53 protein-coding genes and 1 riboswitch (1 of these 54 cut by a window edge) are annotated in these 55,703 nt (G+C 73.1%); of the genes, 34 read left to right on the top strand and 19 right to left on the bottom strand.

Features of this window, described 5'->3' with window-relative positions:
* Together ACPXCB_RS15375 and ACPXCB_RS15380 are read left to right on the top strand one after the other, a co-directional pair.
* Positions 1-2,380, top strand: a 2,380-nt coding sequence (locus ACPXCB_RS15375) for an ATP-binding protein (protein WP_425875955.1), incomplete at its 5' end; no start/stop codon positions are given.
* Positions 2,377-2,931 (top strand): response regulator, encoded by a 555-nt coding sequence (locus tag ACPXCB_RS15380; protein ID WP_151455014.1) that lies wholly within the window; start codon positions 2,377-2,379, stop codon positions 2,929-2,931. The genes ACPXCB_RS15375 and ACPXCB_RS15380, both read left to right, overlap by 4 nt.
* 130 nt (positions 2,932-3,061) lie before the next feature.
* Here the strand turns inward: ACPXCB_RS15380 and ACPXCB_RS15385 are convergent, their stop codons facing one another.
* A complete protein-coding gene (locus ACPXCB_RS15385; protein WP_089002478.1) occupies positions 3,062-3,397 on the bottom strand; it encodes an STAS domain-containing protein in 336 nt (111 codons plus the stop codon).
* A gap of 222 nt (positions 3,398-3,619) precedes the next feature.
* On the opposite strand from ACPXCB_RS15385, the gene hemL reads away from it, so the two are divergent.
* The 7 genes from hemL to ACPXCB_RS15420 all read left to right on the top strand — a co-directional run bounded on the left by hemL (position 3,620) and on the right by ACPXCB_RS15420 (position 9,900).
* Complete coding sequence (gene hemL, locus ACPXCB_RS15390) at positions 3,620-4,957, top strand: glutamate-1-semialdehyde 2,1-aminomutase (RefSeq protein ID WP_425875957.1); 1,338 nt, start codon at positions 3,620-3,622, stop codon at positions 4,955-4,957.
* A gap of 6 nt (positions 4,958-4,963) precedes the next feature.
* Positions 4,964-5,611, top strand: a complete 648-nt coding sequence (locus ACPXCB_RS15395) for a histidine phosphatase family protein (protein ID WP_311412215.1) — start codon at positions 4,964-4,966, stop codon at positions 5,609-5,611.
* Positions 5,611-6,186 (top strand): TlpA family protein disulfide reductase, encoded by a 576-nt coding sequence (locus ACPXCB_RS15400; protein WP_425875959.1) that lies wholly within the window; start codon positions 5,611-5,613, stop codon positions 6,184-6,186. The genes ACPXCB_RS15395 and ACPXCB_RS15400 overlap by 1 nt, the downstream gene beginning before the upstream one ends.
* Positions 6,186-7,037: a cytochrome c biogenesis CcdA family protein gene (locus ACPXCB_RS15405; protein WP_425875961.1), complete on the top strand. Its 852-nt coding sequence runs from the start codon at positions 6,186-6,188 to the stop codon at positions 7,035-7,037. The genes ACPXCB_RS15400 and ACPXCB_RS15405 overlap by 1 nt, the downstream gene beginning before the upstream one ends.
* Positions 7,037-8,701, top strand: a complete 1,665-nt coding sequence (gene resB / locus ACPXCB_RS15410; protein WP_425875962.1) for a cytochrome c biogenesis protein ResB — start codon at positions 7,037-7,039, stop codon at positions 8,699-8,701. Before ACPXCB_RS15405 ends, resB begins: the two co-directional genes overlap by 1 nt.
* Positions 8,701-9,678 (top strand): c-type cytochrome biogenesis protein CcsB, encoded by a 978-nt coding sequence (ccsB, locus tag ACPXCB_RS15415; protein WP_425875964.1) that lies wholly within the window; start codon positions 8,701-8,703, stop codon positions 9,676-9,678. Before resB ends, ccsB begins: the two co-directional genes overlap by 1 nt.
* A gap of 72 nt (positions 9,679-9,750) precedes the next feature.
* Positions 9,751-9,900 (top strand): hypothetical protein, encoded by a 150-nt coding sequence (locus ACPXCB_RS15420; protein WP_425875965.1) that lies wholly within the window; start codon positions 9,751-9,753, stop codon positions 9,898-9,900.
* Positions 9,901-9,995: 95 nt separating this feature from the next.
* Here ACPXCB_RS15420 and ACPXCB_RS15425 read toward each other — a convergent pair whose 3' ends face one another.
* Positions 9,996-10,472, bottom strand: a complete 477-nt coding sequence (locus tag ACPXCB_RS15425; RefSeq protein ID WP_425875967.1) for a MarR family winged helix-turn-helix transcriptional regulator — start codon at positions 10,470-10,472, stop codon at positions 9,996-9,998.
* 114 nt (positions 10,473-10,586) lie between these two features.
* Here ACPXCB_RS15425 and ACPXCB_RS15430 point away from each other — a divergent pair, with 114 nt between their 5' ends.
* The gene (locus tag ACPXCB_RS15430) at positions 10,587-11,144 is read left to right on the top strand and encodes a carboxymuconolactone decarboxylase family protein (RefSeq protein ID WP_425875969.1); all 558 of its coding nucleotides are present in this window, start codon (positions 10,587-10,589) and stop codon (positions 11,142-11,144) included.
* A gap of 97 nt (positions 11,145-11,241) precedes the next feature.
* Here the strand turns inward: ACPXCB_RS15430 and ACPXCB_RS15435 are convergent, their stop codons facing one another.
* Positions 11,242-12,591: a hypothetical protein gene (locus tag ACPXCB_RS15435; RefSeq protein WP_425875971.1), complete on the bottom strand. Its 1,350-nt coding sequence runs from the start codon at positions 12,589-12,591 to the stop codon at positions 11,242-11,244.
* Between the two features lie 248 nt (positions 12,592-12,839).
* Between ACPXCB_RS15435 and ACPXCB_RS15440 the strand changes: the two genes are divergently transcribed.
* Positions 12,840-14,300 carry a menaquinone biosynthesis decarboxylase gene (locus tag ACPXCB_RS15440; protein WP_425875973.1) on the top strand — a complete coding sequence of 487 codons (1,461 nt, stop codon included), beginning with the start codon at positions 12,840-12,842 and terminating at the stop codon, positions 14,298-14,300.
* Positions 14,300-15,211 (top strand): menaquinone biosynthesis prenyltransferase MqnP, encoded by a 912-nt coding sequence (gene mqnP, locus ACPXCB_RS15445; RefSeq protein ID WP_425875974.1) that lies wholly within the window; start codon positions 14,300-14,302, stop codon positions 15,209-15,211. The genes ACPXCB_RS15440 and mqnP overlap by 1 nt, the downstream gene beginning before the upstream one ends.
* 4 nt (positions 15,212-15,215) lie before the next feature.
* Here mqnP and ACPXCB_RS15450 read toward each other — a convergent pair whose 3' ends face one another.
* Entirely contained in the window at positions 15,216-16,217 is a 1,002-nt protein-coding gene (locus tag ACPXCB_RS15450) for a terpene synthase family protein (protein WP_425875975.1), read from the bottom strand.
* Positions 16,218-16,412: 195 nt separating this feature from the next.
* On the opposite strand from ACPXCB_RS15450, the gene ACPXCB_RS15455 reads away from it, so the two are divergent.
* The gene (locus tag ACPXCB_RS15455; protein WP_132232192.1) at positions 16,413-17,042 is read left to right on the top strand and encodes a UbiX family flavin prenyltransferase; all 630 of its coding nucleotides are present in this window, start codon (positions 16,413-16,415) and stop codon (positions 17,040-17,042) included.
* Between the two features lie 66 nt (positions 17,043-17,108).
* Here ACPXCB_RS15455 and ACPXCB_RS15460 read toward each other — a convergent pair whose 3' ends face one another.
* Entirely contained in the window at positions 17,109-17,375 is a 267-nt protein-coding gene (locus ACPXCB_RS15460; RefSeq protein ID WP_089002465.1) for a BldC family transcriptional regulator, read from the bottom strand.
* 268 nt (positions 17,376-17,643) lie between these two features.
* On the opposite strand from ACPXCB_RS15460, the gene ACPXCB_RS15465 reads away from it, so the two are divergent.
* The 3 genes from ACPXCB_RS15465 to ACPXCB_RS15475 all read left to right on the top strand — a co-directional run bounded on the left by ACPXCB_RS15465 (position 17,644) and on the right by ACPXCB_RS15475 (position 20,204).
* Positions 17,644-18,102 (top strand): Lrp/AsnC family transcriptional regulator, encoded by a 459-nt coding sequence (locus ACPXCB_RS15465; RefSeq protein WP_425875977.1) that lies wholly within the window; start codon positions 17,644-17,646, stop codon positions 18,100-18,102.
* Between the two features lie 160 nt (positions 18,103-18,262).
* A complete protein-coding gene (locus ACPXCB_RS15470) occupies positions 18,263-19,090 on the top strand; it encodes an SDR family NAD(P)-dependent oxidoreductase (protein WP_425875979.1) in 828 nt (275 codons plus the stop codon).
* A gap of 22 nt (positions 19,091-19,112) precedes the next feature.
* The gene (locus ACPXCB_RS15475) at positions 19,113-20,204 is read left to right on the top strand and encodes a PLP-dependent cysteine synthase family protein (RefSeq protein WP_425875981.1); all 1,092 of its coding nucleotides are present in this window, start codon (positions 19,113-19,115) and stop codon (positions 20,202-20,204) included.
* A 102-nt stretch (positions 20,205-20,306) separates the two neighbouring features.
* On the opposite strand, the gene ACPXCB_RS15480 is transcribed toward ACPXCB_RS15475, so the two are convergent.
* The 4 genes from ACPXCB_RS15480 to ACPXCB_RS15495 form a co-directional block, all read right to left on the bottom strand.
* A complete protein-coding gene (locus ACPXCB_RS15480; protein ID WP_425875983.1) occupies positions 20,307-20,936 on the bottom strand; it encodes a putative glycolipid-binding domain-containing protein in 630 nt (209 codons plus the stop codon).
* A 100-nt stretch (positions 20,937-21,036) separates the two neighbouring features.
* A complete protein-coding gene (locus ACPXCB_RS15485; protein ID WP_425876177.1) occupies positions 21,037-22,506 on the bottom strand; it encodes a DEAD/DEAH box helicase in 1,470 nt (489 codons plus the stop codon).
* Positions 22,507-22,807: 301 nt separating this feature from the next.
* Positions 22,808-24,082 carry a hypothetical protein gene (locus ACPXCB_RS15490; protein WP_425875984.1) on the bottom strand — a complete coding sequence of 425 codons (1,275 nt, stop codon included), beginning with the start codon at positions 24,080-24,082 and terminating at the stop codon, positions 22,808-22,810.
* A gap of 303 nt (positions 24,083-24,385) precedes the next feature.
* Positions 24,386-25,975 (bottom strand): C40 family peptidase, encoded by a 1,590-nt coding sequence (locus tag ACPXCB_RS15495; protein ID WP_425875986.1) that lies wholly within the window; start codon positions 25,973-25,975, stop codon positions 24,386-24,388.
* 240 nt (positions 25,976-26,215) lie between these two features.
* On the opposite strand from ACPXCB_RS15495, the gene mqnE reads away from it, so the two are divergent.
* From mqnE to ACPXCB_RS15510, 3 genes are read left to right on the top strand one after another with little or no spacing between them, the layout of a single operon-like run.
* The gene (gene mqnE / locus ACPXCB_RS15500; RefSeq protein WP_425875988.1) at positions 26,216-27,385 is read left to right on the top strand and encodes an aminofutalosine synthase MqnE; all 1,170 of its coding nucleotides are present in this window, start codon (positions 26,216-26,218) and stop codon (positions 27,383-27,385) included.
* Between the two features lie 22 nt (positions 27,386-27,407).
* Positions 27,408-27,830 (top strand): hypothetical protein, encoded by a 423-nt coding sequence (locus ACPXCB_RS15505; protein ID WP_121397114.1) that lies wholly within the window; start codon positions 27,408-27,410, stop codon positions 27,828-27,830.
* Positions 27,831-27,872: 42 nt separating this feature from the next.
* Positions 27,873-28,148 carry a DUF4229 domain-containing protein gene (locus ACPXCB_RS15510; protein WP_425875990.1) on the top strand — a complete coding sequence of 92 codons (276 nt, stop codon included), beginning with the start codon at positions 27,873-27,875 and terminating at the stop codon, positions 28,146-28,148.
* A gap of 158 nt (positions 28,149-28,306) precedes the next feature.
* Here ACPXCB_RS15510 and ACPXCB_RS15515 read toward each other — a convergent pair whose 3' ends face one another.
* The 3 genes from ACPXCB_RS15515 to ACPXCB_RS15525 form a co-directional block, all read right to left on the bottom strand.
* The gene (locus ACPXCB_RS15515) at positions 28,307-29,341 is read right to left on the bottom strand and encodes a hypothetical protein (RefSeq protein WP_425875992.1); all 1,035 of its coding nucleotides are present in this window, start codon (positions 29,339-29,341) and stop codon (positions 28,307-28,309) included.
* Positions 29,341-29,847, bottom strand: a complete 507-nt coding sequence (locus ACPXCB_RS15520) for a SigE family RNA polymerase sigma factor (protein ID WP_425875994.1) — start codon at positions 29,845-29,847, stop codon at positions 29,341-29,343. The genes ACPXCB_RS15515 and ACPXCB_RS15520 overlap by 1 nt, the downstream gene beginning before the upstream one ends.
* Positions 29,848-30,033: 186 nt before the next feature.
* Positions 30,034-31,392: a C39 family peptidase gene (locus ACPXCB_RS15525; RefSeq protein ID WP_425875996.1), complete on the bottom strand. Its 1,359-nt coding sequence runs from the start codon at positions 31,390-31,392 to the stop codon at positions 30,034-30,036.
* Between the two features lie 212 nt (positions 31,393-31,604).
* On the opposite strand from ACPXCB_RS15525, the gene ACPXCB_RS15530 reads away from it, so the two are divergent.
* From ACPXCB_RS15530 to ACPXCB_RS15545, 4 genes are all read left to right on the top strand, one after another.
* Positions 31,605-33,482 (top strand): M14 family zinc carboxypeptidase, encoded by a 1,878-nt coding sequence (locus tag ACPXCB_RS15530; RefSeq protein WP_425875998.1) that lies wholly within the window; start codon positions 31,605-31,607, stop codon positions 33,480-33,482.
* Positions 33,483-33,647: 165 nt separating this feature from the next.
* A riboswitch (cobalamin riboswitch) is annotated at positions 33,648-33,726 on the top strand.
* 111 nt (positions 33,727-33,837) lie between these two features.
* Positions 33,838-34,776 carry an ABC transporter substrate-binding protein gene (locus tag ACPXCB_RS15535; protein ID WP_425876000.1) on the top strand — a complete coding sequence of 313 codons (939 nt, stop codon included), beginning with the start codon at positions 33,838-33,840 and terminating at the stop codon, positions 34,774-34,776.
* Positions 34,777-34,789: 13 nt separating this feature from the next.
* Entirely contained in the window at positions 34,790-35,893 is a 1,104-nt protein-coding gene (locus tag ACPXCB_RS15540; protein ID WP_425876002.1) for a FecCD family ABC transporter permease, read from the top strand.
* Positions 35,894-35,937: 44 nt separating this feature from the next.
* Complete coding sequence (locus ACPXCB_RS15545; protein ID WP_425876004.1) at positions 35,938-36,765, top strand: ABC transporter ATP-binding protein; 828 nt, start codon at positions 35,938-35,940, stop codon at positions 36,763-36,765.
* 51 nt (positions 36,766-36,816) lie between these two features.
* Here ACPXCB_RS15545 and ACPXCB_RS15550 read toward each other — a convergent pair whose 3' ends face one another.
* The 4 genes from ACPXCB_RS15550 to ACPXCB_RS15565 form a co-directional block, all read right to left on the bottom strand.
* Positions 36,817-37,593: a VOC family protein gene (locus tag ACPXCB_RS15550; protein ID WP_425876006.1), complete on the bottom strand. Its 777-nt coding sequence runs from the start codon at positions 37,591-37,593 to the stop codon at positions 36,817-36,819.
* 97 nt (positions 37,594-37,690) lie between these two features.
* On the bottom strand, positions 37,691-38,428 hold the full coding sequence (locus tag ACPXCB_RS15555; RefSeq protein WP_425876008.1) for an ABC transporter permease: 738 nt from the start codon (positions 38,426-38,428) through the stop codon (positions 37,691-37,693).
* Between the two features lie 15 nt (positions 38,429-38,443).
* Positions 38,444-39,361, bottom strand: coding sequence for an ABC transporter ATP-binding protein (locus ACPXCB_RS15560; RefSeq protein WP_425876009.1), 918 nt, complete (start codon positions 39,359-39,361; stop codon positions 38,444-38,446).
* Between the two features lie 57 nt (positions 39,362-39,418).
* The gene (locus tag ACPXCB_RS15565; protein ID WP_425876011.1) at positions 39,419-41,515 is read right to left on the bottom strand and encodes a HelD family protein; all 2,097 of its coding nucleotides are present in this window, start codon (positions 41,513-41,515) and stop codon (positions 39,419-39,421) included.
* Positions 41,516-41,760: 245 nt separating this feature from the next.
* On the opposite strand from ACPXCB_RS15565, the gene ACPXCB_RS15570 reads away from it, so the two are divergent.
* From ACPXCB_RS15570 to ACPXCB_RS15580, 3 genes are read left to right on the top strand one after another with little or no spacing between them, the layout of a single operon-like run.
* A complete protein-coding gene (locus ACPXCB_RS15570; RefSeq protein ID WP_425876012.1) occupies positions 41,761-42,345 on the top strand; it encodes an ArsR/SmtB family transcription factor in 585 nt (194 codons plus the stop codon).
* Between the two features lie 41 nt (positions 42,346-42,386).
* A complete protein-coding gene (locus tag ACPXCB_RS15575; RefSeq protein ID WP_425876013.1) occupies positions 42,387-43,751 on the top strand; it encodes an MFS transporter in 1,365 nt (454 codons plus the stop codon).
* 33 nt (positions 43,752-43,784) lie between these two features.
* A complete protein-coding gene (locus tag ACPXCB_RS15580) occupies positions 43,785-44,636 on the top strand; it encodes a menaquinone biosynthetic enzyme MqnA/MqnD family protein (protein WP_425876014.1) in 852 nt (283 codons plus the stop codon).
* Positions 44,637-44,667: 31 nt separating this feature from the next.
* Here ACPXCB_RS15580 and ACPXCB_RS15585 read toward each other — a convergent pair whose 3' ends face one another.
* Positions 44,668-45,615: a hypothetical protein gene (locus ACPXCB_RS15585; RefSeq protein ID WP_425876016.1), complete on the bottom strand. Its 948-nt coding sequence runs from the start codon at positions 45,613-45,615 to the stop codon at positions 44,668-44,670.
* A complete protein-coding gene (locus ACPXCB_RS15590; protein ID WP_425876017.1) occupies positions 45,615-46,571 on the bottom strand; it encodes a hypothetical protein in 957 nt (318 codons plus the stop codon). Before ACPXCB_RS15590 ends, ACPXCB_RS15585 begins: the two co-directional genes overlap by 1 nt.
* 359 nt (positions 46,572-46,930) lie before the next feature.
* Here ACPXCB_RS15590 and paaA point away from each other — a divergent pair, with 359 nt between their 5' ends.
* From paaA to paaE, 5 genes are all read left to right on the top strand, one after another.
* Complete coding sequence (paaA, locus tag ACPXCB_RS15595) at positions 46,931-47,998, top strand: 1,2-phenylacetyl-CoA epoxidase subunit PaaA (protein ID WP_425876019.1); 1,068 nt, start codon at positions 46,931-46,933, stop codon at positions 47,996-47,998.
* A complete protein-coding gene (gene paaB, locus ACPXCB_RS15600) occupies positions 47,995-48,315 on the top strand; it encodes a 1,2-phenylacetyl-CoA epoxidase subunit PaaB (RefSeq protein ID WP_121397098.1) in 321 nt (106 codons plus the stop codon). Before paaA ends, paaB begins: the two co-directional genes overlap by 4 nt.
* A 76-nt stretch (positions 48,316-48,391) precedes the next feature.
* Positions 48,392-49,117 (top strand): 1,2-phenylacetyl-CoA epoxidase subunit PaaC, encoded by a 726-nt coding sequence (gene paaC / locus ACPXCB_RS15605; RefSeq protein ID WP_425876021.1) that lies wholly within the window; start codon positions 48,392-48,394, stop codon positions 49,115-49,117.
* A 13-nt stretch (positions 49,118-49,130) separates the two neighbouring features.
* A complete protein-coding gene (gene paaD, locus ACPXCB_RS15610; protein WP_357576816.1) occupies positions 49,131-49,607 on the top strand; it encodes a 1,2-phenylacetyl-CoA epoxidase subunit PaaD in 477 nt (158 codons plus the stop codon).
* Positions 49,604-50,713, top strand: coding sequence for a 1,2-phenylacetyl-CoA epoxidase subunit PaaE (gene paaE / locus ACPXCB_RS15615; RefSeq protein ID WP_425876023.1), 1,110 nt, complete (start codon positions 49,604-49,606; stop codon positions 50,711-50,713). Before paaD ends, paaE begins: the two co-directional genes overlap by 4 nt.
* An 86-nt stretch (positions 50,714-50,799) precedes the next feature.
* Here the strand turns inward: paaE and ACPXCB_RS15620 are convergent, their stop codons facing one another.
* Positions 50,800-51,621, bottom strand: a complete 822-nt coding sequence (locus ACPXCB_RS15620) for a peptidoglycan recognition protein family protein (RefSeq protein WP_425876025.1) — start codon at positions 51,619-51,621, stop codon at positions 50,800-50,802.
* 126 nt (positions 51,622-51,747) lie between these two features.
* Here ACPXCB_RS15620 and mqnC point away from each other — a divergent pair, with 126 nt between their 5' ends.
* The 3 genes from mqnC to ACPXCB_RS15635 form a co-directional block, all read left to right on the top strand.
* On the top strand, positions 51,748-52,938 hold the full coding sequence (gene mqnC / locus ACPXCB_RS15625; RefSeq protein ID WP_425876027.1) for a cyclic dehypoxanthinyl futalosine synthase: 1,191 nt from the start codon (positions 51,748-51,750) through the stop codon (positions 52,936-52,938).
* A 351-nt stretch (positions 52,939-53,289) separates the two neighbouring features.
* Positions 53,290-54,489: an LPXTG cell wall anchor domain-containing protein gene (locus ACPXCB_RS15630; protein WP_425876029.1), complete on the top strand. Its 1,200-nt coding sequence runs from the start codon at positions 53,290-53,292 to the stop codon at positions 54,487-54,489.
* 223 nt (positions 54,490-54,712) lie between these two features.
* Positions 54,713-55,703: the 5' portion of a cell wall anchor protein gene (locus tag ACPXCB_RS15635; RefSeq protein WP_425876031.1), read on the top strand. It continues 257 nt past the right edge of the window; the window shows 991 of its 1,248 coding nt (coding positions 1-991); the start codon lies at positions 54,713-54,715; its stop codon lies beyond the right edge, outside the window.

Here is a 55,703-nt window from a genome sequence, read left to right on the forward strand (position 1 = left end):
GAACCTGACGTCGCAGGTGCGCAACATCGCCTCGGTCACCACGGCGGTGGCGAAGGGCGACCTGTCGCAGAAGATCACGGTCGACGCCCAGGGCGAGATCCTGGAGCTGAAGTCCACGGTCAACACGATGGTGGACCAGCTGTCGTCGTTCGCCGACGAGGTCACCCGGGTCGCCCGCGAGGTGGGCAGCGAGGGCAAGCTCGGCGGCCAGGCCCAGGTCAAGGGCGTCTCCGGCACGTGGCGGGACCTCACCGAGAACGTCAACCAGCTCGCCTCGACCCTCACCACCCAGCTGCGCGCCATCGCGCAGGTCTCCACCTCGGTGACCCGGGGCGACCTGACCCAGCGGATCGCGGTCAAGGCGCAGGGCGAGGTCGCCGAGCTGAAGGACAACATCAACCAGATGATCGTCACCCTCCGGGAGACGACCAAGAAGAACGCCGAGCAGGGCTGGCTCGACTCGAACCTGGCCCGGATCGGCGGCCTCCTCCAGGGACAGCGCGACCTCGGCGAGGTCTGCCGCATGATCATGATGGAGGTGACCCCGCTGGTCGACGCGCAGCTCGGCGCGTTCTTCCTGGCGGACACGTCCGAGGGCGTGATGCGGCTGCGGTTGACCGCCTCGTACGGCTACGTCGCCCGGGGGCACGAGGTCACCTTCGGCCCCGGCGAGGGGCTGGTCGGGCAGGCCGCCCTGTCCCGCCGCACCATCCGGATGGGCGGGGCGCCGGACGGCAAGCTGATGCTCCGCTCCGGGCTCGCCGATACCCCGCCGGCCGACCTGGTCGTACTGCCCGTGCTCTTCGAGGGTGAGCTGCTCGGGGTCATCGAGTTCGCCAGCGTGGCGGCCTTCTCCGAGCTGCACCTGTCGTTCCTGGAGCGGCTCGTGCTCACCACCGGCGTCGCCGTCAACACCATCCAGGCCAACCGGCGTACGGAGGAACTGCTCGCGCAGTCCCAGCGGCTCGCCCACGAGATGCAGGAGCAGTCGGCGGAACTCCAGCGCACCAACGCCGAGCTGGAGGACAAGGCGCAGCTGCTCTCGGAGCAGAAGGGCAACATCGAGACGAAGAACCGGGAGATCGAGCTGGCCCGGCTCGGCCTGGAGGAGAAGGCCCAGCAGCTCACGCGGGCGTCGGCGTACAAGTCGGAGTTCCTGGCCAACATGAGCCACGAGCTGCGTACGCCGCTGAACTCGCTGCTGCTGCTGGCCCGGCTGCTGGCCGAGAACTCGGAGCAGAACCTCACGCCGAAGCAGATCGAGTTCGCCCGGACGATCCACGGCGCCGGCTCCGACCTGCTGTCGCTGATCGACGACATCCTGGACCTGTCCAAGATCGAGGCGGGGCGGATGGACGTCGAGCCCACCGCCGTCCGGTTCGACGAGATCCGCGGGTACGTGGAGCAGGCGTTCGCGCCGCAGGCCGAGGAGAAGGGCCTGGACTTCCAGGTACGGATCAGCAAGGACCTGCCGGAGGCGCTGGTCACCGACGCCCAGCGGCTCCAGCAGATCCTGCGCAACCTGCTCTCCAACGCGGTCAAGTTCACCGACAACGGGGCGGTGACGCTGCGGATCGCCCCGGCGCCCGACAACACGGTCTTCGACGTGCCGGCCCTGACCAACGCACAGCAGGTCATCGCGTTCACCGTGGTCGACACCGGCATCGGCATCTCAGACGACAAGCTGTCGCTGATCTTCGAGGCGTTCCAGCAGGCCGACGGCACCACCAGCCGTCGCTACGGCGGTACGGGGCTGGGACTGTCGATCAGCCGGGACCTGGCCCGGCTGCTGGGCGGCAGCATCGTGGTGGCGTCGGCGCCCGGCCAGGGCTCGACGTTCACCCTCTTCGTACCGGACGTGCTCGCCCCGGACGCGGTGGTGGCGCCGCTGCCGCCGTCACCGGCGCGGGCCGGACTGCCGTCCTCGCTGCTCATGCCCCCGCCGGAGCTGCCCGAGCCGGCCTCCACGCCGGCCACCCGGCGGCTGGAGGGCACCACCGTGCTCATCGTCGACGACGACGTCCGGAACGTCTTCGCGCTGACCAGCGCGTTGGAACTGCACGGCCTGACCGTGTTGTACTCGGACAACGGGGCGGACGGCGTCCGCCTGCTGGCCGAGCATCCGGAGGTGGACATCGTCCTGATGGATGCGATGATGCCTGATCAGGACGGGTACGAGACGACCCGACAGATCAGGCGCAACCACCGGTTCGCCGACCTGCCGATCGTCTTCCTGACCGCCAAGGCCATGCCCGGCGACCGTGAGTCGGCGCTGGCGGCCGGGGGAAGTGACTACATCACCAAGCCCGTCGACCTGGACGAGTTGATCGAACTCATGTCGTCCTGGATCAGCGGCAGCCGAACCGAGGAGAGTTCGTGACCCAGATGGCAAAGGCGCTGCTGGTGGACGACCGCCGGGAGAACCTGATGGCACTGGAGGCGATTCTCCAGGGCCTGCCGGTCCAGTCCGTCGCCGTGGAGAGCGGCGAGGCGGCCCTGAAGCAGCTGCTGGTCGACGACTTCGCGGTGATCCTGCTGGACGCCCAGATGCCGGACATGGACGGCTTCGAGACGGCCAGCCACATCAAGCGCCGCGAGCGTACGCGGCACGTGCCGATCATCTTCCTCACCGCCGCCGACCGGGACGCCCAGCTCGCGCTGCGCGGTTACGCGGTCGGCGCGGTCGACTACCTGACCAAGCCGTTCGACCCGTGGGTGCTGCGGGCCAAGGTGTCGGTCTTCGTCGAGCTGTGGGTGAAGACCCGGCAGCTCGCCGCCCAGTCGGATCTGGTGCGGGACCGGGACGCGCAGCTACGGGTGCTGACCGACGCGGTCGACGAGGCCACCGCGATGCTGCGCCTGGACGATCAGGATTCCCGCGACCGCGCGGTGCAGCTCCTGGAACAGGCCCGCTGGGGCAACACCCCCTGACCCAGGTGTCGAGACCACGCCGGGCGGGCTGACGCGCGCAGGCGCGATCCTGGTAGCTGGCGGCCCCAGGGGTCGAAACGCGCCAAGATCGCGCCGCCTGTGCCGCCGCACCACAGCGGGCGGGCGGGAGTCAGCCCGTGGTCTGGTCGTTGCGGATCATCAGGGCGCTGCGCAGGCCGGTGATGTCCAGGACGCGGAGCAGGAAGTCGCCGACGTTGGTCAGGATCAGCAGGCTCTGCGCGTGGCTGGCCTTGCGACTGAGTACGACGAGGGTGCCCAGGCCCTGTGAGTCGCAGAAGGTGACCCCGCCGAGGTCGAGCACGATGCGCGGCGGCGGCTCGGCGAGAACCTCGTTGACGACGGTCGACAGCTGGGCGGCCGTGAGCATGTCGATCTCACCGGCCAGGCGAAGCACAGCTTCGTCGCCCGTCCGGTGTAGCGTGATGGACAGTTCGGCACGATCCACCGGGTCAGCCTAGCGCGATCCGGGCCACCCGGCCCGTCGAGCGGTGGCGACCGAGCCGACCGGGCGCGACGACACGCTCCCGAGGAGGTCTGAACGGGCACGTCCCGCGCCGCGGACGTGACGCCGCCGGGACGGCGGTGAGGGCCGACCCGGGTGAGCCTGGTAACCCCGGTACGGGGTGCCTGCCGATTCGCCGCCCGACGCTGACACAATGGCGGCATCGTGACCGATATGTTTCCCGCCGGATCTGGCCGCTACCCGGCCGAAGCACCGGCCTCCGAGGCCCTGTTCGACCGCGCCAAGGCCATCGTGCCCGGCGGGGTGAACTCTCCCGTGCGCGCGTTCCGTGCCGTCGGCGGCACGCCGCGCTTCATGGTCCGGGGGGAGGGGCCCTGGCTCTACGACGCCGACGACCGGCGCTACGTCGACCTGGTCTCCTCCTGGGGCCCGCTGATCCTCGGCCACGCACACCCGGAGGTCGTGGACGCGATCAGGTCGGCCGCGACCCGGGGCACCAGCTTCGGCACCCCCACCCCGGGCGAGGTCGAGCTGGCCGCCGAGATCGTCGACCGCACGCCGGTCGAGCAGGTCCGGCTGGTCAACTCCGGTACCGAGGCCACCATGTCGGCGATCCGGCTGGCGCGCGGCTTCACCGGCCGCCCCCGGATCGTCAAGTTCTCCGGCTGCTACCACGGGCACTCCGACGGCCTGCTGGCTGCCGCCGGCTCGGGCGTGGCCACCCTCGGCCTGCCCGACTCGCCGGGCGTGACCGGGGCGGCGGCGGGTGACACGATCGTGCTGCCGTACAACGACGTCGCCGCCGTGGAGCAGGCGTTCGCCGCCGAGGGCCAGCACATCGCCGCGATCATCACCGAGGCCGCCGCCGGCAACATGGGCGTGGTCGCCCCGCGCGACGGCTTCAACTCCCAGCTCGCCCGGATCGCGCACGCGCACGGGGCGCTGCTCATCGTCGACGAGGTGATGACCGGGTTCCGGGTCTCCCGCGCCGGCTGGCACGGCCTCGACCCCTCCGACGCCGACCTGTGGACGTACGGCAAGGTCATGGGTGGTGGGCTGCCGGCCGCGGCGTTCGGCGGGCGCGCGGAGATCATGGAGCGACTGGCCCCCGCCGGCCCGGTCTACCAGGCCGGCACCCTCTCCGGTAACCCGCTGGCCTGCGCCGCCGGCCTGGCCACCCTGCGGCTGGCCGACGAGGCGCTCTACCGCAAGCTCGACGACACGGCCGCCGTCGTGGGCAGGCTCGCCGCGGAGGCGCTGGCCGCCGCCGGGGTTCCGCACCGGCTGTCGTACGCGGGAAACATGTTCTCGGTCTTCTTCACCGACGCCGACGTGGTCGACTACGACAGCGCCCGCACCCAGCAGGTGCCGGCGTTCAAGGCGTTCTTCCACGTGATGCTCGCCGGCGGCGTCTACCTGCCGCCGAGCGCGTTCGAGGCGTGGTTCGTGTCTGCGGCGCTGGACGACGCCGCTCTGGAGCAGATCGCCGCCGCCCTGCCGGTGGCGGCCAACGCTGCGGCAGCGGCAGGTCACGGGGGGTAGCGTACGTTGAGCAAGACGGTGGTCCACGTGCTGCGGCACGGCGAGGTACACAACCCGGACGGCATCCTCTACGGCCGGCTGCCGGGCTTCCGGCTCTCCGAGCTCGGCGTGCAGATGGCCAAGGCCGCCGCGCAGGGGCTGGCCGAGCGGGAGGTCGTGCACGTGGTGGCCAGCCCGCTGGAGCGCGCCCAGCAGACGGCCGAGCCGATCGCCGCGCAGTTCGGGCTGCCGGTCGGCGTGGACGAGCGGCTCATCGAGAGCGCCAACTGGTTCGAGGGCAAGAAGGTCTCGCCCGGCGACGGCTCGTTCCGCGACCCGCGTAACTGGTGGGTGTTGCGGGACCCGGTCACCCCGTCCTGGGGCGAGGCGTACCGGGCCATCGCGGAGCGGATGTTCGCCGCCCTGAACGCCGCCCGGGTGGCGGCCGAGGGGCGCGAGGCCGTGCTGGTCTCCCACCAACTGCCGATCTGGACGCTGCGCCGCCACGTCGAGCGCAAGCGGCTCTGGCACGACCCGCGCAAGCGCCAGTGCGGGCTGGCCAGCCTCACCTCCTTCCACTTCGACGGCGCCAAGGTGGTCGGCATCGGCTATTCCGAGCCGGCCGCGCACCTGATCGCGATGTCGCCGACAGCCAGGACGGCCAAGGGGGCCTGATGAACGCCCGGAGGTTCACCGCGGGACTGCTCGCCACCGTCGCGGCGGTGGCCTTGGCCGGTTGCTCGTCGCGGGACCGGGAAGAGGCCTGCGACAACTCCGGCGGCATCATCGAGTGCGCCCCCGACCAGCGTTCCGCCGCCCCGAAGCTCGCCGGTGAGCTGCTCACCGGCGGCAGCCACGACGCGGCCCGGGACCGTGGCCAGGTCGTGGTGGTCAACTTCTGGGGCTCGTGGTGCGCGCCGTGCCGGGCCGAGGCCGACGACCTGGAGAACACCTACCAGGCCACGAAGGGCTCCGGGGTGACTTTCCTGGGCATCAACATCCAGGACCAGCGGGACAAGGCGCTCGCGTTCGAGGAGAGCTTCAAGGTCACCTACCCGAGCCTCTTCGACCCGCCGAGCCGGCTGGCGCTGGCCCTGGACATCCCGCCGAACACCATTCCGGCCACCGTCGTGCTGGACCGCGACGGCCGCATCGCCGTGGTGATCCGCGCGGCGGTGAAGCAGGAGGGCCTCCAGCCCATCGTCGAGCGGATCGCGGCCGAGAAGTCCGCCCCCAACGGTTCCCGCTGATGGGCGAGACGTTCTCCGAACTCGCCCAGTCGGGTCCGCTGCTGCTCGCCATCGGCGCGGCGGCGCTCGCGGGGTTGGTCAGCTTCCTCTCCCCGTGCGTGCTCCCGCTGGTGCCGGGCTACCTGTCGTACGTCACCGGCCTCGCCGGCGCCGACCTCGAAACCCGCCGCCCGCAGGTGGGGAAGGGCTCGTCGGCAGCGGAAGGGCCCCCGTCCGACAGCGCCGGTGGCGGGGTGGCGGTGCGGGAGCGCACCGAACCGACGAGGGCCGCGGTCAAGGGCCGGGTGCTCGCCGGCACGCTGCTCTTCATCGCCGGCTTCACCGTCGTCTTCACCGCCACCGCGATCCTCTTCGCCAGCGTCGGCCGGGTCTTCTTCGAGTACGAGCGGACGCTGGAGATCGTCATCGGCGCGCTGATCGTCGTGCTCGGGCTGAGCTACCTCGGACTGGTCCCCGGGTTGCAGCGGGAGTTCCGGATCCAGCGGCTGCCCGCCGCCGGGCTGCTCGGCGCGCCGGTGTTCGGCGCGGTCTTCGCGCTCAGCTGGGTGCCCTGCGCCGGCCCGACGCTCGGCGCGGTGATGGGCATGGCGACCGTCAACGGGCAGACCGACCGGGCCGTGGTGCTCGCTCTGGCGTACTGCGTGGGGCTGGGGGTGCCGTTCGTCGTCTTCGGGCTGGGCTTCGAGCGGCTGCTCGGGGTGTTCCGGGCGGTCCGGCGCAACAGCCGCTGGGTCACCCGGGTGGGCGGGGCACTGCTGATCCTGATCGGCCTCGCGCTGGTCACCGGCGGCTGGACGAACTTCGTGATCTGGTTGCAGACCACCGTCGGGGTGGGCGAGGTGAGCATCTGATGACCGCCGTCGACGAGCGGCCGGCACCGCCGGCCGAGGCTCCCCGGCGCCGGCCCAACCGCCTGCTGGCCCTGCTGCGCAACTCGTGGCGGCAGCTCACCAGCATGCGTACGGCCCTGGTGTTGCTCTTCCTGCTCGCGGTGGCCGCCATTCCCGGCTCGGTGCTGCCGCAGCGCGGGGTCAACCCGGAGGACGTGCGGGACTACTTCACCGCGCACCCCGACCTGGCCCCGGTGCTGGACCGGATCGGCGCCTTCGAGGCGTTCGGTTCGGTCTGGTTCTCCGCGATCTACCTGCTGCTCTTCACCTCGCTGATCGGCTGCATCACGCCCCGGCTGCGTGACCACGTGCGGGCGCTGCGGTCGAAGCCGCCGGCCGCGCCGAGGCGGCTGGACCGGCTGCCGCAGCACACCGTGCTGTCCGCGCCCGAGGGGGGCGCGGCGGCGATCGCGGAGGTGCTGCGCCGGCGGCGCTGGCGGGTGGTGGTCCGCGGCGACGAGGTCTCCGCCGAGAAGGGCTACCTCAAGGAGACCGGCAACCTGCTCTTCCACAGCTCGTTGGTGCTCGTGCTGGTCGGCGTCGCGCTCGGCTCCTGGTATGGCTGGAGCGGCAACAAGCTGCTGGTGGCCGGCAAGGACAACGCCTTCTGCAACACCCGCCAGCAGTACGCCGAGAGCAAGCTCGGCCCCCGCGTCAGCAGCGCCGACCTGCCCGGCTTCTGCATCCAGCTCGACGACTTCGAGGCCCGGTTCCTGGAGTCCGGTCAGCCTGATTTCTACCAGGCCAGGGTGACCGTGGACGGGGCCGACGGCGAGCGGCGGCCGGCCGAATTCTCGGTCAACTCCCCGCTGCGCCTCGACGGCGCGAACGTCTACCTGCTGGGCCACGGCTACGCCCCGGTGATCCGCTACACCGACCGGTTCGGCAAGAGCCAGACCAGCAACTTCCCGTTCCTGACCACCCGCGACGTCGGGCTGACCAGCGAGGGGCTGGCGGCGTTCCCGGACATCAACGTCGACCCGGCCACGGGCAAGCGGGACGCGAACCTCCAGATGGCCTTCTCCGGTCTCTACCTGCCGACGGCGCCGGCCGCCGCGCCGTTCGTCCGCTCCGAGTACCCGACGGAGCGCAATCCCGCGCTGAACCTCGTCGCCTACCGGGGCAACCTGGGCATGGACGCCGGCATCCCCGGCTCGGTCTACAAGCTGGACCAGCGGCAGGTGAATGCCGGCAAGGTCAAGGAGGTCGGCACGAAGCTGCTCCGCAAGGGCGAGACCTGGAAGCTGGACGACGGCACCACGCTCGAGTTCCTGGGCACCGTGCCGTACGTCACGCTGTCGGTCCGCTACGACCCCGGCTCGACGCTGCTGCTGGTCAGCTCCGCCGTCCTGCTGGTCGGGCTGATGGGCTCGCTGTTCGGGCGGCGTCGCCGGGTCTTCTTCCGGGTGCTGCCGGCCGGTGCCGCCGACCCCACGAGTGGATCTCCGACGAGCGGTAGTAGTTTGGTCGAGGCCGGTGGCCTGCCGCGCACCGACCATCCCGGGTTCGCCGACGAGTTCGCGCAGCTCGTGGCCGCCGTCGGCGGCGACGGGCGGTCGGACGAGGAGGCCGGTGTCGACCGCGACGGCGGCGACCGGGCCGGAGCGCGAGAAGGAGCCGAGTGATGTCCGCACTCTCCGACCAGTTGGTGTCGTTCGCGATCCTGGCGTACCTGATCGCGATGATCAGCCACGCCGTCGAGTACGCGCTGGGCAACTCCCGCGCCCGGGTCGCCGCGGCACCCGTCCGCGAGCTGGTCGGCGCTGGCGTCGGCGCGGCCGGGGGCAGCACCCCCGACGCGCCTGTCGACACCGGCGCGGCGGCGGCCGAGCGTACGGCCCGACGCGCCCGGTCGGGCGGCCTGGTCGCCGTAGCGGCCACCGCGCTCGGGGCGCTGCTGCACCTCGGGGCGCTGGTCACGCGCGGTCTCGCCGCCGACCGGATGCCCTGGGGCAACATGTACGAGTTCGTGCTCACGGGCACCTGGATCGGGGTCGCCGCCTGGCTGGTGGTGCTCTGGAAGCGCCCGCAGCTGCGCCGCCTCGGGCTGTTCATGTCGCTGGTGATGGTGCTGCTGGTGGCGACCGCCGAGCTGGTGCTCTACACCCCGATCGTGCCGCTGGTGCCGGCGCTCAACTCGTACTGGTTCGTCATCCACGTCTCGACGATCGTCTTCGCCTCCGGCATCTTCCTGCTGGGCGCGGTGCCGGCGGTGGCGTTCCTGATGCGCTCCGGCTACGAGCAGGGCCGGCGCAGCTTCCCGTACACGCTGGCGAAGCGGCTGCCGGCGGCGGCGGCGCTGGAGCGGCTGACCTTCGTGCTGCACGCCTTCGCGTTCCCGGTCTTCACCTTCGCGGTGATCGCCGGGGCGATCTGGGCCGAGGCGGCCTGGGGGCGGCCGTGGGGCTGGGACCCGAAGGAGACCTGGTCGTTCATCTCCTGGGTGATCTACGCCGGCTACCTGCACGCCCGGGCCACCCCGAGCGTGAAGCGGAACGTCGCGACCTGGCTCGCCGTCGTCGGCTTCCTCACCATGCTGATGAACCTCTTCGGCGTGAACATCTTCTTCGAGGGCCTGCACTCCTACGGCGGCCTGGACTGAGCCAGCCCCCGCAAGACGTATAACCGCGGCGCGGACGTCTGGCGGCGCTCCCAGCCCCGGTATGCCAGCGTGGTGCCCGTCGCCCGCCCCGGGCTCGACGCGCGAGGCGCGCGGCTGCTGCTGGCCAGCGTCGAGGGGTTCACCGCCGAACTGCGGCAGCTCGCCGTCCACCGACCCGATGTGGTGCTGGTCGATCCTGAACGGCTCTACTCCGGCGCGTAGGCGCGAGACCGAGAAGCCGCGACCGGGCGGTCAGGCCGCGTCGTCGCCGCTGGTCGCCGCGTAGGCGCGCGGGCGTGGGCTCCCCGGGCCGGGGGTCAGCCGCCGAACCAGCCGGGCACGTCGAGGCGGAACGGGTTGGCCGGGGTGACCGCGCGCAGGTCGTCCTCCAGGGCGGCGACCCGGTCGGGGCCGAGGGTGGCGGCCCACCGCTGCCGGAGCTGGTCGAAGACGGCCGCCGAGCGGCGCAGGCCGTCCAGGCCGTGCGGGGTCGCCCGGACCAGCTTGCGCCGGGCGTCGCGCGGGTCGTCGGCGCGCTCCAGGTAACCGAGGGCGACCAGCCGGTCCACCGTCTTGCCGGCCGCCTGCTTGGAGACGCCGAGCCGCTGGCCCAGCTCCGTGGCGGTGGTGCCCTCGGCGCCGACGGCCTGGAGGACGAAGCCGTGCAGCGGCCGCAGCTCCGGGTGTCCCTGCCGGGCCAGCTCCGCGTGCAGGTCGTCGATGAGCGTACGGAAGCCGGCCAGCAGCAGCAGGGGCAGCAGGAAGCCGGGCCGGTCGGGGTCAGCCGTTGCCACGTTCGACAACCCCGTTTACTATTTCGACAACCACGTTGACGATCCTACGTCACGCGCGGCGCGTCGCCGATCGGGCCGCGCCGGCCGTCCCCGACCCCCGAGAGCAGGCTTGCCGTGCCCCCGTTCACCGCGCACACCGCCGACACCGCACCCGCCGCCGCCCGGCCGACCATCGAGGGCGTACGCCGCAGGCTCGGGCACCTGCCCGCCGCGGTCGGCCTGATGGCCGAGTCCCCGGAACTGCTCACCGGGTTCCTCACCGTCAACGGCATTTTCGAGAAGTGCGCCCTCGACCCGGTCGAGCGGGAGGTCGTCGTCATGACGGTCGCCACCCGCAACGAGTGCCACCTCTGCGTCGCCATGCACACCGCCGCCCTCGCCCGGCACGGCGCGACGCCCGAGCTGATCGACGCGCTGCGCGCCGGCACGCCGCTGCCCGACAACCGGCTGGAGGCGCTGCGGTGCTTCACCCTCGCCGTGCTCGACCACCGGGGCGCGGTTCCCGAGGACGGGATCGCCACCTTCCTGGCGGCCGGCTACCAACCCCGGCACGCCCTGGACGTGGTGCTCGGCGTCGGCACGTACACCATCTCCACCCTGGCCAACCGGCTCACCGGCGCGCCGCTCGACGCGCCCCTGGCCGCGTACGCCTGGAAGCCGACCGCCCGCTGACGAACCTGTGCAGCCGAGGGCGGGAAGGCCGGCCACGGTATGCCCGGGGCCGGCCCTACCCGTCGGCCCACCTCCGTCGAGGGGCGCCGTTCTCCGGTCAGCCGAGGGTGACCGGGGCGGCGTTGTCGGCCGGATCGTCGTCCGGACGCGGGTAGTCGTAGTACGACCTGACCTCGCCGGGGGCGCCCGCGGGCCCGTCGATCCGCAGGTCGAACGGAACCGTGAAGCTCTGCCCGGCGGGGAACACCGCCCCCAGCCAGCAGACCCAGGACGTCGGAGCGCCGCCCTCGTCGTCGCCGGTCGGCGAGCAGCCGGGAGGGGTGGCCAGCACGGTCACGCCGGCCGGTGGGGTGAAGAGGAACCCGCCGGCGTTGCCACCGGAGACGGTGCCGTCCGGCACACCCGGACCGTCGTTGCGGATCCCCACGGTCACCCGCACGGTGGCACCGACGGCACCGGTGACGGTGGCGCCGACGGCGACGACGTCGAAGGCTCCGTGGATGTCGCGCAGGTAGGTCCCGCCGCCGGGGCCGGTGGCGGTGACCGGATCGAGCGTCCCGCCGACCGGCCGCAGCCGGAGCGCGCGATCGGCCTCCCGGCGGGTCAGCCGCACATTGCCGGGCAGCGGCCCCGCAGTGGCCAGCGGCTCCACGAACTGGGTGATGCGCTTGTCGCCGAGGGCGGCCGGACCGACCGTGGTCGCGAGGCCGTTCCGCAGTTCGTGCCGGATCCCGGGCGCGAACGTGCCCCGCACGGTGCAGACCACCACCGTGGCGAGCACCGGATCGGTGCCGTACCGGCAGTTCCGGTAGCTGGCCGGTTGCAGGCCGACCGGAAAGCGGAAGGTCACCCGGAGATCCTCGGCCGGCTGGTCACCGGCGTTGACCACGGCCACGGGCACGGCGTGGACGTCGCCGACCTCGGCGCCCGAGACGTACTCGTCGACCAGGTCGAGAACGTCGGCGCCGGACCGCACGCTGACGGTCGCCTGCTGGGTGTACGGCTCCAGCCCGTCGGCCCGCACCGTGTAGTCCAGCGTGCCGGTCGCGCCGTCGACGGCGCCCGAGGCGGCGCGGAACACCACCGGCACCGTGCCGTTGACGGTGCCGTACTCGTCCGGGGTCGCCTCCGGCGGCATCGGGCAGGTCACCGAGGTGCCCTCCGTGACACACCAGTTGGGGAAGCTGGCCGTGGCGACGCCGGCGAGACCGGTCAGGTCGACGGTGACCCGGGGAGCGGTCGCGCCGCTGCTACTCAGGTCCAGCGGTGCCGTCCGGCCGGGCGCACCGGCCGCGCCGACGGTGAGGTCGTTGAGCCAGCCGCTGACCCAGCCGGGGTCGGTCCGCGCGGCGGCCGGGCCGGCCACCGTGCCGACGCCCGCCGTGACGACGGCCAGCACCGTCAGCGCGCGCAGCACGCTGCCGCGCGGGAAGCGCACAGTTGTCATCGATCTCCTTCGTGGGGGTGGGCCGGTCCGCGGAGCCGCGGCGGAGCATCACCGCCGGCCCGGTCGGCGGACCTGATCCTAGTGAGCGCCGGCCGCCCGATCCGGCCCGCTGAAGCGACGATGTTCGATGGCGTGGACTCCGCCGGCAGAAGCGACCCGGCTGTTCCCGCGCCGCCGTACCGGTGGATCGCCGGTGTCACACCACCCGGCGTGGTCGCCGCCCAGGTCCGTGCGGGAGACTGGCAGGCATGGCGGCTCGTGGCTTCCCGTACACCGATCTCAAGGACTTCCTCGCGGCGCTGGAGCGCGCGGGCGAGCTGCGGCGGGTGAGCGCGCCGGTCGATCCCACCCTGGAGATCAGCGAGATCGTCACCCGGACGGTCCGCGCGGGCGGCCCGGCGCTGCTCTTCGAGCGGCCCACCCGGGGCGAGATGCCGGTGGTGATCAACCTCTTCGGCACCGAGAAGCGGATGGCGATGGCGCTCGGCGTCGAGAACCTCGACGAGATCGGCGAGCGGCTCGGCAACATGCTCAAGCCGGAGTTGCCGGTGGGCCTCTCCGGGATGATGGACGGCCTGGGCAAGGTCAGGCAGCTCACGTCGATGCCGCCGAAGAAGGTCAGGACCGCCCCCTGCCAGCAGGTGGTCTACCGGGGCGACGACGTCGACCTGAACCGGCTGCCGGGGTTGCAGGTCTGGCCGGGTGACGGCGGGATCTTCCACAACTTCGGGCTGACCCACACGAAGCACCCGGAGACCGGCAAGCGCAACCTGGGGCTGTACCGGTTGCAGCAGCACTCGCGCAACAGCATCGGCATGCACTGGCAGATCCACAAGAACTCCACGGCGCACCACGCGGTCGCCGAGCGGCTCGGTCAGCGCCTGCCGGTGGCGATCGCCATCGGCACCGACCCGGCGGTGGCGTACTCGGCCAGCGCGCCGCTCCCCGCCGACATCGACGAATACCTGTTCGCCGGGTACCTGCGCGGCGAGCGGGTCGAGATGGTGGACTGCCTGACCGTCCCGTTGCAGGTGCCGGCGCACGCGCAGATCGTCCTGGAGGGCTACATCGAGCCGGGCGAGCGGCTCCCGGAGGGCCCGTTCGGCGACCACACCGGCTTCTACACGCCGGTCGAGCCCTTCCCGGTGATGCACATCGAGTGCATGACCACGCAGCGCGACCCGGTCTACCACTCGATCGTCACGTCGCAGCCGCCGCAGGAGGACCACGGCCTCGGCAAGGCCACCGAGCGGATCTTCGCGCCGCTGCTGCGCTTCCTGATCCCGGACATCGTCGACTACGACCTGCCCGCCGCCGGGGTCTTCCACAACTGCGCGATCGTGTCGATCCGCAAGCGCTACCCGAAGCACGCCCAGAAGGTCATGAACGCGATCTGGGGCGCGCACATGATGTCGCTGACCAAGCTGATCGTGATCGTCGACGAGGACTGCGACGTGCACGACTACAACGAGGTCGCCTTCCGCGCCTTCGGCAACGTCGACTACGCCCGCGACCTGCTGCTCACCGAGGGCCCGGTGGACCACCTCGACCACGCCTCCTACCAGCAGTTCTGGGGCGGCAAGGCGGGGGTCGACGCGACCCGCAAGCTGCCCGAGGAGGGCTACAGCCGGGGCTGGCCGGAGGAGATGCGGATGGCCCCGGAGGTCGTCTCCCTGGTCGACAAGCGCTGGAAGGAGTACGGCATCTGATGGCCACCGCCGTCGAACCGGTGCAGGGGCCGGGCCGGGTGAAGTCCTTCCTCAAGCTGGTGGCGATCGAGCACTCCGTGTTCGCGCTGCCGTTCGCGTACCTGTCGGCGTTCACCGCCATGCAGGTCGACGGCGGGCGGGTCCGGTGGCTGGACCTGCTGCTGATCACCGTGGCGATGGTCGGCGCGCGGACGTTCGCGATGGCCGCCAACCGGATCCTGGACCGGCGGATCGACGCGCGGAACCCGCGTACCGCCGGCCGGGAGCTGGTCACCGGGGCGGTCAGCGTGCGGACGGCCTGGACCGGCGCGGCGGTCGCGCTCGTGGTCTTCCTCGCCGCCGCCGCCCTGCTCAATCCGCTCTGCCTGGTGCTCGCGCCGCTCGCCGTGGTGCCGCTGGTCGTCTACCCGTACGGCAAGCGGTTCACCAACTGGCCGCACGCCATCCTGGCCGTCGCCCAGGCCGTCGGCCCGGTCGGCGCCTGGCTGGGCGTCACCGGCACCCTCGACGGCTCCTGGCCGGCGTGGCTGCTCGGCGTGGCCGTCGGCCTCTGGATCGGCGGGTTCGACCTGATCTACGCCTGCCAGGACGCCGAGGTGGACCGGCAGATCGGCGTGCACAGCGTGCCGGCCCGCTACGGGCTGCGGTTCGCGCTGCACGCCTCCACCGTCGCGCACGTGGTGACGTTCGCGCTGTTCGTCTGGTTCGGGGCGCTGGTCGGCTTCGGCTGGCTCTGGTGGGTGGGTCTGGCGCTGACCGCCGTCGCCTTCGGCTACCAGCACCTGGTGGTCAGCCCGACCGACCTGAGCAAGGTCAACCGGGCCTTCTTCACCGCCAACGGCTTCGTCGGCATCGCGCTGTTCGTCTTCGCCCTGCTCGACCTGGTCGTCCGCCTCGGCCTGCGCGCCTGACCGGTCAGGAAGGGGTCCCTCCGCCGGCGGAAGCCTCGACGAGGCGGCCTCCTCCGCCGTAGCGGGTGCTCTCCAGGGTCCAGTCGACGGTGGCCCGGACGGCGTTCGCCACCCCGTCGAGGTGGTCGGCGACCGCCCGGTCCAGCGCCGGGCCGAACGACGGCAGCCCGGCGCGCAGCTCGACGAAGCGCCGCATCGACGCCCGCCAGCGCTCGGCCGTCAGGCCGACCGCGGTCTCCACCGGCACCCGCTGCTCGGCCGCCGTCGCGAGCACCAGGTTGTGCCCGCCGGAGGTGGCCTCGTCGCGCTCCAGCGAGGCGAGGTCGTTGTACCAGGAGAGCAGGTCGTTGCCGGTGTCGGCGATCTCCCGCAGCAGCGGGTGGTGGTGGACCGGGTCGGGCAGCGGGCGGCCGGTGACGAACTCCACCAGCGGATACGACACGTACGCGGCGGAGGTGGCGCGCCGCAGCGCGACGTACTCGGCGACGCCGGGGCGGCGGCCGGCCGCCTTGTTCGCCGCCTCCCGCCACGTGCCGTCGAGATGGTCGGCGACGGCCCCGGCGAAGCGCAGCCGCCAGCGGGCCGGCATCCGCCGGCGCGGCTCCCGCCACGCGTGCACCAGCAGCCGCCTCAGCGGCCCGGTCAGGCCGGCGTGCCGGAGCCGGGGACCGGCGTGCAGCAGGGTGAGCGCGCCGGCGCGCAGCGCCCGGATCTGGTCGGCGTCGAGCCGGCCCGGCCGGTCGCACGCGTCGTCGACCAGGAAGAACCAGGTGAACAGGGCAGTCAGCGCCCGCAGGTCGGCCTCGGTGGCGCCGGGGTAGAGCCGGCCGGCGTACCGGGCGACGCCGGCGTGCGCCAGCCGTTGCGGCGCCGCGTCGTCAGTCGCCAGGCCGAGGCCCGGCAGCAGGTCGCCGACCAGCCACTCCTGCACCCGGTCGGCGTGCGGCGAGAGCCGGGGCGGGATGGGGCACTCCGACCGTAGCGACCAGAGGACCTCGCCGGTCATCACCGATTCCTCCCCGGGGGCGATCCTGCTTCGCGGGGGAATCGCCACCGGCAGCATGGCAGGCCGCCGGGATGGCCGCGCTCCCGACCCGACATCGCGCCCGTCGGCGCACAACCGACCCCCGAGCGGGACATCACGGACGCTCCGAGCGGGGTGCCCGGCATCGGAAGGGGAGGACCAGGCAGGCTGGAGGGCATGCGCGAACCATGGGTGGTCGGAGTCTCCGGGGCGTCCGGCACGCCGTACGCGGCGGCCGTCGTGCGGGCGCTGCTCGACGCCGGCGAGCCGGTGGACCTGATCGTCTCCCGGGCCGCCCGGCTGACCGTCCTCGACGAGACCGGGCGCCCGTTCCGGGACGCGCACTGGGCCGACGACCTCGCCGCCTGGCTGGGCCGCGACCTGGCGGGAGCCGACGTGCGGCACTGGCCCGCCGGCGACCTCGCCGCCGGCCCGAGCAGCGGCTCCTACCGGGTACGCGGGATGGCGGTGGTCCCGGCGAGCACGGCGGCCTGCGCCGGCATCGCGATCGGGCTCTCCAAGGACCTGTTGCAGCGGGCCGCCGAGGTCAACCTCAAGGAGCGCCGGCCGGTGGTGGTGGTGCCCCGGGAGACGCCGGTGACCCGCAGCCACCTGGAGCATCTGATCGCGCTGCACGACGCCGGAGCGGTGGTGCTGCCGGCCAGCCCCGGCTTCTACGGCGCCGGGGCGGCGGCCTCCGCCCCGCAGCTCGTCGACTTCGTGGCCGGCAAGGTGCTGGACGCCCTCGGCGTACCGCACACGCTGTTCCGTCGCTGGTCGGGTGAGCTGGGCGTGGCGCGGGAGTGACCCGGGCCCGGCTCACCGGGACGCGGACCGGAGCTTCCGTCCGGCCCGCGTGACGATCCGCACCATTCAGTACATGCCGGCGTTGGCCGGGCCCGGCCCGGTCGAGGCGGCCGGCCCCGCGTTACGCGGCTTGCCGACGTCTTCCGCCTCGTCCAACATGCCCTCCCCCTCAAGCAGGGCCCGCACCTCGGATTCCCGAAACCGGCGATGCCCGCCTGGAGTCCGGATGCTGCCTATCCGGCCCGCCGCTGCCCAGCGCGTCACAGTCTTCGGGTCAACCCGAAACAGCGCGGCAACTTCACCCGGTGTCAGCAGGCGATCTCCAGTGTCCACAGCCCCCTCCTCGCGTCGACGAAGCCCCCGGCTGAACACACTGCCCCCGGCCGGTGCGAGCCCAGAGCCGTCATGAGGGACGTATGGCAATTACAGCACCAGCGACCTGGCCTGTCCGCCAAACGCGAAAAACGCACTGAGTGGGAAGTTAGGAAATATTACCTGCGCGCGGCCCCCTTGACTGACGGTTTGCAAGCGACTACACCCTGTCATGTCCAACGCGCGCCGGATGCCCGACGTTACGCCCGGACCGCTAGGGTCACAGTCCGTGGACGCCATCGACCTGAGCCTCGTGGAGTTGCTGCGCGGCAACGCCCGCCTGTCCTACGCCGAGCTGGCCCGGCAGGTAGGCCTCTCCGCGCCCGCCGTGCACGAGCGGGTCGGCAAGCTGGAGTCCAGCGGCGTGATCCGGGCCTACCGGGCGGAGGTGGAGCCCGAGGCGATCGGCTTTGCCGTCACCGCGCTCATCGGGATCGTCGAGGACTCCGGCGGCGACACCGACGACGTGCTGGAAGCCTTCCGGCAGATGCCCGAGATCGAATCCTGCTACTTCATGGCCGGCGTCGAGTCGTTCCTGCTCAAGGCCAGGGTCGGCACCATCGCCGAGTTGGAGCGGCTCATCGTGCGGCTGAACCGGACCCCGGGCGTCGCCTCCACCCGGACCGGCATCGCCCTCTCCACGAAGTGGGAGAACCGGCCACAGGCCCCGGTGCCTCCCACCGCCTGACCCGCCACCCCCGCCCTCCCGACCGCCCCGAGGGCCGCGTCCCGCCACCTCCGGCCGTCGGTCGCCGCACGGCCGCGTTCCGCCACCTGCCCGTCGGCCACCGCACAGCCGCGTCCGGCCGGCCCTGGCGCGCGGTCGCGGGCGGCGATAGCGTGCGCCGATGACGAAGCCAGCCCCCGGGACGGCGGTGGTCACCGGCGCGGCCGGCGGCCTCGGCCGCGCCATCGCCGCCGCGCTGCACGCCGACGGCTGGCCGGTGCTCCTCACCGACCACGACGACCAGGCGGTGGCCCGTGCCGCCGCCCCGCTGGGCGGCTGGTCGCGCCGGCTGGACGTACGCGACGAGGACGCCTGCGCCGCCGTCGCCGCGGAGGCCGCCGGCCGGGGCGGGCTCGGCCTCTGGGTGAACAACGCGGGGATCCTCGTCACCGGCCCCTCGTGGGAGCACGACGCGGCGACCCGTCGCCGGGTAATCGAGGTCAACGCCCTCGGCGCGATGAACGGCACCCTCGCCGCGCTGACCGTCATGCGGGAACAGGGGCACGGGCACGTGGTCAACGTCGTGTCGTTGGCCGGTCTGGTGGCCGCGCCCGGCGAGACCGTCTACGCGGCCAGCAAGCACGCCCTCGTCGCGTTCAGCATCGGCACCCTCGCCGACCTGCGGCTGGCCGGGCACCGGGGCGTACACGTGTCGTGCCTGTGCCCGGACGGGATCTGGACGCCGATGCTGCACGACCGGCTCGACGACCCGGGCGCCGCGGCCTCCTTCACGGGGACGCTGCTGACCCCCGAGCGGGTGGCCCGGCGGGCCGCGCGGCTGGCCCGGCGGCCCCGCCCGGTGGTCAGCGTCCCCCGCTGGCGCGGCGCGCAGGTCCGGCTCCTCGACGCGCTGCCCGGCGTCGCCGTGCGCCTCGCCCCGCTGATCCTCGCGGCCGGCAGGGCCGGGCAGCGCCGCCAGCGCCGCCGGATCGGGGCCGATACGCGGTGAGTCGGCTTGCTAAGTTTCGAACGTGACTCACATCGACCGGTGCGACGAGGCCAGCCGGCGCTGGGTGACCGAGGCGATCGCCGCCGTGGAGGCGGACGCCAACCGCTCCGCCGACACCCACCTGCTGCCGTTCCCGCTGCCCCGGTCGTGGGGGATCGACCTCTACCTCAAGGACGAGTCGGTGCACCCGACCGGCTCGCTGAAGCACCGGCTGGCCCGTTCGCTCTTCCTCTACGGGCTGTGCAACGGCTGGATCGGCCCGGAGACCACGATCGTGGAGGCGTCCTCCGGCTCGACGGCGGTCTCCGAGGCGTACTTCGCGCGGATGCTGGGGCTGCCGTTCATCGCGGTGATGCCCGCCTCCACCTCGCCGGAGAAGATCACCCAGATCGAGTTCCAGGGTGGCCGCTGCCACCTCGTCGACGACCCGGCCAAGGTGGTCGTGGAGGCCCGCTGGCTGGCGGAGGACTCCGGCGGGCACTTCATGGACCAGTTCACCTACGCCGAGCGCGCCACCGACTGGCGGGGCAACAACAACATCGCCGAGTCGATCTACGCGCAGCTGGCCCTGGAACGGCACCCGGTGCCGGCGTGGGTCGTGGTGGGCGCCGGCACGGGCGGCACCAGCGCCACCATCGGCCGGTACGCCCGCTACCAGCGGCTGCCCACCAAGTTGTGCGTGGTCGACCCGGAGAACTCCGCGTTCTATCCCGCCTGGCAGGCCGCCGACTGGTCGGTGCGCACCGGGCGGGGTTCCCGCATCGAGGGGATCGGCCGGCCGACCGTCGAGGCGTCGTTCGTGCCGTCGGTGGTGGACCGGATGGTCCAGGTGCCCGACGCTGCCTCCCTGGCCGCCATGCGCGCCGGGTCGGCCGTGCTCGGCCGCCGGGTGGGCGGCTCGACCGGCACCAACCTGTGGGGCGCCTTCGGGCTGATCGCGGAGCTGCTCGCCGAGGGCCGCACCGGCTCGGTGGTCACGCTGATCTGCGACGCCGGCGACCGCTACGCCGACACCTACTACTCCGACGACTGGCTGGCCGCCCAGGGACTGGACCCGACCCCGCACCTGGCGACCGTCGAGCGCTTCCTCAGCACGGGCGCCTGGCCGGCCTGAGCCGCCTCGCGGGCCTGAGCCGGGCGGGATGGCTGAGCCGGCGGGGGGTGGCTGGGCCAGCCTGGCCGGCCCGGGTCGTCGGGGGAGGCGTCCGCAGCCCGGTCAGCGCGGGTCGACGCGCTCGGCCAGCCCGGGGTAACGCACCACGTAGCCGTCGCCGTCGAGGTCGATGTCGGCGGTGAAGGTGTCGCTGGTGAAGCGGACCCGGCCGGGGCCGAGCGGGGTGTAGACCTGCTCGGCGGGCAGCACCAGCAGGCTGGGCACCAGCACCCAGGCGACGTCGATCCGGTGCGGGGTGTCGGCCGCGGCGCGGGGCAGCCCGAGCCGGCGCACCGGTAGCGCGTTGAACAGCGCCGCCCCGCCGAGGTCGACGTCCACCGCCCCGGCCAGCCGGTCCGGGTCGTCGGTGCCGGGCAGCCCGACCGGCGGGTGGCCGGCCGCCCGCAGCGCCGCGTCCAGGTCACCCTGCTCGGCGGTGGTCACCCGCCACCCGTCGGTCACCCGCTCCAGGCGTACGCTCCGCAGCCACCCGGTGCCCTCCGCCTCGACCTCGGCGCGGAGGGTGGCCCACTCCGGGTCGGTGGCGAGCTGGTAGCGGCAGGTGTAGGGAATCGGGTCGACGGCCGTGAGCGTGCCCCGCGCCGTCAGCCCACGGCCGTCGTCGAACAGCGCGTGCTCCGCGCCGGCGGTGTCCGTCCGGGTCCAGAAGAGCGACTTCGGCATGGTCGGCATGAGCCGGACGTTACGCGACCCGGCCGACACCGGCAGCGGATGCGCGAACGCCGTCGCGGAGCCTGGGCCCCGCGACGGCGTTCGTGGATGACGCTGTCAGTCAGTGGGTACGCGCCGGCGGACGCCCGCCGAAGCCCCGCCGGTCGTCGCGCGGCCGGTCGTCGCGCCCCCGGCCCTCGGGCCGGAAGCCGCCCCGGTCGCCGAAGCGCCGCTCGCCCTGGGGCCGGTCGCCGTAGCCACGGCTGTCGGTCGGGCGGTCGCCGTAGCGCCGTTCGCCCTGCGGCCGGTCGCCGTAGCGGCGCTCGCCCCGGGTGTCGCGGTCGCCGTAGCGGCGCGGGCCACCCGGCCGGTCGCCGTGCCGGCGCGGCTCCTCGATTTCGATGCGCACCGGGACGCCGCTCGGCTCGCGGGCGCCGATCAGCTCGGCGAGCGCCGGGTCGCCGACCCGCACCCGGGTCTCGGCCGGTGCCACGCCGGCCTTCTCCAGCATGGCCAGCGTGGTCCGCCGCTGCTTCGGCAGCACCAACGTGGCCACCGCGCCGGACTCGCCGGCCCGGGCGGTACGCCCCGCACGGTGCAGGTAGTCCTTCGGGTCCTTCGGCGGGTCGACGTGCAACACCAGCGTCACACCGTCGACGTGGATGCCCCGGGCCGCCACGTCCGTGGCGACCAGGACGTTCACCCGTCCCTCACGGAACTCGGCCAGCGTGCGGGTACGCATCCGCTGGGTCTTGCCGCCGTGCAGCCCGCCCGCCCGTACGCCGACGGCGGCCAGCTGCTCGACCAGCCGGTCGACGCCGAGCTGGGTGCGGGCGAAGACCATCGTCCGACCGTCCCGGGCCGCGATGGACGCGGCGACCGGGAACTTCTCGTGCGGCGGGATCAGCAGCATGTGGTGGTCCATGGTGGACACCGAGGCGGTGGACGGGGCGGTGGAGTGCGTCACCGGGTCGGTCATGAACCGCTTGACCAGCGCGTCGACGTCGCCGTCCAGGGTGGCCGAGAAGAGCAGCCGCTGGGTGCCGGCCGGCGTCTTCGCCAGCAGTTCGGTGACCTCGGGCAGGAAGCCCATGTCGGCCATCTGGTCGGCCTCGTCGAGGACCGTGACCTCGATGTCGTCCAGGTGGCAGACGCCCCGGGCGATCAGGTCGCCCAGCCGGCCCGGGGTGGCCACGATGATCTCCACCCCGCGCCGCAGCGCGTCGATCTGCCGGTCGTACGGCACGCCGCCGACGGCGGTCTTCAGGAACACGCCGACGGCCTTGCCGAGCGGCATCAGCGCGTCGTTGACCTGCATCGCGAGTTCCCGGGTCGGCACCAGGACCAGAGCCCGGGGGCGCAACGGCCGGGCCCGGTTGCGGTCGGCCACCAGGGCCAGCAGGGGCAGGCCGAAGGCCAGGGTCTTGCCGGAGCCGGTCTGGCCCCGGCCGAGGACGTCGCGGCCGGCGAGCGCGTCCGGCATGGTGGCGCGCTGGATCTCGAACGGAGTGGTGATGCCCTGCCGGGCGAGCGCCTGGACCAGCGGCTGGGGCAGCCCCAGCGCGGCGAAGTCGGTGGCCTCGGGCGTCACCGGGGCGGCCGGGGCCTGGACAGTGCCGTCCCGCTCGACGGCGGTCTGCGCGTCGGCGGTGTCGAGGGCGGGCAGGAACGTGCTGGGTTCAGCAAAGGTCGTCAAGAAATACCTTTCGAGCGGGGCGCATCTTCGCGATGGCCTGCCGCAGCTGAACGCCGCCGAATCGCCCGCAAGATCGCCCATGGGCGCGCAGGGCGCGCCGGGTCAGTGATCCCCACCAGTGTACGGCGACACGGCGAACCCGCCACCCGACCACGGACGGGTAGTGGGCGGGCTCACCATCGTCGTCGTACGCGGCTCACTTGTTCAGGACGCCGCCCACCAGCCCACCCACCGTGTCGTTGGCAAGCAGCACGACCAGCACGCTGATCGCCACGAGCAGGCCCAGCGAGGCGGCCAGGACGACCACCACCTTGGTCGTGCTGGAGCGCTGCTCGGTGGGGGTCTCCGTCCAGCCCTGGGCCAGGATGTGCCCGGTCAGCGAGCCGGAGTTCTCCACCGGGTTGTTCGGGAACGAGACGGTGCTGAAGCCCGGGCCCTCGGTGGCGGCTCCGGCACCCGCGCCGTAGATGGTGCCCAGGTCGGGTCCGCCGTCGTAGCGGCCCGCGGGGGCGCCCCCGGCCTGCCCGACGCGCGTGGCCGAGCCGCCGTCGACGCGACCGCTCAGCCGGCGTGCCTCCCGGGGCGCGGTGGCCGGCTCGGCAGCACCTGGCCGGCGGTCACCCGGGTTGGTGGGCGGCGGCCAGCCCGGCAGCGCGGGAGCGGGCACGGCCGGCGGCCCGGACACCGACGGCGAAGAGAACGGCGGCGCGGATGCCGGCGGCGCGGAGAACGACGGCGTGACCGCCGGGGGCGCGGAGAACGGAGGCGCGGAGAACGAGGGCACGACCGCCGGGGGCGCGGAGAACGGCGGCGCGCCCGCGACGGGGCCGGCGCTCGCGGCGGCCGTGAGGGGCGGCGGCGGGAACGGTGGCGCCGGCGTCGGGCCGGGCGGGGGCGGCGGGGCGGGCACCGGCGGCCCGGGTGGCGGCGTGGGCGGACCCGGCACGGGCGGTACCGGGGCCGGCGGCCTGGGCCCCGGCCCTGGAGGCACCGGGCCGGGCGGGTAGGGACCGGGGACCGGCGGCGTCGGGGACGGGACCGGAGGGGCCGGCGACGGCGGGTTCGGACCCGGCACCGGCGGAGTGGGGGCCGGCTCGGGCTCCGGGACGGGCGGGGTCGGCGGCTGCGCCGGCTCCGGCGGCTGGGCGGGCTCCGGCGGCTCCGGGTTGACCGGCGCCGCCCGGTAGATCCGGGCCTCGCCCGTCCGGGAGCGGACGGCCCCGGCCTCGTCGGCCGAGATTCGCCGCATGCCCGGTACGGCGGCGCTGGCCCGCGCCCCCGCCGTGCCCCGCTGCCCGGGGACCGGAGCGGCCGCCGGGGTGGCCGTTCCGGCGGCCCGGTAGGTGGTGCCGGCGCTCGGGCCGGTCGGCGGCACCGCGTCGCTCTCACCGGGCGCGGCGGCGGTGGCCACGGACACCCGGCCGCGGGCCGGCGCCGCGGGCTGTCGGCGTACGTCGTCGGCGGGTGGCACGGTCGACGACCCGGACGACCCGGCTGCGCCGTCGGCTGTGGCCGGCGTCGGTGCGCCGACGGACGTCAGGGGACGCGGTGCCCCGGCACGGCTCCGGTCGGGCGCGGATCCGTGGTCGACCGGCTCTGCCGGAACCTCTTGCTCGGCCATGCTCGCCCTCCGCGCACGCTCGCGCCCGGATCCGCGACATCGGACCGGGCGTGCCTGTCTGTCACCGTGCCACATTCCGGCCCGGCGGCACAGCCGGAGCGTGTTCCGGGGGCGATGTCGGGCCGATCCCGGCGGTCGGCCCGGGGGCCTTGCTCAGCTGCCGGTGCTCGCCGAGGCGGTGGTCGACGTGCTGGCCGAGGTGCTGGCTGCCGGATCGGAACTGCTCCGCGCCGTGGTCGGCGCCACACTGCCGGCCGAGGCGCTCGGCGACGAGGCGTCCGATCTGCTCGGGGACGGCGACGGCGAGGTCGACGTGCTGGGCGTGGCCGTGGGCGAGGGGGTGCCGGTCGGCGTCGGGGACGGCGAGGTCGACGGTGACGTCGACGGGCTCGGCGACGGTGAGGTGGGCGACGGGGTCGGCTTCGGGCTGGTCGGCGGCTTCGTCGCGGGCGGCTTGCTCGGCGTCGGCGTCGGCGAGGGGGTGCTGACCGGCGCGGGCACCGCCCCGATGACGCGGGTGGCGGCGTAGAGGCGCGACCAGCGCACGGTGGAGATCTTCACCACGTCGCCGGTGGTCGGCGCGTGGATCATCTTGCCGCCGCCGACGTACATGCCCATGTGGTGGATCGTCGTCCAGCTGGTGCCGGAGGCGAAGAAGAGCAGGTCACCGGGGAGCAGCGCGGTGCGGGACACGGTGCGGGACCGGGTGGCGTAGTACTGGTCCCGGGAGACCCGGGGCAGCCCGTAGTAGCCCGCCGACCGGTAGGCGGCGTAGATCAGGCCGGAACAGTCGAACCGGTCCGGCCCCTCGGCGGCCCACAGGTAGGGGTCGCCGAGCTGTGCCCTGGCGTACGACAGGGCCTTCAGCGCCGTCGGGTGGGCGGCCAGTCCGTTGGCGGTCTCGTTGCCGAGGTAGCCGGCGCCGAGGCGCTGCTCGGCGGCCTCCTGCTGGCGTTCGATCTCGACGAGCTGGGCGGCGTTGTCCCGCTTCAGCTTGTCCAGTTTCTTCTCGGCCGCGCGCAGGGCCTTCTCGCCGGCGGAGTATTCCGTCCGGGCGCCCGTGAGGCGGGAGTCGGCCGAGACCATCGCCTGGCTGGCGGCCTGCTCGCCGGTGCGGGCCCGGAACACCTCGCCCTGGGCGGCGGTGGTGCCGCCCTCGGCCTTCTCGCCCCGGATGATCCGGGAGAGCCGGCTCAGTTCGTGCAGGTCGTTGGCGAACTCGCCCGGCGGGAGGGCGGCGGCGGCCTTGAAGGCGCCCGCGGCGGCGGCGTCAGCGCTCTCCTGGGCGCGCGCCACCGCGTCCCGGGCGAGGGCGAGGCCGCGCTCGGCGGTGGCGCGCTGCGTCTCGGCCTCGGTGCGCTTCTGCTGGAGCAGGAGCAGCTGGTCACGGAGCTGCCCGACCTGGGCCTCGGCGGCGTAGATCTGGGCGGCGAGCGGGCCGTTGCCGACCGGCACGCCGGGGACCGTGCCCGGCAGCCCCGGGACCGTGCCCGGCAGCCCCGGGACCGTGCCCGGCAGCCCGGGGGCCGGCGTGCCGCCGGGGAGCTGGAGCTGGCCGCTGTAGGACGGCCGGGACCCGGTGTCGGGGACGCTGGTGGGCAGCGACGGGTCGGCCTGGACCGGGTTGGCGAGGACCGTGGCGGCGACGGCGCCGAGCAGGGCGGACCAGAGCGCCGGGCGCAGCACCGGCGAGATCACCGGACTCCGCCGTCGCTGCCGTCGCCCGTGCCTGCTGTCGCCCATTCCGCTCCCCGTCCGGCCTGCGTCGCCGCGCCGGGTGGGCGCGGCCGTCGGGACGCTACCAGTGTGTGGTGAACGTCCCACCCTGTCTTACCGCACCCAGGCAACGATGTCGATGCGTCGGCAGGTAACGGGAGCCTGTGAGTTCGGTGAACCGGCGTACGGGGCCGACCATGCTGCGGCGGCGTCGGCGGGCCGACGTACGCTCGATTCCTACCGCAGGTGGAAGGGACGTGGCTTTCGATGGACGCCGGACTCAAGCGTGAGCTCGAAGCGAAGGTGTACGCCGGCGAGCGGCTGACCCGTGAGGACGGGATCGCCCTCTACGACAGCGACGACCTCGCGTGGCTCGGCCGGCTGGCGCACCACCGGCGCACCGAGCTCAACGGCGACCGGGTGATGTTCAACGTCAACCGGCACCTCAACCTGACCAACGTCTGCTCCGCCTCGTGCGCGTACTGCTCGTTCCAGCGCAAGCCGGGCGAGAAGGACGCGTACACGATGCGCATCGACGAGGCGGTCCGCAAGGCCAAGGAGATGGAGGACGAGCAGCTCACCGAGCTGCACATCGTCAACGGCCTGCACCCGACCCTGCCCTGGCGCTACTACCCGAAGGTGCTGCGCGAGCTGAAGGCGGCGCTGCCGAACGTCAAGCTCAAGTGCTTCACCGCGACCGAGGTGCAGTGGTTCGAGAAGATCAGCGGGCTGAGCGCCGACGAGATCCTCGACGAGCTGATGGACGCCGGCCTGGAGTCGCTGACCGGCGGCGGCGCGGAGATCTTCGACTGGGAGGTCCGCCAGCACATCGTCGACCACGCCTGCCACTGGGAGGACTGGTCGCGGATCCACGCCCTGGCGCACAGCAAGGGCATGAAGACCCCGGCGACGATGCTCTACGGCCACATCGAGGAGCCCCGGCACCGGGTGGACCACGTGCTGCGGCTGCGCGAGCTCCAGGACGAGACCGGCGGGTTCGCGGTCTTCATCCCGCTGCGCTACCAGCACGACTTCGTCGACTCGGCGGACGGCAAGATCCGTAACCGGATCCAGGCCCGCACGACGATGGCCTCGCCGGCCGAGTCGCTGAAGACCTTCGCGGTCTCCCGGCTGCTCTTCGACAACATCCCGCACGTGAAGAACTTCTGGGTCATGCACGGGCTCTCGGTGGCCCAGCTCTCGCTCAACTTCGGCGTCGACGACCTGGACGGCTCGGTCGTCGAATACAAGATCACCCACGACGCCGACTCGTACGGCACCCCGAACACGATGCACCGGGACGACCTGCTGCACCTGATCTGGGACGCCGGCTTCCGTCCCGTCGAGCGGAACACCCGCTACGAGGTGGTCCGCGAGTACGACGCCCCCGCGTCCCTGGCCGAGCGCCGCGCCGAGCCGCAGCAGGTCTGGGCCTGAGCGGCACGTACCCTTCCAGACCATGACCGAGCAGCGGAGCGGATTCCCCCGGCGGGACGCCGAGGGGCGCATCCTCACCCTGGGCGACCTGCTCGGGGTGAGCCTGGCCGGCCTGGTCATCGGCGTGCTGGCGGTGGTGCTGTTCGACTGGGCGTTCGCGCTGATCGGCAGCGGCGAATTCGGGCGGTCGAACGGCTGGCTGGCGATCATCCTGCCGGCCTGGCTGTTCTGGGACGACTTCCGTGCCTGGGAGTTCGGCGCGGCCCGGGTGGTGTCGGCGCTGGCGGCCGCCGCGGTGGGCGTGGTCGCCGGGCTCGTGGTGGCCGGCCTCGCCGCCGGTCTCCCGCCGCTGCTCTCCGGTGGGCTGGGGGCGGCGACCTTCACCCTCGGGTACGCGGTGGTCTGGTTCCACGGCGTCCACTGGCTGGCCCGCCGGACGGGCTGAACCTGCCGCCGGGGCCCGGCGGCGGAGAACGGAGTGCGGAACGTGAGCGCGGCGGTCAAGTACACGCTGGGCCGGCTCGGCCTGTTCGTCGCCGTGCTGGCGGCCCTCTGGCTGGTCGAGATGAACATCTTCATCAAGCTGATGGTGGCGCTGGCCTTCTCGGCCGCCCTGTCGTTCTTCCTGCTGAAGGGCTGGCGGGACGAGATGGCCGAGGAGATGGCCACCGCCGCCGAGCGTCGTCGCGCCGAGAAGGAGCGGCTCCGCTCCGCCCTCGCCGGCGAGGACCAGGACCAGGAGACGCCGGGGCCCTCCAACTAGCGCGTCGGCGATGATCCCCGCCTGCTCCGGGCCGACGTCGGCGGGCGCATCACGGCCGCGCTGGAGTCCACTGTTGCCATCGATTCCGGCCTGATCTCCAATCGCACAGCAGCAGGACGAGCGACGGTGGGATCCGCCGTGTCGGCGCTGCGGTGGTGTCACCAGGTGTCGAGGTTGTCGAGGTCGCGGACCGGCTGGTACCCGCTCAGAATCGTCAGGCCTTCCGGCTCGGTGTAGCCGTTCCCCCAACCCTTGAGGAACGCCTCGACGACGCATGGCTCGACGAACATCTCCAGCACGTCGCTGCCCTGCCGGCGTGCCCGGTAGGGCCCTGCGACGAGGTCGGCTTCCCTGGCGTCGCGCCCCGGCACGGGTTGCGCCCGAACCGTCAGCCAGCGCCCGGAATCGTCCCCTACCGTCAGCGAGGCCTCGTCGAAGGAGCCGTGCTCCGTCCGGGAAAGCGTGACCGAGCAGCCGAGCAGCCGCCCACCCGGCGGCAGCGACCGCAGGCGGAACGGCACCACGCAGCGGTGGGCGCCGTCGAACCGGACGCGACTCGCCGCGTCCGTCGCCTCGTCGCGGCCGGTCGCGTAGATGTCGAGCTGAGCCCAGAGCCCGTCGACGGGTTGCCAACGGACGAACCACAGCTTCGTATCGAGCCACGCGACCCCCGGGCGGCCGCCGACCCGCACATCGACCGGCGGCTGGGGTCGCCCCGCCGACGACAGCGTCTGCTGTAGCCCGTCGAGCGTCGCGACGCTGCGCGCCAACGCGAACCGGGCCTGCCCGGTCGGGCCCCGGAACTCGACGCTCTCGACCCCGCGGCCGGCGCTCCAGGTCGCGGACGAGGCGCCGCTGACCAGGCTGTCGGTCGTGAAGTGCACCACGCCGGGGTCGGCCCCCACGACCTCGGGCCGTGCGATGGCACCGGGCTGGCCCGGTGCGTCCGGCAGCACGAGTGCCGTGGCCGACATGGTCCCGCCATCGGGTGCCCGACCGGACGGAATCACCATGACCACCGCGGCCAGGACGACGCACGCCGCTGCCGTCCCCCCGGCGGTCAACCAGCGGCGGCGCAGCCGGAGGTGGTGGCCGCGACGCCGGGCGTGTTCCACGATCGGCACGGGGTCGATGTCGCCGCCCGCGTGGTGCTTGAGCGTCGTGGCGAGCTGCTGATCGAGGTCGCTGGACATCAGAACTCTCCTCCTGTCCGGGCGGAGGCGGATGCGGTTGCTTCCTGCCGCTCGCGGAGTGCCGTCAGGGCCCGCTTCGCGTGGGTACGAACTGTGCCGGTGGAACAGTCCATGATCTCGGCGATCGACGCGTCGTCGAGATCCTCGTAGTAGCGCAGGACGATCACGGTGCGTTGACGCGCCGGCAGGGTGCGGACGAGCCGCCACAGCGCGTCGCGTTCGGCGACACCGGCGGCCTCGTCCATGGCGCCCGGCCGGTCGTGCACATCGGCGACGGAGATCTCCTGGCTGCTGCGCCGGCGCCACCACGAGTGGTGGGCGTTGACGAGCATCCGTCGGACGTACGCATCGGGTCGATCCGTCCGGGAGATGCGCGCCCAGCGGGCGTACGCCCTGGCGAGGACATCCTGAACCAGGTCCTCGGCCCGATGCTCGTCACCGGTCAGCAGCCGGGCGAGCCGCACCAGCGCCAAAGTGCGGGCGAACGCGTACTCCTCGAACGTCACGCCCTATCAACGTTGCAAGTCGGCCAACCCGTAGACATCCGGCGAGCACCTCTCGAAGGAGAACCTCAGGGCGTGGCCCCTCCGGCGCCCGCAGGCTCGCGCCTCGCCGGATGGGGGAACGGCCGAGGGGCCCGGTCGCCGGCCTGAGCCGGGCGACGCGGACCCCTCGATCGGGTCGGTGTCAGGTCACCAGTTGGTGGAGCCGGCCACCTTCGGCCACGGCTTCGTCGTGGGCTTGATCAGGTAGACGACGCCGCCGGGGCCGCCGGACACCCCGCCGCTGGCGTTGATCCGCTTGGTCCGCAGCCAGATCTGCTCGAACTGCTCACGCTTGTAGACGTTGCGCACCACGTCGTTGCTCGACGAGGCCGGGTCGTTGACGATCACGTCGCCCTCGGCGGTGAAGCCGACGATGACGAACAGGTGCCCGGAGGTGCCGTAGTTCGCCCCGTCCAGCTCGCTGGCGAGGAAGGACTGGCTGGTCACGACCGGGATACCGGCGGCGATGAAGCGCTCCACCTCGTCCAGCGAGTGCAGCCGGGTGACCCGTCCCTCCAGGCCGGGGAAGCTGGCCGCGTACGCGGTGTTGAAGGGCCAGTTGCCCGCGCCGTCGTACTGGTAGTCGTAGACCATCCGGGCGGCGTGGTTGACCGTCGGGTCCGGGTAGGTCGGGTCGACCCAGGAGGTCTCCTCCTCGGACGCCTTGCGGCCCCAGTACTCGATCACCATCGTGGTGGAGGTGGGGGAGCACCAGGCCTGGCCGCCGCCGTCGTACTCGGGGTAGTGGCCGGTGTGGATGTTCTGCGAATAGCGGGGCACGGCGAGCTCCTTGCCCCAGGCGATGCCACCGGCGCTCGGCTCGACGGTGAACCGGTCGGGGACGTTCGAGCTCATCGCGCCCACGGTGTGCACGACCGGCGCGGCGCGCTGGCCCGGGGCCTTGTAGAGGGTGAGCCGCAGCTGGTAGTCCCGCAGCAGCACCCCGACGGAGGCGTCGTCGATGCTGAAGGTGTCGGTCCAGATGGTCGACCAGGGGTCGCCCTGCCGGTTGACGCTGGTGCGCTTGATGTCGGCGTCGCCGGAGGCCCAGCGCCCCATCACGTACCACTTGGTCTGGACGCCGGTGTTGTACGTGCCCTGCATCTCCACCTGGATCCAGGTGCCGGCCGGGGTGTTCGCGTTCCACGAGGCGATCAGCTCGGTGGCGTCGAAGCCGATCCGGGTGACCGGGGAGGTCCAGGTCGCGTACTCCCAGCTCTTGGTGACGCCGGTGTGCGGGTCGGTGTAGTCGGTGGTGCCGAGCGGTCGGGCCAGCGTCACGCCCGGCCGGAGGCCGGGGACGGCCTTGGTGCCGGCGTGGGTGCCGCGACGCCAGTCGGGGTAGCGGGACCAGTCCTGGAAGGTGATCTGCTCGTCGTGGACCACCGGTCGTTTGGTCGACGGGGCCGCGACGGGTGCGGCAGCGACGGCGGGTGCCGCGGTGCCGAGAAGGGTGAGTGCGGTGGCGGCCGCGAGGGCGGCCGTACGCAGGCGTGTTCTGGCCATGGGTCCTCCGCAGGGACGGACGATCGTTGCGGGTCAGTGTCCCGCCCGGAAGGAACTTTCGCCAGAGGTCGACAGTTGGAAAATCCTTGCCGATGTGAGGATCAGGATGACATGCAAAGTGGGCAGCGATGGATGTTGATATGACCATGTGAGCGGTGGTGAAGTGTCCTCCACCGAGCGGGATCTCCTCCCGCCCCCCGAGGAGGTTGTCCATGGCCTTCCGCAACACCACCCTCCGCCGTCGCCTGGCGGTCGCCGTAGCAGCCGGGTTCGCCCTGCTCACGGTCGCCGCCGCGCCGGCCACAGCCCGGCCGGCCCCGGACCGGGCCGACTCCGCGGCGGCGTCGTACCGGGTGCTCGGCCCGCGTACGGTCGACGACCGCACCGCCGTCGCCGGCACCGGCGCCGCCATCGACTTCGTCGAGCACGGCGTGCTGAACGTCTCGGCCACCCCCGCCGAGGCGGCGGCCATCACCCGGCTCGGCTTCCGGCTGGAGGCGGTCCCCGCCCCGTCGGCCGACGGGCACCACCACGCCGAGGGGGACGTCGGCACGGCAGCCTTCCCGCCCGCCGACTCCAACTACCACGACTACGCCGAGCTGACCGCCCTGGTGAACAAGGTGGTCGCGGACCATCCCTCGATCGCCCGGAAGATCAGCATCGGCTCCTCGTACGAGGGCCGGGACCTGATGGCGGTGAAGATCTCCGACAACGTCGCCACCGACGAGAACGAGCCGGAGATCCTGTTCAACTCCCAGCAGCACGCCCGCGAGCACCTGACCGTCGAGATGGCGGTCTACCTGCTCAACCTCTTCACCGACAGCTACGGCAGCGACTCCCGGATCACCAGCATCGTGAACAGCCGGGAGATCTGGATCGTGCCGACGGTCAACCCGGACGGCAGCGAGTACGACATCGCCACCGGCTCCTACCGCTCCTGGCGCAAGAACCGGCAGCCGAACAGCGGCTCGTCGTACGTCGGCACCGACCTGAACCGCAACTGGTCCTACCAGTGGGGCTGCTGCGGCGGCTCGTCCGGCTCCACCTCGTCGGACACCTACCGGGGCCCGTCGGCGTTCTCCGCGCCGGAGACCGCGGCGCTGCGCAACTTCGTGAACAGCCGGGTCGTCGGCGGCACGCAGCAGATCAAGGCCAACATCGACTTCCACACGTACTCGGAGCTGGTGCTCTGGCCGTTCGGCTACACGTACAACAACACCGCCCCCGGGATGTCGACGGACCAGTACAACACCTTCGCCACGCTGGGCCAGCAGATGGCGAACACCAACGGCTACACCCCGCAGCAGTCCAGCGACCTCTACATCACCGACGGGGACAGCATCGACTGGATGTGGGGCCAGCACGGCATCTGGGCGTACACCTTCGAGATGTACCCCGGCTCGGCCGGCGGTGGCGGCTTCTACCCGCCCGACGAGGTGATCCCCGCCCAGACCTCGCGCAACCGGGAGGCGGTCCTGCTGATCAGCGAGTACGCCGACTGCCCGTACCGGGTCATCGGCAAGCAGGACCAGTACTGCGGCGGTGGCGGCGGCACCACGGTCTGGTCGGACACCTTCGAGACGGCCACCGGCTGGACCATCAACCCGAACGGCACCGACACCGCGACCGCCGGGGCGTTCGAGCGGGGCGCCGCCCAGGCGACCAACTCCAGCGGGGCGAAGCAGCTCGCCCCGTACGCCGGCGCCAACGACCTCGTCACCGGCCGGCTGGCCGGCACGGCGGCCGGTGACTACGACCTCGACGGCGGCGTGACCAGCGCCCGGTCGCCGGCGGTGACCCTGCCGTCGAGCGGCACGCTGACGCTCTCCCTCGCCTGGTACCTGGCCCACGGCTCGAACGCCTCGTCGGCCGACTACCTCCGGGTGAGCGTGGTGCACAACGGCGGCACCACGGCCCTGTTCACCCAGTCCGGGGCGGCCACCAACCGCAACGGCGCCTGGGCGGTGGCCAACGCCAACCTCACCCCGTACGCGGGTCAGTCGGTGCGGATCCTCGTCGAAGCGGCGGACGCCTCGGGCGCGAGCCTGGTCGAGGCGGCTGTGGACAACGTCACCATCACCAGTTCCTGACCCGGTGGGGCCCCGTTCCGTCCCCGGCGGGGCCCCACCCCCTCTCCGCAGACGTCGATCCAGGGCGTGTCGCCGCCGTCGGTGATCAGCGAGCGCCGATGCGCCCTGGATCGTCGAGGCATGTCCGGGGCGTGCGCTACGGTTCTACCGACCACGCGCAGCGAAGCCGGTGTGAAACCGGCGCTGTCCCGCAACTGTGATGTCCCGCCACCGCCGCACCCGGGCGTGGCGGGGACGAGCCAGGTCGCCTGCGTCCGTGGTCGCGACTCGCGCTCTCGAGGAAGGGCGCCTCGCGGACGGGCGCCATTGCTCCCTGTCGGCGAAGCACCACGCTCCTCGACCGACAGGAGGACCCGTGCTCAGACGTACCCCCCGGCTCTTCGCCGCGACCCTCGCGGTGGCCGCGCTCGCCCTCGGCGCCTGCGCCGAGAAGAGCTCCGACGACACCCCCGCCGCCGGCGCCAGCTCGGCCGGCGCCGCCTTCCCGGTGACCGTCGGGAAGCTGACGCTGGAGAAGCGGCCCGAGAAGATCGTTTCGCTCTCCCCGTCGGCCACCGAGATGCTCTTCGCCATCGGCGCCGGCAAGCAGGTCACCGCCGTCGACGACCAGTCGAACTTCCCGGCCGACGCGCCGAAGAGCGACCTCTCGGGCTTCACCCCGAACGCCGAGGCGATCGCCGGCAAGAGCCCCGACCTGGTGGTCCTCTCCGACGACCGCAACAAGATCGTCGATCAGCTCACCGCGCTGAAGATCCCGGTCTACCAGACCCCGGCGGCGACGACGCTCGACGACACCTACCGGCAGATCACCGAGCTGGGCGCCCTCACCGGGCACGCGGACGAGGCCGCCGACGTGACCAAGCGGATGAAGGACGACATCGCCAAGCTGGTCGCCGGCCTGCCCAAGCGCGCCGAGAAGCTCACCTACTACCACGAGCTCGGCCCGGAGCTCTACACCGCCACCAGCAAGACCTACATCGGCTCGCTCTACGCCCTGGCCGGCTTGGAGAACATCGCCGACGCGTCCGACGCCGACGGCAAGCAGGGCGGCTACCCGCAGCTCTCCCAGGAAGTGATCGTCAAGGCCGACCCGGACTTCGTCTTCCTCGCCGACACCAAGTGCTGCAAGCAGAGCGCGGAGACGGTCAAGGCGCGCGCCGGCTGGGCGGGCGTCACGGCGGTCAAGAACAACCAGATCGTCGCCCTCGACGACGACGTCGCCTCGCGCTGGGGCCCCCGCGTGGTGGACCTGCTCCGCGTGATCGTCGACGCCACCGCCAAGGTCCCCGCGTGACCCGCACCCGTTCATGAGCCGTCCGCTCGTAAAGGCGCCGCCCGCCCGGCGGGCCGGGACGCTCCCCGCGTCCCGGCCCGCCGGGCTGCGGCCCCGCTGGCTCGTCGCCGGGGTCGCCGCGGTGCTCGTCGCGCTGGTCGCCGGGGTCTCCCTCGGCCCGGTCAGCCTGCCGCCGGGCAGCGTCGCGGCCGAGCTGCTGAACCTCATCCCGGGGGTACACCTCGACAGCGGTCTCTCCGAGCGCGAGATCGCCATCGTCACCGAGCTGCGGCTGCCCCGGGTGGTGCTCGGGCTGCTGGTCGGCGGGCTGCTGGCCCTGGCCGGCGGCTGCTACCAGGGCGTGTTCCGCAACCCGCTGGCCGACCCGTACCTGCTCGGGGTGGCGGCCGGCGCCGGGCTCGCGGTCACGGCGGTGATCACCCTCGGCGCCGGGGCGGGCGGCGCGCTGACCGGGCTGCCGCTCACCATCCCGCTGGCCGCGTTCGTCGGCTCGATCGGCGCGGTGGCGATGACCTATCTGCTGGGCGTCTCCGGCGGGCGCGGCCGCTCCACCGCCACACTGATCCTCGCCGGCGTGGCCGTCTCCGCGTTCCTCTCGGCCGGGCAGACCTACCTGCTGCAACGCAACTCCGACAGCATCCAGCAGGTCTACTCCTGGCTGCTCGGGCGGCTCGCCACCGCCGGCTGGCACGACGTGCGGCTGGTGCTGCCGTACTTCCTGCTCACCGCGTTCGTGGTGCTGCTGCACCGACGGGAGCTCGACGTGCTCTCCGTCGGCGACGACGAGGCCACGAGCCTCGGACTGCACCCGCAGCGGTCCCGCTACCTGCTCATCGCCGCCGCCTCGCTCGGCACCGCCGCCGCCGTCTCCGCGTCCGGCCTGATCGGCTTCGTCGGGATCATCGTGCCGCACACCGTCCGGCTGCTCGCCGGGTCGAGCTACCGGGTGATCCTGCCGCTCTCGCTGCTCTTCGGCGGGGCCTTCCTGGCCCTGACCGACGTGGTGGCCCGTACCGCCGCCGCCCCGTCGGAGATCCCGATCGGCGTGGTCACCGCACTGCTCGGCGGCCCGTTCTTCGTGCTGGTGCTGCGTACCTCCCGCCGGATGCTCGGGTGAGGGCGCGGCGCGTGCCGGCCGCGCGGCCGGCGGACGGTGGGGCCGTGCGGGCCCCCGACGTGACCGCCGTGCCCGCCGTCGAGGTGCGCGACCTGCACGTGCGCCTGGACGGCACGCCGGTCCTGGCCGGCGTCGACCTGACCGTCGCCGCCGGCGAGTGGGTCACCGTGATCGGCCCGAACGGCGCCGGGAAGTCGACCCTGCTGCGCGCCGTCGGCGGCCTGCTGCCGGCGCCGGGCGCCGTCTCCCTCTTCGGTACGCCCAGCGAGGCGCTGCGCCGCCGCGACCGTGCCCGGGTGGTCGCCACGGTGGCCCAGTCCCCGGTCGTGCCGGCCGGCATGTCGGTGTTCGACTACGTGCTGCTGGGCCGCACCCCCTACATCCCGACGCTGGGCCGGGAGTCCGCCGCCGACCTGGCCGCCGCCCACGAGGTGCTCGACGGGCTGGACCTGGCCGGGTTCCACGACCGGGAACTGGTCACCCTCTCCGGCGGCGAGCGGCAGCGGGTCTTCCTGGCCCGCGCGCTGGCCCAGGGCGCGACCCTGCTGCTGCTGGACGAGCCGACCAGCGCCCTGGACATCGGCCACCAGCAGGAGGTGCTGGAGCTGGTCGACCGGCTGCGCCGCGAGCACGGCCTGACCGTGCTCGCCACCATGCACGACCTCTCCATCGCCGGCGAGTACGCCGACCGCATGGTGCTGCTGGCCGACGGCCGGGTGGTGGCCGCCGGCACCCCCCGCGAGGTGCTCACCGAGCAACTCCTGGCCACCTGGTACCGCGCGACGGTCCGCGTCATCCCCGGCGCCCAGGGCCCCCTGGTGGTCCCCATCCGCCCCCACCCCCACCCCCGCCCACCGAACTCCTCCCGTTGATCATGAAGTTGTTGTCGCTCCGCTCGGCGTGTCGCCGCAACAACTTCATGATCAACGGGGTGTGAGGGTGGGGCGGGTGAGGATGTTGAAGAGGGCGCCGTGGGGGTCGCGGAGGGCGGCGTAGCGGCCCGCCGGGGCGGTCTGGGGCGGGACGAGGATGGTGCCGCCGAGTTCGGCGGCGCGGGCGGCGACCGCGTCGGCGTCGGTCACGGCGAAGTACACCGACCAGTACGCGGGCGTGTCCGCGGGGAACCCGTCGCCGAGCGGTGGCACCATGCCGGCCACGATCCGGGTGCCGAGCCGCCAGCCGGTGTACGTGACCGGGCCCGCCTGCTGGTCGTCCGGTTGCCAGCCGAAGACCAGCTCGTAGAAGACCTTCGCGCCCTCCGGATCGGGGGTCACCAGTTCGGTCCAGGTCAGCGCCCCCGGGACGTCGAAGACCTCGGCCCCGGGCATCGACATCGGCTGCCAGACGCTGAACGCCGCCCCGGCGGGGTCGGCGAAGACCGCCATCCGTCCCTGGTCGAAGACCTCGAACGGGGGCACCACGACCTGCCCGCCGGCCCGCTCGACCCGGCCGGCCACCAGCTCCGCGTCGTCGGTCGCCAGGTACGTCGACCAGATCGGCACCTGGTCGGGAATGGCCGGTGGGCCCGCACCCGCCACCGCCCGCCCGCCGAGCAGGAAGACCGTGTAGCCGCCCGCCTCGGGCTCCGGGTCGATCCGGCCGGTCCAACCGAACAGCTCGGGGTAGAACCGCCGCGCCTCGGCGAGGCCCGGGGTGGCGAGGTCGACCCAGCAGGGTGTGCCCGGCGGGACGATGCTCACGTCGACCCCCCTCTCGGCGGGGGACGGCCACGCCGGCACGCCCCTGCCGGAATCGTGGCACCGACCCGCCGCGCCACGTGGCGGATCGGCCGAAACGTCAGCTGAACCGTCGACCCTCGTCGCGCCGGTACGCCCACCCGGCCAGCAGCGCCAGCAGCACCACCCAGACCCCGAGCATGCCCATCGACAGCGGGTTGACCGGGTAGTCGCCGACCGCCGCCCACATCAGCTCCACCGCGCCTCGGGTCGGCAGGAACGGCGCGACGGCCTCCACGAAGCCGGGCGCCTGGTCCGGTGCGGAGAGCAGCCCACCCCCGAAGGCGAGCGGAAAGAAGACGACCTGCGCCACGACGATCGCCGCCTTGCTGGGCATCGAGTAGCCGATGGCGAGACCCAGCAGCGTGAACGGCACCGAGATCACCGTGACGATCGCCAGGGCCAGCAGGAACGCCGGTGCGCTGACCCGCGCCTCGGTGAACGCCGCCCCGATCGCCACCACCGGCACCAGCGAGAGGTAGGTGAGTGCCAGCCCGGCCAGCACCCGCCCGGCGAAGCGGGGCGCGGGGCCGGCCGGCAGGGTCCGGGTGTACGGGTTCCAGGGCTGGTCGCGGTCCTCGGCGACCCCGACGCCGTACTGGAAGATGTTCGCGCTCATCACCGAGAAGGTGACCATGGCGGCGGTGGCGTAGGTGGCGGCGACCGGGTCCTTCCTGGCGAACGGCACCACGAAGAAGAGCATCGCGACGGCCGGGAAGAAGGCGCTGCCGACGACGGCGACCGGGATGCGGACCGTCTCCAGGAGCTGGTAGCGGGCGTGGACCAGGGCGAGGCGCATGGGAGATCCGTCCCCTCAGGCGGTGGCCGGCGGGCCGGCCACGGCGGTCGTCGGACGGTCGGCTCCGGAGCCGGGCGCGGTGATGGCGAGGAACGCCTCCTCCAGCGAGGTGGGGCGGACCTCCAGGTCGGCGAACGCCACCCCGGCGGTGACCAGGGCCCGCACCAGCTCGTCGGCGTCGGTGGTGAGCAGGTGCGTGCGGCCGTCGACCCGCTCGGTGCGCACCACGCCGGGCAGCGCGGGCAGCGCGTCGGCGACCAGGCTGACCCGGCGTACGCCGACGATGCCCCGGATCGCGTCGACCGTGTCGTCGGCCAGCACCCGGCCCTGCCCGATGACCACCACCCGCCGGGCCAGCGCCTCGACCTCCTCCAGGTAGTGGCTGCTCAGCAGCACCGTGCCGCCGTCGTCATGGAACGCCCGGATCGCCTCCCACAGGGTGTGCCGCGCCGCGACGTCCAGGCCGGTGGTCGGCTCGTCGAGCAGCACCAGCCGGGGCCGGCCGACGAAGGCGAGCGCCACCGCGAGCCGGCGGCGCTGCCCGCCGGAGAGGCCCCCGGTCTGCCGCCGGGCCAGCTCGCCCAGGCCGAAGCGGTCGAGCAGCTCGCCCCGGGGGACCGGGTCGGGATGGTGGGCGGCGACGAAGTCCACCACCTCTCCGACCCGCAGCGTGCCGGGCAGGCCCGTCTCCTGCGGGGTGACCCCGATCTGCCGCCGGCTCGCCGGGTCGCGCGGGTCGCCACCGAACAGCTCGACCCGGCCGGCGGTGGGCCGGCGCAGCCCGACGAGCAGGTTCAGCAGGGTGCTCTTGCCGGCCCCGTTCGGGCCGAGCAGGCCGACCAGCTCGCCGGCGGAGACCTCCAGGTCGACCCGGTCGAGGGCGAGCACGTCGCCGTAGCGGCGGCTGACCGCCTCGGCGCGGGCGAGGATCACGGGAGACTCGTCGACGGCGTCACGGACACCTGTCTACCGCCCCGGCGCAAGTCCGGGTCACCACAGCGGGGCGGGCAGCGGCCGGGCGTGCAGCACGGCGAGTCGGGAGACCGCCCGGGTGAGCACCACGTAGAGCCGGTGCAGGCCGCGCGGTTCGGCGGCCACGATCGCCGCCGGCTCGACGACGATGACGTGGTCGTACTCCAGGCCCTTGACCAGGGTCGCGGGCACCACCGTGACGCGCGCCGCGGCGGCCGGCTCGTCGACGGTCGCGGTGTCGACGCCGGCGGCCTCCAGCGCCGCCCGCAGCCCGCCGACCGCGTCGTCGGCGGCGATCACCGCCGCCGAGCCGTCGAACGCCAGCGCCGCGCGCACCTCGGCCACCGTCGCGGCGGTCAGGTCGTCGACGGTACGGATGTCGAGCGCGCCGTCGCGGCGCAGCGACTCGGCCGGGGGCACGTCGACGGCGAGCGCCGGCAGCAGCCGGTTGGCGAACGCGACCACGGCGGCGGGCACCCGGAACCCGACGGTCAGCGGCACCACGACGGCGTCCGGCTTGCCGAGGTGACGCAGGGACTCCCGCCAGTCGGCGGCGGCCCACGGGGCGGTGCCCTGGGCCAGGTCGCCGAGGAGCGTGATCGACCCGTGCTCGCTGCGCCGGGCGATCACCCGGCACTGCATCGGGGAGAGGTCCTGCGCCTCGTCGACGACGACGTGCCCGAAGCCGCCCGGCCGCTCGATCAGCCCGGCCGCCTCGTCGATCAGCACGGCGTCGGCCGCCGTCCACTTCGTGGCCTTCGGCGTACGCCCGAGCTTCGTGCCGGCCGGGGCGGCGAGCCCGCACAGCCGGGCCTGCTCCTCGGCGTCGAGCAGCCCGTCCGCCGCCGCGGCGAGCCGCTGCGGGTCGCCGAGCAGGGCGTGCACCAGCCCTTCCGGGGTGAGCGCCGGCCAGACCGCGTCGAGGAAGGCGGTGACCGGGGTGGCCTTGCCCATCCGCCGCAGCCAGGCGTCGCTCGGCGACTCGGCGCGCCGCGCCTCGGCCTGCCGTTGCAGCAGCGCCACCACCCGGGCCCGGACGCGCTCGCGCCCCGTGGCGTACGGCAGCCGCTCCCGGCGGGTCTCCTGGACCACCCGGTGCAGCGGGTCCAGGCCGATCCGCCAGCGGAACGAGCCGTCCGAGACCATGATCGGCTCGGTCGGCTCGCCGATGTGCGCGTCGACTGCCCGGCGCAGCACCTCGGCCATCCGGGCGTCGTGCTTGATCGCGGCCACCGCCGGGTCCCCGACGGCCCGCACCGGCACCCGGCCGACCAGGTCCTCCACGGTGGCCTGCTCGACCTCCACCTCGCCGAGCGCCGGCAGCACCGCCGCGATGTACGACAGGAAGGCCCGGTTCGGCCCCACGATCAGCACGCCGGAGCGGCGCAGCCGCTCCCGGTGCAGGTAGAGCAGGTACGCGGCCCGGTGCAGGCCGACGGCCGTCTTGCCGGTGCCCGGGGCACCCTGCACGCAGATCGAGTCGGCGAGGTCGGCCCGGACCAGCTCGTCCTGCTCGGGCTGGATGGTGGCGACGATGTCGCGCATCGGCCCGACGCGCGGCCGTTCGATCTCGGCGGTCAGGATCCGGCTGGTCGTGCCCAGTTCCTCGCCCCGGTCGAGGCGCTCGTCCTCGAAGCTGGTCAGCGCCCCGCTGCTGAAGCCGAAGCGGCGCCGTACCGCCACGCCCTGCGGGTCGCGCGCGCTCGCCCGGTAGAACGACCGGGAGACCGGGGCCCGCCAGTCCAGCACCAGCGGCTCGCCCCGGTCGTCGGTGACGTGCCGCCGGCCGACGTGGTAGCGCCGCCCGGCGTGGTCCGCGTGCCAGCCGTCCGGACCGTCGCCGGGGTCGCCGGGCGGGTCGCCGGCGGGCGGGGCCCCGGTCGCCGGGCCGAAGTCGAGGCGCCCGAAGAAGAGCGGCGTGGTGGGGTCGTCGGCGAGTTCGGCGACCCGGCGGGCCAGGGTGCGCCCGAGGGTCTCGGCCGCGTACGCGTCGCCGGCCACCTGGTCGCCGGTGGAGAAGAGGGCCTGGGCGCGTTCCCGCATCTGGGCCAGGGCGGCCCGGGAGGTGGCGAGGTGCTCGCGTTCTGCGTCGAGGTCGAGATCGAGGTCGGTCACGCTGAATCCCGTCGGGGTCTACTGCCGGTCGCTCGCGTGTCCGGCGGGCGGATGGGCCGGCCCCCGGCGCGGGACGTCCGATGCGGTGGTCACCTCACCCTGGCCGTCAAGCGACCTGACAGCCTACGCGCCGGGCGCGTGACGCTCCACCGGATTTCGACCGTGGCGCCGCCGCCCGCCGCTGTACCTCCGGTGCCGGTCGACCGGCGACCCACGGCGGGCGGGCGACCAGCAATCATGGACGCATGACGGAGGCGCGTCCCGAACAGCGCCGGATCACGATCAGCGACCCGCAGGTGATGCGGGCGCTGGCCCATCCGGCCCGAATCGCGATCATGGAACACCTGGGCGTCGTGGAGGGCGGCGCGACCGCCACCGAGTGTGCGGAGGTGGCCGGGCTGTCGCCGAGCGCGACCAGCTACCACCTCCGGGCGCTGGCCAGGTCGGGCCTGGTGGAGCAGGCGCCGAGCCGGGGGGACGCGCGCGAGCGGCTGTGGCGCACGGTCGGCCGGGGCCTGATGGTCGACGCGGGACAGTCCGCCGGCCCGGAGGCGCGCGCGGCCGAGCAGGCGCTGGTGGAGGCGCACGCGGCCCGGGACATGGAGCGGACCCGGGACTGGCTGCGCCGCGCCGGGGACGAGCCCGCCGAGTGGTACGACGTCGCGCTCTTCAGCGACACGCTGCTGCTGCTCACCGCCGACGAGCTGGCCGGGCTGAACGAGGCGGTGAGCGCGTTGTTCGAGCCGTACCGGCAGCGGAACCGGCAGGCGGATCCGCCGGCCGGGGCGCGCACGGTGGCGGTGCAGTACCGGGCGGTGCCGCTGGCGTAAGGGGGTTGCTTCGATCGGTTGTGAAGGATTATTTTCGAAGCATGTCCTTCGCAACTGACGGGTCGCGCTGGTCGGACGTCTGGCTCGCCGCCACCGCGCGCGGCACCTCGATGTGCGGTGACTTCCTCGCCGCCACCGCGCTGGCGCTCGCCCTCCAGTCCGCCGGCGCCAGCGGCATCGCCGTGTCCGGACTGCTGTTGGCGGCCACCCTGCCGCTGGTGGTGCTCGCCCCGCTCACCGGGCGGCTCGCCGACCGGGTGGACAGCCGGACGCTGCTGGTCACCGCCGGCCTGGGGCAGGCCGCCGTCTGTGCCCTGCTCGCCTTCGCCACCCACCCGGCCCTGATCATCGGGCTCGTCGCGCTGCTCGCCTGCGGGCTGGCCGTGACCCACCCCTGCCTGGCGGCGCTGCTGCCGGCGATGGTGCGCCCCGCCGACCTGCCCCGGGCGAGCGCGATCAGCCAGACGGCCAGCAGCCTGGGCGCGCTCGGCGGCCCGGTGCTCGCCGGGCTGCTGGTCGGGCAGTTCGGCGCGCGCGTACCCCTGCTCATCGACGCCGGGAGCTACCTCGCCCTGGTGGCCGCGGGCCTGCTGCTGCGCACCCGCAGGGGCGGCCGGCGGGCCACGGCCGCACCCGCGTCCGGGACGGAACGGGCCCCGGCGTGGCGGCTGCGCGGCGACCCGCTGCTGCTGGCCGTCGTCGTCAGCACGGCTGCGGTCATCACCGCCGTCGGCGGCATCAACGTGGTCGAGGTCTTCTTCATCCGCGAGACCCTCGACGGCTCACCCACGGTGTACGGGCTGGTCGGTGCCGCCTGGATGGCGGGGATGCTGCCCGGCAGCTGGCTCTGCGCCCGGCTGGCCCACCGGCTCACCGACGACGGCGCCCTGGTGTACGGGGTGCTGGCGACGCTCGGTGGCATCTGCCTCATGGTGCTGGTTGCCGCCGCCGTGCCCACGGCCGCGCTGCTGGTCCCGCTCTGGCTGGTCGCGGGCGCGGCGAACGGCGGGGAGAACGTCTTCGCCAACCTGCTCACCGCCCGGCGGGTGCCGGAGGCGTCGCGTGGCCGGGCGTACGCCCTCTACGGCGCGGCCGTGCAGGGCGGCTCGATGGGGGGCTACCTCATCGGGGGTGCCCTGTTGGCCGTGCTGTCACCGCGACCCCTCATCGCGGCCGCCGGTGCCGTCGGCCTGCTGGTCGTGGCGGCGATCGTGCCGGCCGTCGTCCGGTCCGTCCGGCGTGCCCGGCCCGCCGACGCCGACGCCGGTGGCGGTGGCGGAGGCGCCGGCGGCGTCGCCGTGGCTGGGTCGGTGGTGGCGGAGCGGACCGGCGCGGTGGACGGAGGGCAGGGCGGCGGCGGTCGGGCGGCGGATGCGGGGTTGGCCACTCCCGGTCCGGCCCGCTGAGCCCCCGTCCGGCGGCGGGGATACGGTCGGGGCATGGCTGAGCACGTCGCACGCCCCCGGGTCGGACACATCCAGTTCCTGAACTGCCTGCCGATCTACTGGGGGCTGATGCGCTCCGGTGCCCTGATCGACGTCGACCTGCACAAGGACTCCCCGGACCGGCTCAGCGCCGCCCTGGTCGCCGGTGACCTGGACATCGGCCCGATCTCCCAGGTGGAGTACCTGCGGCACGCCGACGAGATGCTGCTCCTGCCCGACCTGGCGGTCGGCAGCGACGGTCCGGTGCTGTCCGTCAACGTCGTCTCCACCCGCCCGCTGGCCGAGCTCGGCCACGGCAAGGTGGCGCTGGGCTCGACCTCGCGGACCGGGGTGCTGCTGGCCCAGTTGCTGCTCGGCGAGCGGTACGGGGTGAACCCCGAGTACTTCCGCTGCCCGCCCGACCTGACCCAGATGCTGCTGGAGGCCGACGCCGGGGTGCTGATCGGCGACGTGGCGCTGCGCGCCCTCTACGAGGCGCCGAAGCGCGGGCTGGAGGTCACCGACCTCGGGCAGGCGTGGCGGGAGTGGACGGGCCTGCCGATGGTCTTCGCCGTCTGGGCGGTACGCCGCGACTTCGCCGCCGCCCACCCCGGCCTGGTCAAGGAGGTGCACGAGGCGTTCCTGCGCTCCCGGGACCTCTGCCTGGCCGAGCTGGACCAGGTGGCCGAGGCGGCCGCGCGCTGGGAGCCGTTCGACGCGGCGACCCTGGCGACGTACTTCCGGGCGCTGGACTTCTCCCTCGGCGAGCGCCAGGTGGCCGGCCTGCGCGAGTTCGCGCGTCGCGCCGCCGCCATCGACGCCGCCCCGCCCCTGCCCGCCTCCGGCCCGGCCTTCTTCACGGGCTGAACCTCTGGCCGGCCCGGGGCGGGGGGCGGGGCTAGGGGGTGGGGCGGAGGAGGGCTTCGGTGATCTTCTGGCAGTTCTTCATGCCGTACTCGTAGCCCTTGCCGATCGGGTAGCGGACCATCACGCCCATCGTCCAGGTGTCGCCGATGGCGAGGCAGTTGATGTGCATCTCCTGCTCGCGCGTACGGTCGATCCAGCCGTTCTTGATGGCGATGGTCTTGCGCTCCGCGGCCGGGAACGCCTTGCGGATGCCGAAGTCGCCGCCGCCCCGGACCAGCCGCATCTCGTTGATCAGCCACTTGGTCCACTTCGGCCCCGCAGCGCGGCCGTCGGCGATGCAGGCGCCCATCCGGGCGGTGTCCCGGGGGGAGAGCTTGGTCCGGCTCCAGCCGCCGTCGCTGGCGACGCTGCTGTCGGTCAGCTCGCACTTGGAGAGCAGCCGCTTGATCGAGGCGGACCCGCCCAGCGCGTTGTAGAACTGCTGAGCCCGGGTGTTGTCGCTGTCCCGGATGATCTTCGTGGCGTCGGCGAGCTTGGCGGCGCTCGGGGTCTGGCCGTTCTCGTCGGCGCGGCGCAGGTGGTCGGCGACGATCCACGCCTTGATCAGCGACGCGGTGGTGCTGGTCTCGTCCATGTTGTCGGAGCCGATGATCTCCCCGCTGCGGCGGTCGAGGACGCTCCAGGAGTACCAGCCCTCGATGTCGAGGTCGATCTCCTTCGCCTCGAACGGCAGCGGCTCCGGCTCCGGCGTCGGGCTCGGCGTCGGCGACGGCCGGGAGCTGCGGTCGCTCGGCGCTCCCGTGGCGCGCTCGGCCGGGCCGGCGGGGGTGCCCCACTCCGCGGCGGCGCGGGACTCGAACGGCGAGCCGGGAAGCAGCCGCAGCGAGACGAGCACCAGGCAGATGAGGACCACCGCGATGGCGATGAGCCTGCGGGGGGAGGCGTCGGCGGGCTCGTCGGCCCGGCGCCGTCGCGTCATCAGAGCTTCCCGGCGGGCTGCTGCGGCACCTTGAGGGCGGCGCCCGGCTGCGGGGTCACGAGCTGGCTGGCAACCGAGGCGCAGACCTGCGCGCCGTAGTTCAGCCCGCTCTTCTGCGGGTAGCGGAGCATCACCGCGAGGCTCCACCTGTCGGTGACGGCGAGGCAGCTGACGTGCCAGTTGCCGTCGTAGTTGAGGGGCGTCCAGCCGTTCTTCATGCTGACCGGGCCCTGGCTGACGATCGACTGGGGGAGGCCGTCGATGATGCCCCAGCGGCCGCCGCCGGAGCGGGCCTTCTGGTCCTTGGCGGCCGTGCTGCCCCTGACCTTGCTCATCTCGTCCAGCAGGAGCTTCGTCCACTTGGGGCCGGCGGCCGTGCCGTCGGCGATGCAGTCGCCGAGCCGGACGGCGTCACGCGGGGACATCCGCGTGAAGCTCCACCAGCCCACGTAACCGGGCACGTTGCCCGGCTTGGTGTCGGTGAGCTCGCAGGTGCTGACCATCCGCCTGATCGTGGCGGCCCGGCCCACCGCGCCGTAGAGGGCGTTGGCGGCGTCGTCGTTGCTGTCCCGGATGGCGGTGGTGATCTGCTTCTTCCGCTCGGCCGGCAGCGGCTTGTCGCCGAGCTGGTTGAGGTAGTCCGCCGCGAACCAGGCCTTGATCATGGACTCGGTGGAGCTGGTCGAGGCCAGGTTCTTCGACCCGGAGATCTCGCCGGTCTCCCGGTCCATCAGCGCCCAGGAGAAGAACTCGCCCTTGAAGTTCACCGTGACCGGGCCGGCGGCCAGGGTCGGCGGCGGGGGCGGGGTGGGCGCGGGGGCCGCGACGCTTCCGCCGCCGCTTCCGCCGCTCGCGGCGTCGTCGCCGGCGAGTCGGGCGTACGCGGCCGGAACGAGCAGGCCGCCACCGAGGAGGACCGCCACGACGGCGAGCACCAGGGTCACGCGGGATCGCATGAGTGGGTGAGCTCCAGATGTCAGGCCGGGGGGACCGGCTGCTTGTCGGACGGATCGGCGGCTCGCCGAGGGCCGGGGGATCCGCCCTTCGTGTTTCTCGGGCGATCGTCGGCAGCCGATCGGTGTGACGGGGGAAGTCTACGTGTGGATCGGCGGCGCGCCAGGACCCGACACCTGGCAACTTGCCATGTAGGCGGGATATCGAGCCGCTATGCGGCTGTTGAGAGGATTCAGCTTCCCATAGTGAGCCAAGTCATAGTTTGCCCGGCTGCCGGAGCCCTCGCCCCGTACCGAAACTGCCTCCGGAAACCTGTTACACCCTCTGGTGTCCCGAGAGGCGAGCTGTAACACTTGACCCCATGTATGGCAACGACTTCTCCGCCGAGGACGCACCCGGCGGTGGCCTGCTCGGCGAGGTCGAGGCGGCGGAGGCGGCCCTGCGGGAGGCCGCCGCACGTGGCCGCCGGGGCGGCGCCCCCGGCGCGGACGAGGACCTGGAGGCGTACTTCGCCGAGGTCATCGACGCCGACCAGAAGATCGAGCCGCGCGACTGGATGCCCGAGGAGTACCGCAAGACGCTGATCCGGCAGATCGCGCAGCACGCGCACTCCGAGATCATCGGCATGCAGCCGGAGGGCAACTGGATCAGCCGCGCCCCCTCGCTCAAGCGCAAGGCGATCCTGCTGGCCAAGGTGCAGGACGAGGCCGGCCACGGCCTCTACCTCTACGCCGCCGCCGAGACCCTCGGGATCAGCCGGGACGAGCTGGTCGAGCTGCTGCTCAACGGCCGGCAGAAGTACAGCTCGATCTTCAACTACCCCACTCTGACCTGGGCCGACGTGGGCGCCATCGGCTGGCTGGTCGACGGCGCCGCCATCGTCAACCAGGTCCCGCTCTGCCGCTGCTCCTACGGGCCGTACGCGCGGGCGATGATCCGGGTCTGCAAGGAGGAGTCGTTCCACCAGCGGCAGGGCTACGAGATCCTGCACACGCTCGCGCACGGCACCCCGGCGCAGAAGGCGATGGCGCAGGACGCCCTCGACCGCTGGTGGTACCCGTCGCTGGCGATGTTCGGCCCGCCGGACACCGACTCCACCCACTCGGCGCAGTCCATGGCCTGGAAGATCAAGCGCTTCTCCAACGACGAGCTGCGCCAGCGCTTCGTGGACATGTGCGTGCAGCAGGCGGAGATCCTCGGCCTGACGATCCCGGATCCCGACCTGCGCTGGAACGAGTCCCGGCAGTCGTACGACTTCACCCAACCCGACTACGACGAGCTGATGCGGGTGATCAAGGGCAACGGCCCGTGCAACCGGGAGCGGATGGAGCACCGGCGCCGCGCCCACGACGACGGCGCGTGGGTGCGGGAGGCCGCCACGGCGTACGCCGCCAAGCGGGTGGAGCAGAAGGAGAAGGTAGCGGCGTGAGCGAGCGTAGCGAGCGGACGGACCAGCGCGGCGTGAGCGGTCCTTCGCCCTTGTGGGAGGTCTTCGTACGGGCGCGGCGCGGGTTGTCGCACACCCACGTCGGCAGCCTGCACGCCCCCGACGCCGAGCTGGCCCTGCGCAACGCGCGGGACCTCTACACCCGCCGCCAGGAGGGCGTCTCCATCTGGGTGGTGCCGGCGGGCGCGATCACCGCGTCCAGCCCCGACGAGAAGGACGCCTTCTTCGACCCGGCGGCCGACAAGGTCTACCGGCATCCCACCTTCTACGACGTGCCGGACGGGGTGGCCCACCTGTGAGCGAGCGCAGCGAGCGAACCATTCGGCTCAGCACCGGGGCGCGTCGCGCCGCCGCCGAGCGGAGCGAGGTGGCGGCGTGAACGGCCCCTTCGACTTCGCCCTCGCCCTCGGCGACGACGCGCTCGTCGCGGCGCAGCGGCTGGCCGAGTGGACCACCCGCGCGCCGGAGATGGAGGAGGACATCGCGCTGGCCAACATCGCCCTCGACCAGCTCGGCGCGGCCCGGCTCCTGCTGTCGTACGCGGGCGAGGTGGAGGGCGCCGGCCGGGACGAGGACGCGCTGGCGTTCCTCCGCGACGACCGGGAGTTCCGCAACTGCCTGCTCGTGGAACTGCCCAACGGCGACTTCGCGGTCACCATGGCGAAGCTGCTCTTCCTGGCGGCCTACCAGCTCCCGCTCTACACCGCGCTGGCCGGCTGCGCCGACGAGCGGCTGGCCGCGATCGGGGCCAAGGCCCGCAAGGAGTCGGCCTACCACCTCGACCACGCCTCGACGTGGGTGCGGCGGCTCGGCGACGGCACCGGGGAGTCGCACCGGCGCATGCAGGCGGCGGTCGACCAGGTCTGGCCGTACGCGCACGAGCTGTTCGCCCCCGACCCGGCGGCGCCGGTCGACCCGGCCACCCTGCGGGCCGACTTCGACGCCACCGTCGGTGCCGTGCTCGACGAGGCCACCCTGACCCGGCCGGAGTCCGGCTGGGCGCCGGGCGGCGGGCGGGACGGCGTGCACACCGAGCACCTGTCCTATTTGCTCGCCGAGATGCAGGTGCTGCACCGCGCCCACCCCGGAGCCAACTGGTGAGCGCGAGGCGGCACTGGTGACTCCTCGGGAGGCCGTGGCGGCGGTGGTGGACCCGGAAATCCGGGTGGTCACCATCGACGACCTCGGCATCCTGCGGGCGGTCGACGAGGACCCGGCGACCGGCCGGGTGGTCGTGACCATCACCCCCACCTACACCGGGTGCCCGGCGATGGACGTGATCCGCGCCGACATCCGCCGGGCGCTGGCCGCCGTCGGGCGTCCCGAGGCGGACGTGCGGACCGTCTACAGCCCGGCGTGGAGCACCGACTGGATCTCCGACGCCGGCCGGGCCAAGCTCGCCGCCGCCGGCATCGCCCCGCCGTCGCCCGTACGCGCCGACAACGTGGTGCCGCTGACCCTCGCCGTCCGCTGCCCACGCTGCGGCTCGCCCGAGACCGAGCAGGTCAGCCGCTTCGGCTCGACCGCGTGCAAGGCGCTCTGGCGCTGCCGTTCCTGCCGTGAACCCTTCGACCACCTGAAGGCGCTGTGACTGTCACCATCACCCGCCCGGTCCGTCGCCGGCCGGTCTTCCATCCGCTGTCCGTCGCCGCCGTCGACCGGCTCACCGACGACGCCGTGGCGGTCACCTTCGCCGTGCCCGAGGAGCTGCGGGAGACGTTCGCGTTCTCCGCCGGGCAGCACCTCACCGTCCGCCGCCCCGGCGCCGCCGGTGAGGACGTGCGGCGGTCGTACTCCATCTGCTCCACGCCCGACGACCTGGCCCGGCACGGCCGGCTGCGGATCGGCGTGCGGGAGATCCCCGGCGGCGCGTTCTCCGCCTTCGCCTGCGGCGCGCTGCGCGGCGGCGACACGATCGAGGTGCTGCCGCCGCTCGGGCACTTCACCACGGCCCTCGCGCCGGACCGGGCCCGCCACTACGGCGCGGTGGTCGCCGGCTCGGGCATCACCCCGGTGCTCGCGCTGGTCGCGACGGCGCTCGCCGTCGAGCCGGCCAGCATGTTCACCCTCGTGTACGGCAACCGCACGGCGAACACGGTGATGTTCGCCGAGGAGCTGGCCGACCTGAAGGACCGGTGGCCCACCCGGCTGCACCTGGTGCACGTGCTCTCCCGGGAGCAGGGCGAGTCCCCGCTGCTCTCCGGCCGGATCGACGCCGACCGGCTGGGCCGGCTGCTGGACACCGTCGTTCCCGGCGACACCGTCGACGAGTGGTTCCTCTGCGGCCCGTACGACATGGTGGTGGACGCCCGGGAGGTGCTCGCCGCGCGCGGCGTGCCGGAGTCGGCGGTGCACACGGAGCTGTTCCACGTCGCCGAGGCCCCGGCCCCGCCGCGACGCCCGGCCGACGAGCCGGGGGGCGGCGCCGAGGTGACCATCCTGCTCGACGGCCGGTCGTCGCGGTTCACGATGCGGCGCGACGAACGGGTGCTGGACGCGGCGCTGAAGGTGCGCGGCGAGCTGCCGTACGCCTGCAAGGGCGGGGTCTGCTCGACCTGCAAGGCCAAGGTGGTCGACGGCGCGGTCACGATGGCCCGCAACTACGCGCTGGAGCCGGACGAGGTGGCCGCCGGCTACGTTCTCACCTGCCAGTCCAGCCCGACGACCGACCGGCTCACCGTCGACTACGACGCCTGACCGGTCCGCCCGCCGCTCGGCGGGCGCAGCCGGGTCGGCGGGTCGGCGCAGGCACCGCGTCGACCCGCCGACCCCTGTGCGTGAGGTCAGCTCGGGGCCTTGACCTGGCCGTCGTAGGCGATGCTGCGCCACAGGTCGAACTGGCGGTCGTTGCCGACCAGCGGGTTGCCGGCCAGCGCGACGGCGGCGTGCACCTCCTCGTCGTTGCGGAGCTGGCGGAAGTAGCCGGGTCCGACGAGGGCGATGCCGCGCCCGGGTGACTGGATGAGCTTCATGTCGTTCTCCGTGAGGTCGAGGGGTGGGTTGCCGGCGAGCTGGCGGGCCACGTCGGCGCGCATCGAGTCCAGGTCGATGAACGACGGGTCGATCTTGCCGCTGGTGCTGGTCTCCCGGTGGCCCCGGGCGTGGCTGGCGTCGCGGCCGAGCCGCCGCAGCACGGCGGCGGTGGCGAGCACCGAGGCGCTGTACTGGGCGCCGGTCATGGCCTGGTTGACCCCGTTGTAGTCGATCTCCCAGCCGACCATCAGGGTGTTGCCGTCGCCGGCCGGGATGGGGCCGCTGCCGCGGCTGACGCCCGCGTGGTTGGCCCGCCCGCCCGAGATGACGTGGAAGACGCCGTGATAGTCGACCAGGGCCTGGCAGAGGGGGCCGGGCAGGTCGGAACGGCCGTTGACGCAGATGTTCAGGGCGGGGTGTGGGTTGCCGGCGCTGGAGGTGGCCGCCGTGTGGTGCCAGAGCACACCGATGGGGGCGAACGAGCTGCCGGAGACCCGGCCGAGCCAGTTGCCGTGCTCGACCACCGTGACGCCGGCGGCGCGGAGCACATCGGCCAGCCAGGGGATGGTGGCCATCAGGCCGCCGTCGGGAGGGCTGGAGGGGCGGGGGAAGGCGGGAGGAAAATCATCCACGGATGCTAATTGATCGATGCATTCCGGGTAAGTCCCTCGGTCCGCCGCCGCGTCGGCGGGGCCTGTGGCGTGGTCGACAGGAGTCCGGCGGGGCCGGCCCGGGGCGGGGCGACGTAGGCTCGGGGGGTGAGTGTGAGCCGGGAGATCGACGACATCCTGCAGCGTGGCGCGGACGGCGGGCGGATCACGCCCGAGGAGGCCCTGCTGCTCTACACCGAGGCGCCGTTGCACGCCCTGGGCGAGGCTGCCGACGCGGTGCGCCGACGCCGCTACCCGGACAACGTCGTCACGTACCTGATCGACCGCAACATCAACTACACGAACGTCTGCGTGACGGCGTGCAAGTTCTGCGCGTTCTACCGGGCGCCCAAGCACAAGGAGGGCTGGACCCACCCGACCGAGGAGATCCTGCGCCGCTGCGGCGAGGCGGTCGAGCTGGGCGCCACCCAGGTCATGCTCCAGGGCGGGCACCACCCGGACTACGGCGTGGAGTACTACGAGGAGCTGTTCTCCTCGGTCAAGAAGGCGTACCCGCAGCTGGCGATCCACTCGATCGGCCCCAGCGAGATCCTGCACATGGCCAAGGTCTCCGGGGTCAGCCTCGACGAGGCCATCGCCCGGATCAAGGCGGCCGGGCTGGACTCGATCGCCGGCGCCGGCGCGGAGATGCTGCCCGCCCGCCCGCGCAAGGCGATCGCGCCGCTGAAGGAGTCGGGCGAGCGCTGGCTGGAGGTCATGGAGTTGGCGCACCGGCAGGGCGTCGAGTCGACCGCCACCATGATGATGGGCACCGGCGAGACCGCCGCCGAGCGGATCGAGCACCTGCGGATGATCCGCGACGTGCAGGACCGCACGAAGGGCTTCCGGGCGTTCATCCCCTGGACGTACCAGCCGGAGAACAACCACCTCAAGGGCCGTACGCAGGCCACCACCCTGGAGTACCTGCGGCTGGTCGCGGTGGCCCGGCTCTTCTTCGAGACGGTGCCGCACCTCCAGGCGTCCTGGCTGACCACCGGCAAGGACGTCGGGCAGCTCGCCCTGCACATGGGCGTCGACGACCTCGGCTCGATCATGCTGGAGGAGAACGTCATCTCCTCGGCCGGCGCGCGGCACCGCTCCAACCTGCACGAGCTGATCGGCATGATCCGCTCGGCGGACCGGATCCCCGCCCAGCGCGACACCCTCTACAACCGGCTGGCCGTGCACCGCACCCCGGCCGACGACCCGACCGACGAGCGGGTCGTCTCGCACTTCTCCTCGATCGCCATGCCGGGCGGCGGCGCCGGGAAGTCCCTGCCGCTGGTCCACGTCCGCTGAGCGGGGCGTCCGCAGGCACCCGCACCATCGACACCCCACCGTCGTCCGGCGGTGGGGTGTCGTCGTACGTGGACCACTGCGTGGATCACGGGAATACGTAAAGTAACGGTAAATGAGCCGCTCGGCTGACCGATCGGGTGAATTCCCGTCGGCCGTTGATCTCAATTAGATTGCCGTTCGGAGTCGGTGTCGGGGTGGCCGAGGCAGCAAGACATATCAATCCGGGCATTCCTTAAGTGATTCTTAGCCAGGCTGTTCAACCCGCCCGTTCCGCGGGGTGGCGGGCGTGATCGCTTACCGCTAACGTCCCCGGCCGTACCTTTCCTTCACCCCAACGGGGGGAACTCTTCCATGATCTTCCGTAACCGTTCGCTGGCGCGTATCGGCGCCGGCGCGCTGCTCGCCTCCGGCGCGCTGACCGCCCTCGGTAGCCCGGCTCACGCCTCGGGCACGGAGACGGACCTCGCGATCGAGGTGGCCGGCACGCGGGTCGCCGCCAACGCGGTGGGCAAGATCGCCTACGCCAAGGTGACCAACACCGGCAAGAACACCCCGAGCGAACTGTCCGTGCGGGTGGACGTGTCCAAGGTCGACTTCGACAAGGTCGCCGCCTGGCCGGCCGTCGAGGACGGCTGCGACGTGGAGCTCGCCGGTGAGAAGCCGACCGCGTTCATCTGCCACGCGACGGAGAAGGGCCTGCCGGGCCCGGGCGAGACCACCGACCTGCCGATCGTGCTGTTCAAGAGCGAGGCCGAGGGCACCTACAAGGCACCCCTCTCCTTCAAGCTCATCTCGAAGGACGACACCAACGCGGCGAACAACACCAAGACCGCCACGCTGGACTTCTCCGACGCCAGCGGGCCGGACCTCTCGGTCGTCGCCGAGGACGTCAAGCAGGCCGTCAAGATCGTCGACGGCAACCCGGTCTACTCCGGCGACCTGCACGCGGGCGGCCGCTCGGCGCTGACCTACTTCATCACCAACCAGGGTGACGAGGCCGCCGCCGGTCTGAAGATCAGCGTCAAGCTGCCCAAGGGCGTCACCCCGACCGAGGTGGAGTCGGGCTGCGAGTACGCGGCCGACAAGTCCACCTTCACCTGCACCTACGCCAACTTCGGCCTGATCCCGCAGGACGAGGACACCAACCCCGAGGACAAGCTCTACTCGGCCTACGGCTTCTACCACGTGTTCGACGTGGCGGCGGACGTGAAGCCGGGCGCCCTCAAGGGCGGGCTGGTCAGCGTCGAGTCGGTCGGGACCGCGCCCAGCCGGATGCGGGCCACGGTCACCCTGCCGGAGAACGTCACCGGCCTGCAGGCGAGCGAGGTGGACGCCACCGACAACTCCGACGCGTACGCGGTGATCGTCGCGGCCAAGGGCGGCGCGGGCGGCGGTGACGACGACGGCGGCCTGCCGGTCACCGGCGCGCAGACCACGCTGATCGGCGGCATCGGCGGCGCGGTGCTGATCGCGGGCGCGGCCATGTTCATGGTGGCGCGGCGGCGCCGGGTCGTCCTGGTGACCCCGGGCGACGAGAAGCCGACGGCCTGACGGTCGTCCTCCATCGACCCGCGAGGGTCGTTCACATAACGCACGGCAGCGGGGGCGGGATGGGTGACCATCCCGCCCCCGCTGTGCGTCGGACCGTCCCGTCCGACCGGATCGGCCGGACGGACGAAACACGATCTCCCTGCTGGCGCGCCGCTTCGACCTTCGATAGCGTCCGGCCGGGTTCCGCAACCAACCGTTTCTTCCCTAACCCCCCGGGGGACCGATGACCCTGTTCCATCGTTCGGCCCTGGCCCGCGCCGGTGCCGTGGCGCTCCTCGCGGCGGGTGGCCTGACCACCGTCGCCGTTCCCGCCCAGGCCGCCGACGCGCCGGACCTCGCCCTGACTCCGATCAGCACCCAGCTCGCGAAGGGTGTCGACGCGGCCCGGAGCAAGCCGTTCAAGTTCACCGTCACCAACGCCGGCACGGGCACGGCGAAGGACGTCTCGTTGCGGGTCAACACCCAGCAGCTCAAGGACAAGCGCGTCGGCTTCCTGGTGCCCGAGGGCTGCCGCGCCATCGAGAGTCACCTCTACCAGTGCTCCCTCGGCGACCTGCCCGCCGGCACCAGCAAGGACTTCGGCGTCCCGCTGTTCAGCACGGGCGGCCGGGGCGACGGCGGCAAGCTGGTCGTCCACGTCGTCACCGCGACGCCCGGGGGCAAGGTTCGCGACAAGGTCGTCGTGCCGGTGACCGTCACGAAGCCCGGCTACGACCTCACCGCCTGGGCGCAGGACGTCCAGGCTGGCGTCGTGGTCAACGGCGCGGTGGCCGACGAGCCGGACCTCAGGCCGGTGCGCCGGGGCGAGACCGTCCCGCTGGACTGGGCGGTCTACAACGACGGCAGTCGGCCCGCGACCGGTGTCTTCTACGGCATCACCCTCCCGGCGGGTGTGAGCTTCGTGACGGTGCCGCAGAGCTGCGTCACGCAGGTGTACCTCGGCAAGGAGCAGGCGTTCTGCGAGGACGCCGGCGCGACCATCCGCCGGGGGCAGTACTACACCGCCGACGTCACCGTGAAGGTCGGCGACGACGTGACCGAGCCGGTGCTGCGCGAGGGCGACCTCTTCGCGTACGGGCTGGACGCCGCCGAGGGCGAGCCGGAGGAGGAGCCGAAGGTCGCCGGCCAGGCGCAGCGGAAGGCCTTCTCCGAGGTCGACATGGGGGACAACCACACGATCTTCGAGGCCTTCGTCGACCTGTCGGCGCAGCCGA

The sequence above is a fragment of the Micromonospora sp. DT62 genome (assembly GCF_049847285.1).
GTDB lineage: Bacteria > Actinomycetota > Actinomycetes > Mycobacteriales > Micromonosporaceae > Micromonospora > Micromonospora reichwaldensis.

Bases quoted from the DNA above. Each gene is read 5' to 3' on its own strand.
- ACPXCB_RS15480 (WP_425875983.1), bottom strand. From the start codon at position 20,936: ATGCCGACCATGCCGAAGTCGCTCTTCTGGACCCGGACGGACACCGCC.
- ACPXCB_RS15555 (WP_425876008.1), bottom strand. From the start codon at position 38,428: ATGCGCCTCGCCCTGGTCCACGCCCGCTACCAGCTCCTGGAGACGGTC.
- ACPXCB_RS15505 (WP_121397114.1), top strand. From the start codon at position 27,408: ATGACCGAGCAGCGGAGCGGATTCCCCCGGCGGGACGCCGAGGGGCGC.
- ACPXCB_RS15450 (WP_425875975.1), bottom strand. From the start codon at position 16,217: ATGACCGGCGAGGTCCTCTGGTCGCTACGGTCGGAGTGCCCCATCCCG.
- ACPXCB_RS15470 (WP_425875979.1), top strand. From the start codon at position 18,263: ATGACGAAGCCAGCCCCCGGGACGGCGGTGGTCACCGGCGCGGCCGGC.
- ACPXCB_RS15570 (WP_425876012.1), top strand. From the start codon at position 41,761: ATGACGGAGGCGCGTCCCGAACAGCGCCGGATCACGATCAGCGACCCG.
- paaA (WP_425876019.1), top strand. From the start codon at position 46,931: ATGTATGGCAACGACTTCTCCGCCGAGGACGCACCCGGCGGTGGCCTG.
- ACPXCB_RS15530 (WP_425875998.1), top strand. From the start codon at position 31,605: ATGGCCTTCCGCAACACCACCCTCCGCCGTCGCCTGGCGGTCGCCGTA.
- ACPXCB_RS15540 (WP_425876002.1), top strand. From the start codon at position 34,790: ATGAGCCGTCCGCTCGTAAAGGCGCCGCCCGCCCGGCGGGCCGGGACG.
- ACPXCB_RS15455 (WP_132232192.1), top strand. From the start codon at position 16,413: ATGCGCGAACCATGGGTGGTCGGAGTCTCCGGGGCGTCCGGCACGCCG.
- mqnP (WP_425875974.1), top strand. From the start codon at position 14,300: ATGGCCACCGCCGTCGAACCGGTGCAGGGGCCGGGCCGGGTGAAGTCC.
- ACPXCB_RS15525 (WP_425875996.1), bottom strand. From the start codon at position 31,392: ATGGCCAGAACACGCCTGCGTACGGCCGCCCTCGCGGCCGCCACCGCA.
- ACPXCB_RS15515 (WP_425875992.1), bottom strand. From the start codon at position 29,341: ATGTCCAGCGACCTCGATCAGCAGCTCGCCACGACGCTCAAGCACCAC.
- ACPXCB_RS15575 (WP_425876013.1), top strand. From the start codon at position 42,387: ATGTCCTTCGCAACTGACGGGTCGCGCTGGTCGGACGTCTGGCTCGCC.
- ACPXCB_RS15400 (WP_425875959.1), top strand. From the start codon at position 5,611: ATGAACGCCCGGAGGTTCACCGCGGGACTGCTCGCCACCGTCGCGGCG.
- ACPXCB_RS15585 (WP_425876016.1), bottom strand. From the start codon at position 45,615: ATGACGCGACGGCGCCGGGCCGACGAGCCCGCCGACGCCTCCCCCCGC.
- ACPXCB_RS15435 (WP_425875971.1), bottom strand. From the start codon at position 12,591: ATGACAACTGTGCGCTTCCCGCGCGGCAGCGTGCTGCGCGCGCTGACG.
- ccsB (WP_425875964.1), top strand. From the start codon at position 8,701: ATGTCCGCACTCTCCGACCAGTTGGTGTCGTTCGCGATCCTGGCGTAC.
- ACPXCB_RS15590 (WP_425876017.1), bottom strand. From the start codon at position 46,571: ATGCGATCCCGCGTGACCCTGGTGCTCGCCGTCGTGGCGGTCCTCCTC.
- mqnE (WP_425875988.1), top strand. From the start codon at position 26,216: ATGGACGCCGGACTCAAGCGTGAGCTCGAAGCGAAGGTGTACGCCGGC.
- ACPXCB_RS15405 (WP_425875961.1), top strand. From the start codon at position 6,186: ATGGGCGAGACGTTCTCCGAACTCGCCCAGTCGGGTCCGCTGCTGCTC.
- resB (WP_425875962.1), top strand. From the start codon at position 7,037: ATGACCGCCGTCGACGAGCGGCCGGCACCGCCGGCCGAGGCTCCCCGG.
- ACPXCB_RS15440 (WP_425875973.1), top strand. From the start codon at position 12,840: ATGGCGGCTCGTGGCTTCCCGTACACCGATCTCAAGGACTTCCTCGCG.
- ACPXCB_RS15580 (WP_425876014.1), top strand. From the start codon at position 43,785: ATGGCTGAGCACGTCGCACGCCCCCGGGTCGGACACATCCAGTTCCTG.
- ACPXCB_RS15495 (WP_425875986.1), bottom strand. From the start codon at position 25,975: ATGGGCGACAGCAGGCACGGGCGACGGCAGCGACGGCGGAGTCCGGTG.
- ACPXCB_RS15630 (WP_425876029.1), top strand. From the start codon at position 53,290: ATGATCTTCCGTAACCGTTCGCTGGCGCGTATCGGCGCCGGCGCGCTG.